We start from the raw sequence: 55,431 nt of genomic DNA on the forward strand, positions 1-55,431 counted from the left end.
TCCCATCCCGAACCCGGAAGTTAAGCCCTTCAGCGCCGATGGTACTGCATGGGAGACTGTGTGGGAGAGTAGGACACCGCCGGACATTTATTAGGGGGAGGCCCCGCCACGAAAGTGGCGGGGCCTTTCTCATTTCTCCGGGTCGGGGTCATTTGGCGTGGCAGGTTCGTTCAGCTGAAGTCGGCGACGTGGTCGGCGGCCCACTGAGCGTAGGTCCGGGGCGTGCGGCCGGTGATCCGTTCCACGCTGCCGTCGATGTGCGCCGGCTTGCCGGCGGTCGCCTCCATCAGGTCGAAGAGCGCGTTGACGAAGTCGCCGTCCATGAACCGGCTCATCTGCTGCCGTACCGGCCCGGCGTCGAGTTCCTCGAAGCGAAGCTCGCGTCCCAGCGCCTCGCCCAGGATCCGTACCTGCTCCGCCTGAGTCAGGGACTCCGGCCCGGTGAGCTCGTAGACGCGCCCGGCGTGGCCGTCCGTGGTGAGGACCGCCGCGGCGACGTCGGCGACGTCCAGCTCGTGGACGGGGGCGCTGGTGGCGCCGCCGTACGGGGCGCGCACGATGTCGCCGTCCTTGAGCTGCATCGCCATGGAGAGCGAGTTGATGGCGGGGAAGAAGAGCCGCAGGAACGTCCACTCCGCCCCGGTCGCCCGCACGGCCTCCTCGACCCCTTGGTGGTAGGCGGCGATCACGTCGGGCTGCGCCGCGGGGCCGTCGACGACCGCGCCGGACGACAGGAACGCGATCCGGCGCACCCCCGCCTCCGTGGCGGCCTGGAGCAGCGGGGCGGCGTCCATCCCGTACGGGAGGATCACGAACATCCGCGTCACGTCCGCGAGCGCGGGGGCGAGCGTGGAGGGTCGCGTCAGGTCGCCGCCGACCACCTCGACCTCCGCGGGCAGCCCGGCGGATTCGGGCGTGCGCGAGAGGGCGCGGACCCGCTGCCCCGCGTCCACGAGGGCCTGAACGGTCTCGCGCCCGAAGTGCCCGGTCGCCCCGATGACAAGGATCATTGCGTCTCCTCAGTTCAGCCGGCCGGCGCCCCGGCCGGGGCACCGCGTCCATGCCTTGAACGATAGGCACGAAAGAGGAAGAGCCCGTTCCTAATGCGACGCCGGCCTACGGTCTTCCGAGGATGCCGTCGATGTGGTGGTCCAGGACCTGTTGGGCGTTGCCGGGAGTGCGGTAGCCGAGGGCGACATCGACGCCGAGGCCCGTGGCGAGCGTCCAGCAGATGTCGGCGGCGATGCGTTCGTCGTCCCTGGGGGCGGCTCCGCGGTCGTTGCGGGCGGTGGCGATGAGGCCGGCGGTGAAGGTCACCAGGCCGTCGTCGCCCGGCCGCAGCACGGTGGCCATGGACGGGTCGGAGACGGCCTGCCCGAGGACGGCGACGGAGAGCCGCAGGAACCGCATCCCCTCCTCGTCGCGGGCGAGGACGGCGTACAGGCATTCGCGCAGGATCGTCTCCGCGTCCGGTTCGCCGTCCGTCCCGGCGGTGTTCCGGACGGACGCCTCGATGCGGGCGTTGACCGCCTGTACGGCGCGCGCGACGGCGTCGGCGACGAGGTCCTCCCGGGAGGCGTAGTAGTGCTGGACCTGGCCCATCGACACCCCGGCCTCGGCCGCGACCTTGCGGAGCGTCACGCCTGCCAGGCCGTCGCGGATCGTCAGCGTCCACACGGCCTCCGCCAGCCGCCTCCGGCGCGCGTCGTGGTCCACGACCTTCGGCATCTCACTCCCCTCGTTGCCATGCAAGCGCATTGCAACACTGTCGCCGCGCTATTGCCATGCAAGTGCATTGTAACGGAGGGAGCGGATATGAGGTTCGACGCTTGGCAGATCGTGGGCATGCTGCTCGTCGCACTGGGCGTGCAGGGAGGAGCCCGGCAGGTCCTCGACGGCGAGGCCGGGCTGCTGGGCGGCCTGCCCGGCGGGGACGCGGCCGTGCTCGCCCTCTACGTGGCCGCCGCCGTGGTGGGCGCCGTGCTCGCCGGGTGGGCGTACGCGCGGGCCAAGGCGCTCGGGCGGCGGAAGTGAGCGAGCGTTCTCAGATGGATTCGGCGTCGACGATCCGGTACGCGTAGCCCTGCTCCGCCAGGAAGCGCTGCCGGTGGGCGGCGTAGTCCTGGTCGAGGGTGTCGCGGGCGACGACGGCGTAGAAGCGGGCGGTCTGCCCGGACGACTTGGGACGGAGGAGGCGGCCGAGGCGCTGCGCCTCCTCCTGCCGGGAGCCGTACGCGCCGGAGACCTGGACGGCGACGGTGGCCTCGGGAAGGTCGATGGAGAAGTTGGCGACCTTGGAGACGACCAGGACGTCGATCTCGCCGGCCCGGAAGGCGTTGAAGAGGCGTTCGCGCTCCTTGACGCGGGTCTCGCCCTTGATGACGGGGGCGCCGAGGAGGTCGCCGAGCTCGTCGAGCTGGTCGATGTACTGGCCGATGACGAGGGTCTGCTCGCCGCGGTGGCGGTCGACGAGGGACTTGACGAGCCGGGTCTTGGTCTCGGTGGTGGCGCAGAAGCGGTAGCGCTCCTCGGGCTCGGCGGTGGCGTACGCGAGGCGCTCGGAGTCGGTGAGGGTGACGCGGACCTCGACGCAGTCGGCGGGCGCGATCCAGCCCTGCGACTCCATGTCCTTCCAGGGGGCGTCGTACCGCTTGGGGCCGATGAGGGAGAAGACGTCGCCCTCGCGGTCGTCCTCGCGGACGAGCGTGGCGGTGAGGCCGAGGCGGCGGCGGGCCTGGAGGTCGGCGGTCATCCGGAAGATCGGCGCGGGCAGCAGGTGGACCTCGTCGTACACGACCAGGCCCCAGTCGCGGGCGTCGAACAGCTCCAGGTGGGCGTAGGCGCCCTTCCGGCGGGTGGTCATGATCTGGTACGTGGCGATCGTGACCGGGCGGATCTCCTTCTTGGCTCCGGTGTACTCGCCGATCTCGTCCTCGGTGAGGGAGGTGCGGCGGAGGAGCTCCTGCTTCCACTGGTGCGCGGAGACGGTGTTGGTGACCAGGATGAGCGTGGTGGCGGCGGCGCGGGCCATGGCGGCGGCGCCGACGATGGTCTTGCCGGCGCCGCAGGGGAGGACGACGACGCCGGAGCCGCCGTGCCAGAACGCGTCGGCGGCGTCCCGCTGGTAGGAGCGCAGCGTCCAGCCGTCCTCGACGAGGGAGATGGGGTGCGCCTCGCCGTCGACGTAGCCGGCCAGGTCCTCGGCCGGCCAGCCGATCTTGAGGAGGGCCTGCTTGAGGGCGCCGCGCTCGGACGGGTGGACGGCGACGGTGTCGTCCCCGACGCGCTCGCCGAGCATGCCCTTGACCTTGCGGGAGCGCAGCACCTCTTCGAGGACGGACCGGTCGGAGGTGTGCATGACCAGGCCGTGCGTGGGGTCCTTCTCCAGGCGGAGGCGGCCGTAGCGGGCCATGGTGTCGGCGACGTCGACCAGGAGGGAGTGCGGTACGGGGTACCGGGAGAACTTCAGCAGCGTGTCGACGACCTGCTCGGCGTCGTGGCCGGCGGCGCGGGCGTTCCAGAGGGCCAGCGGGGTGACCCGGTACGTGTGGATGTGCTCGGGCGCGCGTTCGAGTTCGGCGAACGGCGCGATCTCCTTGCGGCACTCGGCGGCCAGGATGTGGTCGACCTCGAGCAGCAGGGTCTTGTCGGACTGGACGATCAGCGGTCCGTCGGGCACGGAGGCAGCCCCCATCAGGAGTCGTGGCAGGCCCGTTCAGAAGGTGCACGGTATCGCGGCGGGACGGGCGCTTCCCTTACCAACGCCCGGAGGACGGCGCGTCTTCCCGGTCAGATCCCGCTGGTGTCGTAGTAGTCGGGCGTCCTGGCATCGATGACGCCGGCCACGATGATCGCGGCGAGATAGACGAACATCGCCACGCCGAAGATCACCCAGCTCCACATGGTGAGGGAGCGGGCCGAGCGCGGGTCGGTCTTGTGGCGGTTGAGGGCCATGGCGGACGTCACGATGCCGGGGATCGCCAGGATGTTGCAGCACATGGCGGTGGCGACGCTGGTGCAGACCAGCGCGGCGATCGTCGATCCGGGGGCGCCGCCGCTGTTGGGAACGCCGGGCGGGCCGTAGCCGTAGCCGCCTTGCGCGCCGTGACCGCCGTATCCTCCGTAGCCCTGGTTCGGGTCGTTCCAGCCCTGGCCGTACGGGTCGTTCCAGCCGGGTCCGCTCATGGGCCACCTCCCCGTCGACGTCCCTGGAACCTTGGACTTCGCAGGCTATCGGTTGGTTCGACCGGATACGTGATCATTCATTCTCTAGTTCGGCGACGCCCGTGATGCGGTGCAGCGCGAACCGCTGGACGGCGGCCCTGGTGGCGTCGTAGCCGGTGAGGAAGCCGCCCTCGACCCGTACGGGCTCCACGATCCGGCTGGACGAGCGGCCCTGCTGGTCCAGGTAGCCGATCCAGACCCGGACGCCCCGCGTCACGGCCTCGCGGAGGCGGTCGACGGTCGCGGCGGCCGGGGAGCGCGGCGGCGGCTCGCCGGTGCGTAGACGGGCCTGCTCGGCGCCGTGCCGGGCGGCCTCGTCGCCGGCCCGCAGCGCCCGCACCGCGGCGGCGATCATCGAGTCGTCGGCGGGCTCGCCGCCGGGACGGACCCGCATGATCTCCGCGGTCGGCGGCGGGTCGGCGCGCAGCACGTCCGGCCGGGTCACGATGATCCCGCCGCCGGGCGACTCGGCGACCGGCGCCAGCCCCATCTGCCGCAGCGCCTCCAGCAGCTCGGCCCGGTCCAGCCCGGACGCCAGCACGGTCGGCGCCAGCCGGTGCAGCCGCAGCGCCCCGGAGCGGCGGTCGGCGAGGATCTCGTCGAGCGTCGCGGGCGAGTCGGTCCGGACGTACGAGCTGAGCGCCCCCACCCGCAGGTGCCCGTGCCGGCGCGCCACGTCCTCGATCAGGTACGTGAGCGGCTGCGGCAGCGGCGTCGCCGAGTGCCGCGCCAGCAGCTCGGTGACCTCGGACGCGGTACGGCCCGCGTCCAGCGCCCGCCGGACCGAGGCGGGCGTGAAGCGGTAGACGGTGGCGCCGCCGGTGGACTCGACCTCCGCGGCCAGCGCCAGCTCCCGCGCCAGCTCGGTGACCAGCGGGCCGGGCGCGACGGCGGTCAGGTCGGCCTGGATGAGGATCCGGTCGACGGGCTCCGGCAGGTACTTCTCCAGGCCGGGTTCGGGGTCGCCGCCCTCCGCGAGGTCCCGGGCGTACGGGACCAGCTGCCCGAAGCCCGTCATCCCGAGCGCGGCGGCCTCCCGCAGCGTCCAGTCCACCAGCCGGTCGCGCAGCGGCCCGGCGCGGCGCGGATGCCGCCAGGCCAGCCGGGTCCGGACGGCTTCGGCGTCGACCGCCAGCCCCGGCTCGGCGTCGGCCAGGACGGACAGGACCGCGGCCCGGGTCGCGGGCGCGCCCGTCCGCACCACCGCCTCGCTCAGCGCGTTGATCAGCCGGTCCCGGTCGTCGCGCTCCCCGGCCAGGCCGGGCGCGCGATCGGTCTTCAGCCAGCCGCGGGCCAGCTCGGTCCAGCGGCCGGCGGTGTCGCGCATGAGCCACAGGTCGTACGCGGGCGTCGGCAGCCACTCGCCGTCCAGGTCGCCGCTGCGGGTCAGCAGCCCGGCGGCGTACGCGACCTCCGCGAACAGCGCCGCCTGCCACTCCTCCACGTCCAGCAGCGTCGCGGCGCCGCGCAGCTCGCGCACCGCCAGGCCGCCGCTGCGCAGGACGGGCGGCGGGTCGGTGCCCCAGCGCTCCAGCAGCTCCTCGGTGAGCCGGACGGCGGTGAACGCCTCCCCGGCGGCCGTCCGGACGGCCAGGTCGGGCGTCCCGATCCCCTCGGTACGGCCCGTCAGCGCCGGCGGCCGGGCCGGCACGTCGCGGAACAGGCGGCCGTGGCGCAGGTGGAGGGCGACCTCGCGGGGGAGCGAGACGGTGCGGTCGTCCTCGGCGGCCAGCAGGCCGCGGGCGAGGAGCCGCTCGACGGGCGTGGCGGCGGTGTCCACCCGTACGGGGCGGCGGGCGTCGGCGACGCGGCCGACGGGCGGGCCCCAGGCGAGCTGTTCGAGGGCGGTCCTGGCCTCCGGGCCGGCGTCCTCGATCAGCGGCTCGGGGTCGGCCAGCGCGGCGGCGAGCCGGTCGAGGAGGCGGGCGGCGTCGGGGAAGCCGCGGGGCTCCGCGCCCTCCAGATCGGTGATCAGCGCGGTGAGCCGTTCGGTGGTGTAACCGGCGAACGCCTCCTGCGCGGGCGGGCCCAGCCCGGCCGGGTGCGGGAGGCCCTGGCGGACGCCCGGGGCGACGTTGGACGACCCGTTCCCCCAGATCAGCGCGTACCGGCCGAGGAGCTCGACGGCCTCCGCCACCTCTTCGGGCGACGCGTCGAGGGCCTCGGGCAGCGCCTCCGGCGGCAGCGGCCGGGGCAGGACGAGCAGCGCCTCCAGGACGGCCAGCGTGAACCGGTCGAGGCGGTCCAGGGCGCGGGAGACGGCGGCCGGGGTGGCGGCGCGGGCGGCGAGCGCGGTCAGGTCGGCCGGGACGGGCGTGACCAGTTCCGGCCGCGCGGACAGCAGGTCGCGCAACGCCCCGTCATCGCGTGCGCGCAGCCAGTCCGCGAACGTTTCCATCCCTCTCCCAACCTCGCGAGCGATCGCCCGTGTCCCGCCGGACGCACCCTTCAGCGTAAGAGCCGTAGGAGTACCCGATGCGAGGTGGGCTAACTGGCGGGCGGGAAAACCCTTTCCGGGTCAGGTGGCGGGCGCGCGGTCCAGGTGGAGCAGGCCGAGGCCCAGCCGCGCCCAGCTCGCGACGAAGCGGTCCTCGTCGATCCGGGACGGCGGCTCGTACATCGACTCGTTGGCGAGCCAGTAGTTGACCACCGCGCCGCCGAGGATCGAGGCGATCGCGGGCCAGTCCTCGTCCACGCCCTGGAACTCGGGCTGCTCCGAGAGCCAGGTCGCGATGCCGTCGTACAGCGGGTTGACGATCCCCTCGCGCATCTCGGCCACCAGGTTGGGGAACTGGTCGAGGTCGCGGAACAGCACCCGGACGAGGTCCTGCTCCTCGCGCATCTTGGCCAGGCCCACCTGGCAGGTCATCCGGAGCCGGATCTCCAGCGGCCGCTCCTCGTAGGCACTGGCGTGTTCGAGGACGTCGCTGATCTGCCGCCGGGTCCGCTCGATGTGCTCGCGGATGGCGGAGGCCAGCACCTCTTCCTTGGAGCGGAAGTGGCGGTACAGGCCGCCGGCGCCGGGCGACAGCCCGGCCGCGGCCTCGATCTCCGCGACCGAGGTCGCCGCGTAGCCGCGGTCGGCGAACAGCCGAAGCGACTCGCTCACGATCCGCTCGCGCGTGGATGTCGTCATGGTCGTGTGTTCCTCCGCAAGAACAGTAAGGCATGTTCGTCCGGGCTTCCGGGCCGCTGGCCCGGCGCGCCCGAATTCGTGATGCGTCTCGCACCCGGGTCCGGGCGACTAAAGTTCATGGCTCCGCGCCCCCAACGCCGGAGGGGGCGTCGCCGGAAGGGTTCGACGATGTTCGTATCGCCGCGGAAGGGGGGTCGCGGGGCCTTCCTGCCGGACGACTTCGTCGTTCCCACGCTGGTCGCCGGGCCGCGCTTCCGGATCCGCCCCATCACCGTGCACGACGTCGTGAAGGACTACGGCGCCGTCATGGGCAGCCTGGACCGGCTGGAGGGCCGCTTCGGGCCCGAGTGGGGGTGGCCGGACAGCGAGTTCACCTTCGAGCAGGCGCTGATCGACGTCGCCTGGCTGCAGAAGGAGGGGCAGCTGCGGCGCTCGTTCAGCTACGTGGTGATGACCCCGGACGAGGAGCGGCAGCTGGGCCGCATCCATGTCGCGCCCTGCGACGTCCCCGGCCAGGAGAACTGCGACGCCGTGGTGGTGTTCTGGGTCCGGGCCGACGAGGAGGACTCCAGCGTGGAGAAGGAGCTGGAGGAGTTCGTCCGGGAGTGGGTCACGACGGCGTGGCCGTTCGAGCGGGTCCGCTTCCCGGGGCGCGACCTGCGGGACGGCTGACCGGCCCCAGGGGCGGCCGGGGCGGCCGGGACGGTCGGGAGCGGACCGCGGCGGCCGGACGGCGGTCGCCGCCCGGCCGGTACGCGGCCGGTCAGGCCAGCCGGCGGATCAGGCCGGTGACGATCCGGCCGGCGATCAGGTAGACCAGCGCGGCGAGCCCGTAGTTGACGGCGACCTCCAGCTTGGGGTCGGCGGGCTTGAAGACGTCCTCGAACTGCCAGGCGAGGTCCGCGGCCCAGCCGGCGGTGGTGCTGACCAGGTCGTTGCCGGTGTTGGCCTCGAAGGCCACGAACACGATGTGCACCGCGAGCACCGCCACCACCAGCGTGGTGATCAGGGAGACGATCGCGGCCAGCACCCGGGCCGCGCGCTTGCGGTACGCGGTGAGGGCGTCCCCGCCGGGCCGCGCCCGCCGGGAGCCGCGCCGGGGCGGGCCGCCGCCGGTGGCAGCGGCCGTGCCCGTGCTCGTGCTGGTGCTCGTGGTCGTTCCGGCGGTCGTGCCGGTCGTCGCGCCCTCCTGCGCGGGGGGCTTCTCGGGGGCTACGCGTTCGTCGGCCATGGCGCCCTCTCTCTCCGGGTCGGGCGGGGGACGGGACGGGACGGGACACAGGGACGGTCCGGGGTACTCAGCTGCTTGGCGTTGCCGTGGTCCATTCAAGCCGCGCGTTTTCCCTGGTGGCAAGGTTCACGGCGGGGGACCCGGGTATTTCGGCAGCAAGCCCGCGCTCTCCTACTCGGATCCCGTCGCATCGCCACTACCGGGGGAGCGCGGGTTCGTACGCGCCCGGAGCGTTCCGGGCGCCCCGCTCCCGCGCGTGGCAGAACCGCCATACCCTTCCCTTTACCCTGTGGAGCGTGCTGGAGCCAGACGTCACGCGAAACAACGGATCCGCCCCGGCCGGGGCCCCCGGCACGGCCATCGGATTCGATCTCGACCTCACCCTCGCCGACACCCGCCGGGCGATCGGCGCCGTGTACGCGGCGCTCGCCGCCGAGACCGGGGTGCGCATCGACGTCGAGGCCGTCGTGGGACGGATCGGGCCGCCGCTGGAGGCCGAGCTGGCGCACTGGTTCCCGTCCGCCGAGATCCCGGCGATGGCCGACCGCTACCGCGCCCTGTACCCCGGCATCGCGATCCCGGCGACCGTGGCGATGCCCGGTGCCGCGGAGGCGCTGGCTGCCGTCCGGGACCGGGGCGCGCGCGTGGTCGTGGTGTCCGGCAAGAACCAGGTCGACACCGAGCGCACCGTCCGCCACCTAGGGCTCCCGGTGGACGAGGTCGTGGGCGGCCTGTTCGGCTCGGAGAAGGGCGCCGCGCTGCGCCTGCACGGGGTGGGCGCGTACGTCGGCGACCACACCGGCGACGTGGACGCCGCCCGGGCCGCCGCGGCCGTGGCGGTGGGGGTGGCGACCGGGCCGTTCGACGGGCCCGCCCTCTCCGAGTACGGCGCGGACGTCGTGCTGCCGGACCTGTGGGCGTTCCCGGGGTGGCTGGGCGGGTTCGAGGGCGGCGCCGTACCGGCCCCTTGATCGCCGCCTGCGCCGCAGCCGTGCCGCCGGCCTGCGATCTTGCGTGAAAAGCCCGCTTCCGGTGGAAATCCGGGTGCCGGAAGGCGCTCGCGCCGGTAGCTTCTGTCCGTTGGCTCGCACAGGTCGCCCGCAGCCGCGGGCGTGTTCACCGGTTCGCGGCGAGGCACTAATCTTTAGCCCAATTCAGGACGAGAGCTAACGAGGTCTCCCGTGCCCACTGGCAAGGTCAAGTGGTACGACGCCGACAAGGGATTCGGCTTCCTCACCCGCGACGACGGGGGTGAGGTCTTCGTGCACTCATCCGCGCTCCCCGGCGCGGTCTCCGGGCTCAAGCCGGGGCAGCGGGTGGAGTTCGGCGTGGTCGAGGGCCGGCGCGGGCAGCAGGCGCTGTCGGTGCGCGTCCTGGAGACGCTGCCCTCGGTGGAGAAGTCGGTGGCCAAGCAGCGCCGCAAGAAGCCCGACGAGATGGTGCTGATCACCGAGGACCTCATCAAGCTGCTCGACGGGATCTCCACCACCTATCGCCGGGGGAAGCATCCCGCTCCGGCCGAGGCGAAGAAGATCGCCACCGTGCTGCGCGCGGTCGCCGACGACCTGCACCCCTGATCGTCGCGGCCAGGGCCAGCGCGAGCGCCGCGGCCACGGCCGTCATCGCCGCCCGGCCGCCGGCCACGATCGACAGGCCGAGGCCGAGCAGCCCGCCGAGCACCCAGACCAGCTGGTGCAGGGTCTCGGTGACGGCGAACGTGGACGACCGCGCCTCCTCGCCGATCTCGCGCTGGACGACCGCGTCCATCGCCAGCTTGCCGAGCGACTGGCCGAGCCCGGCGGCGGCCGCGACGCCCAGTGCCGTCCACAGCCCGAAGAACAGGGCGGCGGCCGCGGCGGCCGCGGTCACGAACGCCAGCGTGCTGAGGACGATCGCGCGCGGCGCCCGGCTCCTGGCGAGCGCGCCGAGCGCGGTGCCCGCCAGGCCGCCCGCCCCGGCCGCCGCGGCCAGCAGGGCGAGCGCCGCGTTGCCGGAGACGGGCTCGAACGGGTCCTCCCGCAGCAGGAACGCCAGGTAGAGGACCAGGAAGCCGGAGAACGCGCGCAGCGCCGCGTTCGCCAGCATCGCCTCCGTGACCGCGGGACCGAGGCCGGGCGGCCGCCAGAGCCGGAACCGGCGCCGCGCGGGCCGTTCCCCGCCGCCCTCCCGCCGTTCCGCGGCGCCCTCCGGACCCTCCGTGCTCTCTGTGACGTCGGCGTGCCGGGGAAGGCGGAGGGCCGGGACCGCGCCCGCGATGAACAGCACCGTGGCCAGCCGCAGCAGCCAGTCGGCGCCGGCCAGCGCGGCGAAGCCGGCCGCGGCCGGGGCGGTGACGGCGGCGGCGATCAGCCCGGCGAACGACGCCCGCGCGTTCGCCGACACCAGCGTGATCCCGTCCGGGAGCACGCGGGGCGTGACCGCGGCCCGCAGCACCCCGTACGCCTTGGACAGCACCAGGACGCCGAACGCCGCCGGCAGGAACGTGACCTCGTCGCCGTGCAGGACGGCGCCCGCCATCCCCCAGCACAGCAGGCCCCGGGCGGCGAACGTGCCGGCGATCGCGTACCGGCGGGCGTGCCGCATCCGGTCCAGCGCCGGCCCGACCAGCGGCGCGACCAGCCCGAACGGCGCCATCGTCAGCAGTAGATACAGGGCGACCTGGCCGCGCGCCTCCGCCACGTCCAGGCCGAAGAACAGCATCCCGGCCAGCGCGACCGCGACCATCGCGTCCCCGGCGGAGTTGAGCGCCGTCCCCTCGATCAGCGTGCCCAGGCCGCTGCGGCCCGCCCCGCCGGCGTGGGTCGCGCGGCGCACGGCGCGCGCGGCGGTGCGCGCGGAGCGCCCCGCCGCCTCGGCTCCCGACCGCAGTCCCAATCCGGCCCTCCCCCTCGATGGCTGGTACGTTCCCGCGCGGCGCCCGGCCTCACCTCCGGAGAGCCGCGGGAGGGGCCCGGGAGGGGCGCGCCGCGGCGAGCCGTGCCGAAGGGGCGGGTGGTGTGCACGGCCATGCCGTTCCATGGGCGAGAATTGGAGCGTGAGCCCACTCCGTCAGCCCAGCACCTCCACCGGACGCGCCACCGGAGCCGCCGGCACGGGGCCCGCGCGCCGAACCCGTCCCCCCGCCGTCGACCCCGCCTGCGCGGGCGCCGTCGACCTGGCCAGGGAGGCGGCGGAGGAGACGGCGCGGCCGGCACCGGTCGGTGAGCACCTCGGCCTGCGGGCCGAAGGCGACCGCGTGGTCACGCACTATTTCGAGTGCCTCGATCCGGGCTACCGGGGCTGGCGCTGGGCGGTCACCGTCGCGCGCGCCGCCCGCGCCAAGAACGTGACGGTCGACGAGTGCGTGCTGCTCCCCGGCGACGAGGCGCTGCTGGCGCCCGAGTGGGTGCCGTGGCTGGAGCGGCTGCGGCCCGGCGACCTCGGCCCCGGCGACCTGCTGCCGACACCCGCCGACGACGTCCGGCTGGCGCCCGGCTACACGCAGGTCGACGACTCGACCGACGTGGAGGCCGAGTGGGAGCTGGGCCTCGGCCGGCCCCGCGTGCTGTCCCGGGAGGGCCGCGACGAGGCCGCCGCCCGCTGGTACGAGGGCATCGCCGGCCCGCGCGCCCCGATCGCGACCGCGGCCCCGGCGCAGTGCTCCACCTGCGGGTTCTTCTGGCTGCTGGCCGGGGAGCTGCGGCAGGTGTTCGGCGTCTGCGCCAACGAGTACGCGCCCGACGACGGCCGGGTCGTCTCGGCCGACCACGGCTGCGGCGCGCACTCCGAGGCGGTCGTGATCCCGCCCGCGTCCGAGCACGGCCCGCCGGTGCTGGACGAGCTGGACTTCGACATCGTCCCGCTGGAGCCGGCCCGCGACACCGCGGACGAAGAGGCGCTGGGCCACAGCTGACCACCCGGAGGGTGACCGAGATCACTTCCACCGATCCGTTCGGCACGAGGTCGCTTCGCGAGCGGGTGCTGCGCGCCTGGGCGGAGTCCCCGGCGCGGTTCCGCGAGGACGCCAACACCGAAGAGGACTTCGCGCTCGGCGGCTACCGCGACCGGGTGGTCATCGAGCTGGCGCAGAACGCCGCCGACGCGGCCGTACGCGCGGGCGTCCCGGGCCGGCTGCGGCTGGCGCTGGACGGTCCCGTCCTGACGGCCGCCAACGCGGGCGCGCCGCTCGACGCCGCCGGGGCCGAGGCGCTGTCGACGCTGCGCGCGTCCGCGAAGCGGGACGACGCGGGCGGCCCCGGCGGGCCGGGCGAGGCGGGCGCCGCGGGCATGGTGGGGCGGTTCGGTGTCGGGTTCGCCGCCGTGGTGGCGGTGAGCGACGAGCCGTCCATCGCCTCGGCCGATGCCGGCATCGCGTGGTCGCGCGAGCGCGCCCGCGAGCTGGCCGCCGGCGTCCCCGCCCTCGCGGCGGAGCTGGAACGCCGCGCCGGGCACGTCCCGCTGCTGCGGCTGCCGTTCGCCGCCCCCGGGGCCGCCGGGCTCCCCGAGGGGTACGACACCGTCGTGCGGCTGCCGCTGCGCGACGAGGCCGCGGCCGCGTCCGTGCGGGAGCAGCTCGACCGGATCGGGCCCGCGCTCCTGCTCGCCCTCCCCGCGCTCGCGGACGTCGAGATCGTGATCGGCGGCACGCCCGTCCGCGCGCTGCGCGCCGAGCCGGGCGGCGACCCCGGCACCGTGGTGATCGACGGCGTGCCGTGGCGGACCGCCGGGGCGGCCGGCGCCACCCCGCCCGAGCTGCTGGCCGACCGGCCGACCGAGGAGCGGGCCCGGCCGGGCTGGCAGGTCCGCTGGGCCGTCCCCGGGAACGGGAAGCCGCCCGGCGACGGGACGCCCGGCGTGGTCCACGCGCCGACGCCGAGCGACGAGCGGCTCGGCCTGCCCGCGCTGCTGATCGCCTCGTTCCCGCTGGCCCCCGACCGCCGCCACGTCGCCCCCGGGCCGCTCACCGACTTCCTCGTCGAGCGCGCCGCCGAGTCCTACGTCGAGCTGCTGCGCGGCCTGCCCGCCGAGCCGGCGCTGCTCGACCTCGTTCCCGGGCCCGTCGCGGCCGGCGAGCTGGACGCCCGCGTCCGCCGCGCCGTCCTCGCGCGCCTGCCCGAGACCCCGCTGCTGCCGGCCGCCGAGGACCCGCGGGCTCGGATCCGGCCCCGGGACGCGGTGGCCGTGGACGTCCCGCCCGCCCTCACCGACCTGCTCGCCGGGATCCTGCCGGGGCTGCTGCCCGCGGGCTGGCCCGTACGGCACCAGGCCCTCAACGCCCTCGGCGTGCGCCGCATGGAGACGGCCGACGTCGTCGACGCGCTCGCGGGGCTCGACCGCCCGCCGGCGTGGTGGCACGGGCTGTACGAGGCGTTCACCGGCGCTTCCACCGACGCGCTGGGGGCGCTGCCCGTACCGCTGGCCTCCAGGGACCGGATCGTCCGCGGCCCGCGCGGCCTGCTGATCGCGTCCGGGGGCGTCGAGCCGGACCGGCTGGACGCGCTGGGGCTGCGGTTCGTCCACCCGGACGCCGTCCATCCGCTGCTGCGCCGCCTCGGCGCCGTCGAGGCGGGGCCGCACGAGGTGCTCGCCGACCCGGCCGTGCGGGCCGCCGTCGAGAACTCCTTCGACGCCGACGACCCCGACGGGATCGCCGAGGCCGTGCTGGGGCTGGTCGCGGCCGCCCGCCTCGACCCGGGCGAGCGGCCCTGGCTGGCCGAGCTGGCCCTGCCCGCCGACGACGGCGACCTCTACCCGGCCGGCGAGCTGCTGCTGCCCGCCAGCCCGCTGCGCGACCTGATGGCCGATGACGCCCCGTTCGGCATCGCGGCCGGCGAGCTGGTCGAACGCTGGGGGCCGGAACCGCTCACCGCCGCCGGCGTCCTGGACGGCTTCGCGCTCGCCCGCGCCGAGGACGTCGACCTGTCGGGCCTGGCCGGCGGCGCCGAGTCGCAGGACCTCGACGGCGAGGACGAGTGGGCCGGCGACGTCCTGGACCGCCTCCCGCCGCAGGAGCTGCCGCCCCTGGTCCCGGAGTTCCTGGCCGTCCGCGATCTGGAGCTGGTCGACGACTGGGCCGCGGCGCTGCGGCTGCTGGCCCGGCCGCCGTGGCGGAACGCGATCGTCGAGCCCGCGCACCTGGCGCTGCACGACGGCCGCCGCGCGGCCGTCCCGTCGTACACGGCCTGGTGGCTGCGCGGGCATCCGCTGCTGGACGGCCGCCGCCCCGGCGAGTTCCACCTCGGGGACGGCGACGACCTCCTGGCGGGCCTGTACGACGCCGTACCGCCCGGGGCACCGCAGGATCGCGGGCTGCTCCTCGCACTCGGCGTGCGCACCTCTCTGGACGGGTTGCTGGCCGAGCCCGGCGGTCCGCGCGAGCTGCTGGAACGCCTCGCGGACCCGTCCCGTACGGTCTCCCGCGCGCGCCTGAGCGCCCTGTGGACGGCCCTCGCGGACACCGACGTCCCCCAGGACGCGGTGGATCCGCCGGACCGCGTGCGCGCGGTCGTGGACGGCGAGGTGGAGGTGGCCGAGGCCGCCGACGCGCTCGTCCTCGACCGGCCGGACGCGCTGCCGCTGCTGACCGGTCAGCCGCTGGTCATCGCTGCCGGCGGCCGGGCCGAGCGGCTCGCGGGGCTGCTGGGCCTGCCGCTGGTCAGCGAGGAGATCCCCGGCGAGATCGAGTCGGCGGGCGAGGAGCGTCCCGTGCCGGACGCCGTACGCGCCGTCCTCCCGCACGCCCCAGCCTCGTACACGGCCCACGAGGCCCTCATCGTGGACGGCCAGGACGTGCCCTGGTGGGAGGCGGGCGACGGCGAGATCCACGCGACCGGCCCGGCAGGCCTGGCGCGCGCCCTGGCCTGGGCCACCGCCCGCTGGGAAGACCGCCTGCTGGCCGAAGCGATACTCCGCACCCCGGCCGCACGGCCCGCCCTCCTAGCCGAATCCGACCTGGAAGAGCCCTGAGGACCGCCGCCCGCCATGTTGACTCGTGGCGTGTCCCCCTTCACGGCGCTCTCGGAACAGAGACACGCCACGAGTCGACCCGGCGGAGTGGCGGGCAAGCGGCGGGGTGGGAGTCGCTGCGGCTAGGCGTCGATGTCTCGGGTTGCCTGCTGCCGCTCGCGGCCCGCTTGCAGGCGCGGGACGTACCACGTCCCGAACAGCCCGATCACGAGGCCGGCCACGCACACCCACAGCCACCACCGGCTGTGCTCCGGCAGATCGGCGATCAGCAGCACGACCAGCGCGACCGCCCATGCCGCGGTGCCGGCGGCGGCGACCCGGACGTCGTTGGTCCGCAGCGGCGGCGGGTCGGGACGGCGCGGTCGGGTCATGCGTTCAGCGTAGTCGGGAGCCCCGGGACCTGCGCGTCCGGAAGGTGGCACATTTCCGCGGCGAGTGTGATCGTTCTTACCCATCCGTTGCCGAACCGGTGCCGATCAAGGCTTTCACCTGCGGGCCCGGGTCTGGGACAGTGCGCCCGTGACGGTCACGAACGATGAAGCGCAGCAACCCGCGGGCCCCGGCCCCGAGCCCGCCGGCCGGCTGGACCGGTTCTTCAAGATCACTGAACGGGGGTCCACGGTCGGCCGCGAGATCCGCAGCGGGCTGGTCACGTTCTTCACGATGGGCTACATCGTGGTGCTCAACCCCCTGATCATCGGGACGGTGGCCGACGACGACGGCCAGTTCCTCGGCGACCTGACCGAGCCGGGGGCCGCGATCCCGCTGGTGGCGGCGGCGACCGCGTTCGTGGCCGGGATCCTGACGCTGGTCATGGGGTTGTTCGGGCGCTACCCGTTCGCGATGGCCGCCGGCCTGGGACTGAACGCCGTCGTCGCGTTCACCCTGGCGAGCGGGATGTCGTGGGAGGACGCGATGGGCATCGTGGTCCTCGAAGGCATCGTGATCACGATCCTGGTGCTGACCGGGTTCCGGGTGGCGGTGTTCAGGGCCATCCCGGCCGCGCTGAAGACGGCCATCGCGGTCGGCATCGGGCTGCTCATCGCGCTGATCGGCTTCGTGGACGCGGGCTTCGTGCGGCGCATCCCGGGCGTGATCGGGGAGAGCTCGGTGCCGTTGCAGCTCGGCTCGACGGGCAGCCTGTCCGGCTGGCCGACGCTGGTGTTCGCGGTCGGCCTGCTGCTGACCGTGCTGCTGGTCGCCCGGCGGGTCAAGGGCGGCATCCTGATCGGCATCCTGAGCACCACCGTGCTGGCGATCATCGTGGAGGCGATCGTCGGGGCGGGCCCGTACAACAAGGGCGTGGGCCCGGACGGCAAGCCGCAGATCAACCCGGACGGCTGGCAGCTGAACGTGCCCGCGCTGCCCGACCGGATCGTCGACAAGCCGGACCTCAGCCTGCTCGGCGACTTCAGCCTGTTCGGCTCGTTCGAGCGGGTCGGCGTGACGGCCGCGCTGCTGTTCGTCTTCACGATCCTGCTGGCCGACTTCTTCGACACGATGGGCACCGTCGTCGGCGTCGGCGCCGAGGGCAAGATGCTCGACGAGGACGGCAACCTGCCCGGCATCCGCAACGTGCTGCTGGTCGACTCGGTCGGCGCGGCGGCGGGCGGCGCGGGCTCGGTGTCGTCCAACACCACCTACGTCGAGTCGGCGGCCGGTGTGGCCGAGGGCGCCCGGACGGGGCTGGCGAGCGTGGTCACCGGGGTGCTGTTCCTGGTGGCGATGTTCTTCGCGCCGCTGGTGACGATCGTGCCGTTCGAGGCGGCCACGCCCGCGCTGGTGGTGGTCGGGTTCCTGATGATGACGCAGATCAGGAGCATCGACATGGACGACTTCGACGTGGCGATCCCGGCGTTCCTGACGATCGTGCTGATGCCGTTCGCGTACTCGATCACCGCCGGGATCGGGGCCGGCTTCATCAGCTACGTCGCCATCAAGGCGGTGCGGCGCCGGTTCGCCGAGATCCACCCGCTGATGTGGCTGATCGCGGTGCTGTTCGTCATCTACTTCACGCTGCAGCCGGTCAAGGAGGCCCTGGGCGTCGGCTGATCCCGGGCGCGGCGGGCATGGCACGATTGGAGCCGAGGGGTTCCCACCAGCGATTTGGAGGGTGAAGTCGTGCCCGCCGGCGACCCGTCGCGGAATTTGCCGCCGCGGCGTATCGTTAGCAAAAGCAATGACTTCTGCGAACGACAATGAGCACGCCACCGAACCAGCGCCGAGGTCCGGCCCGGGCGCCGGGCCTGGCCGAAGACCTGCGCATCTCGATCGCGCGGCTGTCACGCCGGCTGCGCACGCTGAGGGCGCCCGGTCCCGGCGGCGCCGCCGGCGGCCCGCTGTCGCTCACCCAGTTCGCAGCCCTGGCGGCCATCGAGCGGCACGGCACGATGACACCGAGGGAGCTGGCCGACCACGAGAAGGTGCAGCCGCCCTCGATGACCCGCGTGATCGCGTTCCTGGAGGAGCAGGGGCTGGTGGCGCGGAGCCCGCATCCGACGGACGGGCGCCAGGTGGTGCTGCGGTCGACGGACGCCGGGAGCGCCCTGCTGGGGGAGGAGCGCCGCCGCAAGGAGGCGTGGCTGTCGCAGCGGCTGGGCGAGCTGACGGCGGAGGAACGGGAGATCCTGAGAAGAGCGGCACCGATCCTGGACAAGATCAGCCGGGCCTGACGCGGAAGGGGACCGGCGGGATGTTCCGGTCGCTGCGCAACCGCAACTACCGGCTCTTCGTCTCCGGGCAGGTCGTCTCCAACACCGGCACCTGGATGCAGCGCGTCGCCCAGGACTGGCTCGTCCTGGAACTGACCCGCGGCAGCGGCGTCGCGCTCGGCATCACCACCGGGCTCCAGTTCCTGCCGCTGCTGCTGTTCGGCCTCTGGGGCGGGGTGATCGCCGACCGCTACCCCAAGCGCCGGGTCCTGATGATCACCCAGGTGTCGATGGGCCTGCTGGCGCTGGTCCTCGGGCTGCTGGCGATCACCGGTACCGCGCAGGTCTGGCACGTGTACGTGCTCGCGTTCGGCCTCGGCATGGCCACGGTCGTCGACAACCCCACCCGCCAGTCGTTCGTGGTGGAGATGGTCGGGCAGCGCGACCTGCCCAACGCCATCGCGCTCAACAGCGCCACGTTCAACGGCGCCCGGCTGCTCGGCCCCGCCGTGGCCGGGCTGCTGATCGCCGCGCTCGGCACCGGCCCGGTCTTCCTGCTGAACGCCGCGTCGTTCGGTGCCGTCCTGCTCGGCCTGTACGCGATGCGCGAGAGCGACCTGCGCGCGTCCGAGCCCGTCAAGCGCGCGAAGGGCCAGCTGCGCGAGGGGCTGCGGTACGTCCGCGGCCGCCGCGACCTGATGCTCGTGCTCGTGCTCGTCGGCTTCGTCGCGACCTTCGGCATGAACTTCCAGATCACGACGGCGCTGGTCGCCCGCGAGGTCTTCCACAGCGACGCGTCCTCGTTCGGGCTGGCGTCCAGCATGCTCGCGCTCGGCGCGCTCTCGGGGGCGCTGCTGGCGGCCCGCCGCGCGACCCGTCCCCGGCTGCGGGTGCTGGTCGGCGCGGCCGCGCTGTTCGCGGTGCTGGAGATCGCCACCGGGCTGATGCCGTTCTACTGGACGTTCCTGGTGCTGCTGGTCCCCACCGGGATCATGATGATGACGTTCACGACGGCCGCCAACGCCACGATGCAGCTGAGCGTCGCGCCGGAGATGCGCGGGCGGGTGATGGGCCTCTACATGTTCGTCTTCCTCGGCACCAACCCGTTCGGCGCCCCGATGGTCGGATGGATGGCCGAGCGGTTCGGGCCGCGGATGAGCATCGTGCTCGGCGGCATGATCGCGCTGGCGGCGGCGCTGGCCGTCGGCGCCCTGGCCGCCCCGCGCGGCACGCTCCGCCGCGCCCTGCGCCGCCCCGCGCCGGCCGCCGGGTCCTGACCCGCGGCGATCGAAAACGGTCACCCTGGGTGGAGTGGCCGGTGCACCCGCGTGACAGGACGGCGTGCCACCTGGAAAGCTGATGAGGTGGCCACCAGGACGTTCCCATGAGGTTGTTCGTGGCGCTGGTGCCGCCACCGGACGTCCTCGACGAGCTCGACGCCTTCCTCGCCCCCTACCGCGCCGGCACGCCCGCGCTCCGCTGGGTGCGCCGCGAACTGCTGCACGTGACGCTGACCTTCGTCGGCGAGACCGACGACCGCACGCTCGACAAGCTGCTGCCCCGCCTCCAGCGGGCCGTGGCCCGGCACGACCGGCTCACGCTGTCGCTCGCGGGCGCGGGCGCGTTCCCGGGCACCGGCGCGCACGCCCGGGTGCTGTGGACGGGCCTGTACGGCGACCGCCGCAACCTGGTCAAGCTCGCGGCGTCCACGTCGGCGGCCCGCCGCCGGGTCGGGGCGGCGGCCGACAAGCATCCCGCGTTCCGGCCGCACCTGACGCTGGCGCGCTGCCGCCGCGCGCCCGTCGACGTGCGGCCGCTGCTGGAGCCGCTGTCGGCGTTCGCGAGCCGGGAGTGGACGGCCGGCACGGTCCACCTGATGGAGAGCCGGCTGCCCGCCAAGGGCCGCACCCAGGTCGAGTACGAGTCGATCAGGACGTGGCCGCTGCGCGAGCCCAAGCCCTGAGGACGTTCCGCCGGGCCCCGCCCCGGGGCGGCTCTAGAGCTCCGGGGGCGGCGGCGCGGGACGGTCGGCGTCCGGCGGGCCCCAGGGGAGCCCGTGCCGCTCGCAGGCGCGGCGCAGCTCCTCCAGGTCCGGCGGGAAGCCGACCCGGCGCAGCACCCGGCCCGCCGGGCTCCACACCACCAGCCGCGGCGCCCGCTCGGACGACTCGTCCACGCCGACGCCGCCGACGCGGTCGCGCGCGAGGTCCCACTCGACCCGGCCGCGCCGGGTGACGACCGCGAGCCCGGCGTCCGACACGCGGAGCTGGGCGCGGTCGCGGTCGTACCCCCAGTAGCCGCCGATCCCGATCAGCACCCCGGCCGGCATCGACCAGCTCGCCGTGGCCCAGAACCCGCCCAGCTCGGGGCCCAGCCAGACCGCCCCGAGCACCGCCACGATCTCGCACAGCAGCACGCTCATCGCGTACGCGCCGGTCCGCGAGCGCCGGGTCGCGTCCAGCAGCGTGCCGGGAGCGGTCATCGGGCTCGGCGCGGGCGGCTCCGCGGGCTCGGCGGCCGGTCCCGCCGAGCGCGGGCCCGGCAGCGCCGGGACGGTCTCCTGCTGCGGCGCCGACAGCGTCGACACCGCCGAGTGGAACGCGGCGCTCAGGTACGCGTCGTACTCGGCGTCGGTCACCGGCAGCCCGGCCTGCCGCGCCCCCTCGCGCAGGTCGGTGCGCGCGATCCGCAGCGCCGACAGCGGCGCCGCGAAGAACTCCTCGCCGTCGGAGTCGTACAGCCGGACCCAGGCGTGCCCGGCGATCGTCAGCAGCTCGATCCCGCCGATCCGGTCCTCGGGCATCCGCAGCACCACGTCGCCCGCCGCGTCGGCCCACCCCAGGCCGCCGTCGGCGACCACGAGCCGGCCGCCCGGCACCTGCGCGAAGATCTCCGGCAGCCCCTCCAGGCCGTACTCGGGCCCGCGCGGCGGCCGGGCGCCCGGAGTGATCACGTGCAGCCCGTGGTCGTCGAGCGCGTGCGCCAGCTGGAACGCGTCCAGCCCGTGCGCGGGCAGCCGGGCCAGCAGCCGCAGCCGGTGGTCGAACGCCAGCACCGCCGGCTCGGCGCGGCGCGGCTCGCCGGTCAGCGGATCGGGCCGCAGCCCGGGGCCGACGACCAGCGCGGCGATGTCGGCGGCCGGGATGTCCAGCGTGTCGCGCGGGCCCGGGCGGCCCTTCACCCGCAGCCGGCCGGCGCCGATCGTCCACTCCACCCGGGTCGAGGTCAGCAGCCGCCGCCGCGCCGCCAGCACCCCGGCGATCGCCGCCAGCGCCCAGCAGCCGGCCGCCAGCCGGGCCCCGAACCCGTCGGTGCCCTCCACCGCGATCCGCGCGATCATGAACGCGCCGAGCAGCGCGCTCAGCCCGCCCAGCAGCGCGATCCGGCGGCGGCTCGGCAGCGGCGCCGGCGTCGCCAGCCGGACCGCCTTGGCGCGCGTCCCCGGCGCCGCGCCGGGCGGCTCGTGCGCGGCGGCCAGCAGCCGCGCCTCCTGGTCGAGCAGCCGCCGCTCGGCGGTGTGGTGGCGGGGCAGCCGCAGCGTCACCGACGACGGATCGTCCTCGTGGCCGGGGGACGTGATGCCCAGCTCGCCCAGCCGGCCCTCCCCGGGCGGCCCGGCGAGGTCGGCGGCGTCGCTGTCCAGGAGCTGGATCGGGATGCCCAGCCGGCGCGCCGTGACGAAGAACGGCAGCGGCTCCATGCCCATCGAGTCGAGCGTGCCGACCGACGCGCGGCCGAACTTGTGGAAGACCGTCAGCGCGCCGTCGCCGGTGGTGATCGCGAGGGCCTCGATGCGGGACCGCTCGTACCGGACCATGCCGAGCCCGCCCGGCCCGATCCGCTCCAGCCCGTCGGCCGACAGCCGCCAGTACGGCCGGGGCCGCCGGCGGCGCGCCTCCGGGCTCGCGCCCAGCAGCCACGGGACGGCCGCCACGGCGACGATCAGGACCGCCCAGAGCCACACCGGGTGGATCGGCAGCAGGGCCAGCGCCACCGCCGCCAGCGTGAACGGCCCGGCCGCGACGGGACGCCACCGGCCGCCGGGCCCGCGCAGGCCGATCAGCTCATGTTCCACGGCGCTCAAGCCTCTCATGATCTTCTGCTCATGATCTTCTTCGGGTGAGCCCGTAACCCACCACGACCGCGATGGCGAGCGCGAAGAGCAGCCCGAGGCTGGCCGGTCCCGACTCGCGGCGCCCGTCCTCGTCCCCGCCGTCCCGCCCGGCCGCCGGCGAAGGGCTCGGCGGCAGCGCGTCCTCCGGCAGCGGCACCTGGTGGACCGCCTGGCCGGAACCCTCGGATCCCGCCAGCAGCGATCGGCCGTCCGCCGCGTACGTGATCGACTCGCCCTGCTCCTGCGCGGGCAGCCCCACCGACCCGAGCGACCTGCCGGGACGGCCCTTGCCGTCGGCCTCGTAGAGCCGCGCGCCGAAGTAGGTGCGGATGACGCACGTGCGGCCGTCCGGCGAGAACGCGGCGTCGGTGGCGATGCTCGGCGCGTCCGCGACCCGGCGCAGCCTGTTGAACCCGCCCGTCCGCAGCTTGGCGGGCGCCTCGTACACCGAGCCGCTGAACAGCTTGCTGACGACGTAGAGCCGGTTCGTCCGCGGGTTGATCATCATGGCCTCGGCGTTGCGCGGGCCGTCCTCGTACTTGAACCTGAACGCCGTCGCGCGCAGCGTCCGGGTGCGCAGCCGCGCGGGCTCGGGGATCCGGTAGACGGTCACGTACGGCCAGGCGCCGCCCAGGTTGTCGCCGATGTCGGCGACAAAGACGGCCGGCCTGCCCTTCTCGTCCCGGCCCACCGCCATCGCCTCCCAGTCGCGGGCTCCGGCGCCCGCCAGGGTCAGCACCGCGCGGGTCCTCCCGTCCGGGCCCAGCGCGAAGATCTGCGCGACCCCGCCGGAGTCGTTGTGGGTGTATACGACGCCCTTGTGGCGCAGGCTCACCGCGAGGCCGCTGGACTCCGTGATCCGCTCATCGGTGATCCTGAACGCGACCTCGTCGTCGGCCTCCGCGGCGGGCGCCGCGTACAGGACGCCGGCCGCCAGCACGCCCAGCGCCGCGGCGCCGTGGAACAGGGCTCGGCCACCGGCACGGGACGGACGCAGCGACATCCTTTGATCATCTCCCGTTCCCCGCCCGCCCGCTCGTGCACCCCCGCCGCGACCCGCGTGGCCGGATCCGGCGCCGCCCGCCCGGACTCAGCCGAGCAGCGCGCCGACCACCACCAGCAGGACCAGAGCGGTCAGCACGGTGGGAAGCAGCCAGCGGGGCGCACGATTCACGGATCCGAGCTTATTCGCCCGGACGGGACGCTCGAACCGGGCGCCGATGATCTGCATCTCACCGAGCATGTGCGGATTGTTCGGGTTGCTGCGCTCGCCCCGCGCCGGGGATCCCGGCCGGGCCTCGGACGCGCTCGTGGTGCTGGGCGCGCTCGCCGAGGAACGCGGCCGCGACTCGGCCGGGATCGCCCTCCTCACCGGCCGTCCCGCCGCCCCCGGCCCAGAGGCGCCCGCGGGCACCGCCGGCGAGCGGTACTCCGACCTCCACCACGACGGCTGCCGCGTGGTCAAGGGCCGCGGCGGCTTCGGCGGCGTCTGGCACCCGGACCTGCTGCCCGCGCTCGACGCGTCCCCCACGGTCCTCGGCCACACCCGCTGGGCCACGCAGGGCACCCCGCACGACCTGGCCAACGCCAGCCCCCTGGTCGTCCCCGGCCCGCCGCCCGGGATCATCGCCACCCACAACGGCGACATCGAGGCCGGCGAGCTGCGCGCCCTGCACGCGTTGCCCCCCGCCACCGGCACCACCGACAGCGAGCCGCTCTTCCAGCTGCTCGCCGGGCTCCGCGCCACCACCGAGATCGCCGCCGCGCTCGCCTCGCTGACCGGCCGCGCCGCGCTGGCCTGGACCGACCGCGCCCGGCCCGGCCGCGTCCACCTGGCCCGCGCCGCGCTCAGCCCGCTGTGCGTCGCCGTCGACACCGGCCAGAACCTCTACTGGGCGTCCAACCCGCGCTGGTTCCGCGAGGCCGAGCGCCACACCGGCGTCCGCTTCGCGACCGTGGTCATGCTCCGCGAGGGCACGTACCTCCAGGCCGGCCTCGTCCGCGGCCGCCCCCGCGTGCTGGCCCGCGCGAGCTTCCTGCCGACCGCCCGCCCCTGGGACGTCGACGACCGCGTCTGGACCGGCTTCACCCCCGCCGACGCCGACCGGGACCGCGCCCTCCTCCGCCACCGCACGGCCGAACGCGGCGGCGAGCCGGTGCCCGCCGCCGCGTAGGGAACCGCTGCTAGAGGCGCTCGACGACGTGGTCGACGCAGGCGGTCAGGGCCTCGACGTCGGCCGGGTCGATCGCCGGGAACATGCCGATGCGCAGCTGGTTGCGGCCCAGCTTGCGGTACGGCTCGGTGTCCACGATCCCGTTGGCGCGCAGCACCTTGGCGACGGCGGCGGCGTCCACCCGGTCGGTGAAGTCGATCGTGCCGACGACCTGCGAGCGCTGCGCCGGGTCGGTCACGAACGGCGTGGTGTACGACGTCTTGTCCGCCCACGTGTAGAGCCGCTGCGCCGAGTCCGCCGTACGGGACGTGGTCCAGGACAGGCCGCCCTGCCCGTTCATCCACTCGATCTGCTCGGCGAGGAGCAGCAGCGTGGCCACGGCCGGGGTGTTGTACGTCTGGTCCTTGGCCGAGTTGTCCACCACGGTCTTCAGGTTGAAGAACTCGGGGACGTACCGGCCGGACGCGGCGATCTCCTCGATCCGGGCCAGCGCGGCCGGGGAGGCGAGCGCCACCCAGAGGCCGCCGTCGGCCGCGAAGCACTTCTGCGGCGCGAAGTAGTAGACGTCGGTCTCGCTGACGTCCACCGGCAGGCCGCCGGCGCCGGACGTCGCGTCGACCAGCACCAGCGCCTCGTCCGCGGAGGTGCCCTCGGGCCGCCGGATCGGCATGGCCACGCCGGTCGAGGTCTCGTTGTGGGTCAGGGCGTAGACGTCCACGCCCTCCTCGGCCCGCGGCAGCGGGTGGGTGCCCGGGTCCGCGGCGATCACCGACGGGTCGGCGAGCCAGGGCGCGCCCTTGGTGACCTTGGCGAACTTGCTGGAGAACTCGCCGAACGTCAGGTGCTGCGACTTCTCCCGGACCAGGCCGAACGCGGCGGCGTCCCAGAACGCGGTGGTGCCGCCGTTGCTGAGCAGGACCTCGTACCCGTCGGGCAGCGAGAACAGCTCCGACAGGCCCTCGCGGACGCGCCCCACGATGGACTTCACCGGCTTCTGCCGGTGCGAGGTGCCCATGTAGGCAGCACCCGACTCGGCCAGCGCGGCGAGCTGCTCGGGACGGACCTTGGACGGGCCGCAGCCGAAGCGGCCGTCGGCGGGCTTGAGGTCGGCGGGAATGGCAATGGCTGGATTGGCGCTCTCGGTCACCCGCAGAAGGCTACTTGACCTGGGGCTCGGATCATGGAAAGGGCCCACATGCCGAGACGCCTCCCGGCTCACCTGCGGCCGCGCCGGGCGGCCAGGACCGTCCACAGGGCCAGGACCGCCAGCGCGGCCAGGCAGACGCCCGCGACCACGGCCGGCGGGTAGACCCACGGGTCGCCGCGGCGCCGCGCCTCCACGGCCGTCGCGATCGAGTCGTACGCCAGGAAGCCGAGCAGCAGCGCGACGAACACGGCCGCGATCCGGCCGGCGACCGCGTTGGTCCGGCGCCGCCGCGCCTCCCGCTCCCGCTCGTACCGCCGCAGCTCCTCGCCCGCGTCCGCCGCCGCGGGCCCGGCCCCTCCGGCCCCGCCGGCCGCCGCGGGCGCGGGCCCGATGTCACCCTCAAGCGGCTCGTCGAAGTCATCGGTCACTGAGGCCCTCCGAAGCCGTAGCGGAGAGGTCGTCGCGCCCGCTTTCGAGGCGGTGCACGATCTCGGAGTTGAGGGACCGCCGGGCGGATTTGGCCTGAGCCGCCAGCCAGGCATGAAGGTCTCCGGGAAGCCTGAGCGTAATGCGCTTTTCATCATCCATGAAAGCGAGGCTAGTGTTAAGTTGACACCATGGCGACACCACTAGGGGCGGAAAGTGCCGGGTACGCCCGGCACACCTACCGGCTCCGGCTGTCGTCGACCGCCCAGGACGCGTTGCTCGCGGAGTGGGCACGGTGCCGGTGGATCTGGAACGAGTGCGTGGCCCGGTCGAAGCGGGCGTACGCCGAGGGCGAGAACTGCGGCCTGGCACGGCTGGACGAAATGCTCACCGAGGCCCGCGCCCGTCTCGCGTGGCTGCGCGAGGGCAGCAGCGTTCCGCAGCAGAAAGGGGGTGGACGCGACGATCGGCGCGACCAAGCGAACCCTGATCCATATGGCCCGTAAGCACGGCCGTGAGCTGTACCTCGTCCACCCCGCGTACACCTTCGGCCCGAATGATGCTGGTCCGGGCTGGTCTCAATCCGGCTGGTGCTGATCGTGTAAGAGCCGCTGGGCCGCCGGTCCACGGCCGGCGTGAGCCAGGAATCCCCTCTTCCTGAGGGGAGGAGTCAAGCATCAATGATGGCAAGGACCTTCCCAAGATCGGTCAGTGCCCGGTTATATGGCGCGGGCGCTTGATCTAGGGCGGGAGGTGCCGCGTGAGCGCGGGGCATGCGGAGCCGCAGGGGGCGGACCGGTTCGAGGGGCTGGTCAGCCTCTTCGAACGGATCCGGGAACGGCCCGGGGTGCGGGCCGGCGACCGGCTGCGGCCGCTGCTGATCTCGTTCGGGACCGAGGCGGAGGCGCAGCAGGTGGCGCACCGCCTGGTGGAGCGCTGCCGGGACGACCCAGGCCCGGTCAGCCACATCACGTCCGGCGTGGACGGGGAGGGCCGGCCGGCCCCGCACGCGTTCACCGACCTGGCCCTGCTGCTGCGGCACGTGTCGCACGAGCTGTCGCAGCCGCGGCAGCGGTTCGAGCCGGGGCTGCGGTTCCCGATGCTGAGCATGCTGCTGTGGCTGCTGGAGCTGCGGCGGATGCGGCTGGACCAGGCGCAGGCCGGGGACGGCCGGCCGCCGGACCGGCAGTTCGCCTCCGACGCGCAGCGGCAGCTGTGGGGGCTGGCGGCCGACCTGCGGGCGGCGTCCGGGGACGACGCGGGCCGGCGGACGCTGCTGGGCCGCGGCATCCGCAGCCGGCGGCGGATCATGGTGCCGGCCGAGCGGCCCGGGCAGCAGGGCCGGCTGGCGTCGGCGCTGTCGTACGTGGACCAGCTGGCCCCGATCGGGGTCGCGCTGATCGCGCTGGTCAGCGCCACCGCGGCGAGCACGCTGGACCTGCTGGCGGCGCTGGTGGCGGGCGCGGCCGGGCTGGCGTTCGTGCTGGTCCAGGTGGCGGCGCGGACCCGGGACTGGGCCGGCGGACGGCGCTACCGCTGGTTCACCTCCCGCGAGCAGGGCTACGTGCACGCCAGGTCGTCGGGGTTCCTCGGCTTCGCGCTGGAGATCGTCGACCGGCCCGAGGCCGCCCCCGGCACGCCGCTGGACGGCGATCTGGAACGGCTGCTGGTCGCGGCGTTCCTGCACGACCTGCGGGCGGCGTACCGGCGCGGGATGTGGCGGGCCGCCTGGGCCCGGGTCCGCTACCCGGCCGTGGTGGTCGACCGGCTGCCCGAGGGCGACCCGAACCGGGCGCAGGGCCGCCGCTTCGTCGAGCGGGTGGAGGAGGTGCGGCGCGCCGAGGAGCGGTTCGACCCGCTGGTCGTCGCGGTGCTGCTCGGCTCGCGGGACGAGGCCCGCACGCTCGCGCTGGCCGTGCGGGCACCGCTGGGCGAGCAGAGCGTGACCGACCTCGACGGGGTCCGCGAGAGCGCCCAGGGCAACCCGCTGTGGACGGGCCACGAGGACGAGCGGCGCCGGGTGGCCGTGCTCGGCACCCGCCGCGAGCTGCGGGTGGACGCGGGCCGCGGCGACGGCGCGTCCACCGAGCCGGTGTACCGCGGCCGCCGCCGGCCCCTGGCGAGCCGGCCGGCCGTGCCGTGGATCGTGGCCGGGACGCTGCTCGCCGCCTCCGTGTCGGTGATCACCTATCAGGCGGTGCAGTACTGCTCGCCGCTCACCGTCCGGTACGCCCCCAACGGCGAGTGCATCGGGATCAGCGACGGGTCGTACGTCTTCCACGACCGCCTCCGGGGCGTGGAGCGGCGGATCGAGGCGCTCAACGACCAGGTGGTCGAGTCCGGCAAGCCGTACGTCACGATCGTCTACCTGGGCCCGATGACGACCGACCCGGCCAACCGCAACTCCGAGACCGACCTGCTCGCCGGCAACCATGGGGAGATGGCGGGGCTGTCGATCGCGCAGCAGCGGCACAACGCGGCCGGCGGCCGGCCGCGGCTGCGGATCCTGCTGGCCAACACCGGCTCCCGGTTCCGGTACGCCCGCGCGGTGGCGGGCGACATCAGGAGGCTCGCCGCCGCCGATCCGACGATCGTGGGCGTCGTCGGGTTCGGGCAGAGCCGCCGGCAGACGCAGGAGGCCATCGACGAGCTGGCCAAGTCGGCGCTTCCGATGATCGGCACGACCAACACGTTCGACGGCACGGGCCTGGCGAAGGGCCGCTTCTCGCCGTACTACTTCCGGCTCGCCCCGCCGAACCGGCGGCTGGCCGAGCACGCCGCGCACTGGGCCCGCAACGGTCAGACCGGGGTGCGGGCCACGACGGCGGACGTCTTCCTCGACACCACCCGCGACGACCGGTACAGCCGGAACCTGGCGCAGGACTTCGCCGCCGCGTTCGCGCCCGGCAAGGTGCGGACGCTGTCGTACGCCGACCCGAGCCAGGTGTCGGCGAAGGTGCAGGAGGCGTGCACGAAGCCGGCCGAGATCTTCTACTACGCGGGCCGTTCGGACGAGTTCCAGCTGTTCGTCAACAAGCTCGCCAACACCGAGTGCGGCGGCCGGCGGATCGTGATGGCGGGCGACGAGGTCACCAAGTACGTCAGCGACAACGCCGCGAGCATCGGCCGCACCGACTCGATCCGGCTGTTCTTCAGCCCGCTGGCGGCGCGCGAGGCGTGGGACCCGGCGTGGGTCGGCGGGCAGCCGCTGCACGTGTTCTACAGCTCGTTCGGCCCGGTGGCGGACGAGCTGGTCGGCGCGAAGGCCCCGGCGAACGCGCGGCCGTCCCTGACGCACGCCGCGCTCGGGTACGACGCCGCGGGCGCGGTGATCGGGGCCGCCGAGCGGATCTACGGCGACCAGGACCGGACGCTGCCGACCGCCGCCGCGATCCTGTCGGAGCTGACCGAGCCGGGCGAGGGCGCGCTCCCGCAGGGCGCGACCGGCCTGCTGCGCTTCGGGCCGCGCGCCGTCGGCCACCAGATCGTGGAGAAGCCGGTGCTGCTGACGGCGGTCCGCCCGCCCGACGGCCGGCTGGAGATGGTCGCGGTCTGCGGCCGCCTGGTCAGCCGCCCGCCCGCGACGCCCGGCGGGTGCCCGCCCGCGCGTTGAGACGGGACGGCGCGAGGCCCCCGGCCGGAGCCGGGGGCCTCGCGGGGCGTTCGGGGAACGGGGGTCAGGCGGCGCGGCGCCTGAGCGTCTCGGCGGCGCCGGGGACGTCGTTGATGTCGCGGGTCCCGGGGCCGGTGTAGCGGGCGGAGGGCCGGACCAGGCGGCCGGTGCGCTTCTGCTCCAGGATGTGCGCGGCCCACCCGGCGGTACGGCCGCAGGTGAACATGGCGGGCATCATCGCGGTCGGGACCTCGGCGAAGTCCAGGATGACCGCGGCCCAGAACTCGACGTTGGTCTCGATGGGACGGTCCGGGCGGCGCTCGCGCAGCTCGGCCAGCGCGGCGTCCTCCAGGGCCTTGGCGGCCTCGAACCGGGGGGCGTTCAGCTCCCGGGCGGTACGGCGCAGCACGCGGGCGCGCGGGTCCTCGGCGCGGTAGACGCGGTGGCCGAAGCCCATCAGCCGCTCGCCGGAGTCGAGGATGTCGGTGACGACCTTGCGGGCGTCGCCGAGCCGCTCCACCTGCTCGATCATCGGCAGCACCCGGGCGGGGGCGCCGCCGTGCAGCGGGCCGGACATCGCGCCGATCGCGCCGGAGATGCTCGCGGCGACGTCGGCGCCGGTGGAGGCGATCACCCGGGCGGTGAACGTGGAGGCGTTCAGGCCGTGCTCGGCGGCGGAGACCCAGTACGCGTCGATGGCCTGGACGTGCTTGGGGTCAGGCTCACCGCGCCAGCGGATCATGAACCGCTCGGTGATGGTCGCGCCCTCGTCGATCCGGGACTGCGGCACCATCGGCCGCGAGACGCCGCGGGCCGACTGCGCCACGAACGACAGCGCGGTCACCGAGGTGCGGGCCAGGTCGGCGCGGGCCTCCTCGTCGCTGATGTCGAGCAGCGGGCGCATGCCGTACGCCGGGGCCAGGATCGGCAGCGCGCTCTGGACGTCCACCCGCACGTCGCCGGACGTCACCGGCAGCACGTGCGGCTCGGCCGGGGCCAGCCCCGGGTCGAAGCTGTTGTCGACCAGCAGGCCCCAGGCGTCGCCGAAGGAGACGCGGCCGACGAGATCCTCGATGTCGACGCCCCGATAGCGGAGGGCGCCGCCTTCCTTGTCCGGTTCGGCGATCTCGGTCTCGAAGGCTACGACCCCCTCGAGACCGGGTTTGAAGTCGGACATGTCGTCCTGCCTTTCGTCCCCATAGTGATAAGGCGGTGCCGTGCCATTGAACCTTGTCGCTCCTACCGATGAGTACCCAGGTCCCTTTGAGATGCACAAAGCGCAGGTGAGAGGCTCGTTCGCCGTGGACAATCCGATTCCGGACCCCGCCGGGCTCCGGCGCACCTACGAGGGCGGGGAGCTGGCCGAGACGGCGCTGCCCGCCGACCCGCTCGACCTCTTCGCCGCGTGGTTCGCCGACGCGGCCGCGCTCGCCGCGCTGGCCGAGCCGAACGCGATGGTCCTCGCGACCGCCTCGGCGGAGGCCGTCCCGAGCGTCCGTACCGTCCTGCTCAAGGGGTACGGCCGCGACGGCTTCCGCTTCTTCACCAACCTCACCTCCCGGAAGGGCCGCGACCTCGCCGAGAACCCGCGGGCCTCGCTGCTGTTCCCCTGGCACTCGATGCACCGGCAGGTGATCGTCGCCGGCGCGGTCGAGGAACTGTCCCGGGCCGAGTCGGCCGCCTACTTCCGGACCCGCCCATACGGCTCGCGGCTCGGCGCCTGGGCCAGCGAGCACCAGTCCGCCGTGATCCCCGGGCGGGCCGAGCTGGAGGCCGGCTGGGCCGAGCTGGCCCGCCGCTGGCCGGACCCGGCCACGCTCCCGGACAGCGCGCGCGGCGATGACGACGTGGTGCCGCTGCCGGACTTCTGGGGCGGCTTCCGGGTCGTCCCCGAGACGGTCGAGTTCTGGCAGGGCCGCCCCAACCGGCTGCACGACCGGCTCCGCTACCGGCGCGTACCCGCGGCGACCCCCGGCGGCGCCGACACCTGGAAGGTCGAGAGACTCTCCCCGTGAAGTGGGTGAGGCGGGTCGCGATCGATGTGCGGCCGTTGCGGCATGGAGCGTTCCGGCGGCTGTGGCTCGGCCACGGCGTCTCCTACATCGGCTTCCAGGTCACCGCCGTGGCCGTGCCCGTCCAGGTGTACGACATGACCCGGTCGTCGTTCTGGGTCGGCGCGCTGGGCGTCGTCAACCTCGTCCCGCTGATCGTCTTCGGGCTGTGGGGCGGCGCGGTCGCCGACCACATGGACCGGCGCAGGCTGCTGTTCATCTCCTCCTGCGTCATGTGGGGCTCGACGCTGCTCCTGCTCCTCCAGGCGCTCCTCGGGCTCGGGAACCTCTGGCTGATCATGGCGGTGGTGGCCGTCCAGGCGACCGGCTTCGCGGTGGCCTCGCCGACCCGGTCCGCGATCATCCCGCGGCTGCTGGACACCTCCCTCGTCCCGGCGGCCAACACGCTGTCGTTCACCGCCAGCACGGTCGGCATGCTGGCCGGCCCCATGTTCGCCGGCGTGATCCTCGCCCAGTGGAGCTACTCCGCCGCGTACGCGCTGGACGCCGTCCTCTTCACCATGGTCCTGTGGGCCGCCCTGCGGCTGCCGCCCATCCCGCCGCTCGGCGACGTCACCGGCACGCCCGGCCTGCGCTCGGTGATCGAGGGCCTGCGCTACCTGTGGACCCAGCCCGTGCTGCTGATGTCGTTCGTCGTCGACATCATCGCGATGGGCATCGCGATGCCGCGCGCCCTGTTCCCCGAGGTCGCCGAGACCCGCTTCGGCGGCGAGGGGGCGGTCGGCTGGCTCTTCGCCTCGATCGCGTTCGGCGCGTTCGCCGGCGGCCTGGTGTCCGGCTGGATCGGCCGCGTCCACCGGCAGGGCGTCGCGCTGGTCGCGTCCATCGTCGCCTGGGGCCTGGCCGTCGCCGCCGCCGGACTCGCCCACCAGCTGTGGCTCGTTCTCCTGCTGCTCGCGGTCGGCGGCGCCGCCGACCTGGTCTCCTCGGTCTTCCGGCAGACGATGCTCCAGACGTACGCGCCGGACGAGATGCGCGGCCGCCTCCAGGGCGTCTTCGTCGTGGTCGTCGCGGGCGGCCCCCGCCTCGGCGACGTCCGCGCCGGCGCCACCGCGGCCATGGCCGGCGCCACCGCCTCCTGGGTGGGAGGCGGCCTGGCCTGCGCGATCCTGGTGGTGGTGGCCGCCCTGTGCGTCCCGGCCCTCTTGAAGTACGACACCCGCACGGCCCTGCACCCTTGAGCCCCGCCGCGTCGGCCGGCTCTCAGCCGACGGCGGAGGCGGCGATCTTGAGGTCGTTGACGAGGCCCTCGTACATCCCTTCGCGGTCGTCGGAGCGGAGGACGGCCGAGGGGTGGATCGTGGCCAGTAGGCAGAGGCGGGCGGAGTCGCGTTCGGCGGGCGGGTCGGCGGCGGCGGGGGTGCCGATCAGGTCGAGGTCGGGGAGCGGGAACAGCTCTCCGCGCTGCTTGGTCACCCGGAACGAGGAGCCCAGCAGGGCCTTGCCCGCGGTGGCGCCCAAGGCGACGACCACGTCCGGTTCCAGGGCGCGCAGTTCGGCCAGCAGCCAGGGGCGGCAGGCACGGGTCTCGCGGACGTTCGGGGACTCGTGGATGCGGCGCTTGCCCGACTGCCGCTTGAACTTGAAGTGCTTGACGGCGTTGGTGATGTAGACGTCGCCGCGCTCGATCCCGGCCTCTTCCAGGGCCCGGTCGAGGAGCCTGCCGGCCGGGCCGACGAACGGCTCGCCCCTGCGGTCCTCCTGATCGCCCGGCTGCTCCCCGACGAAGACGACCCGGGCGTTCGGGGCGCCGGCACCGAAGACGGTCTGGGTGGCGTTCGCGTACAGCGGACATCCCCGGCATCCCGCCGCCGCTTCGGCGAGCGCGCCGAGGTCCGTCCGTGACGCCGGGTCACCGGGCAGGTACGGGGTGGCGTCATGGGAATCTTCGGAGGTCATGGTGCGTTGCTCCGTACCCGTACCGGGGGCCACCACACCAGGGATATCCGCGCGAACCCTCCCTGAAGAGGTGGAGCGAAGTAGACTCGAGGCCACAAGACTGGAGGGAGCTGTGACCTCACACGGCTTGATCGATACCACGGAGATGTACCTCCGGACGGTCTTCGAGCTAGAAGAAGAGGGGATCATCCCCCTTCGCGCGCGCATCGCCGAGCGACTCTCGCAGAGCGGCCCGACCGTGAGCCAGACGGTCGCCCGCATGGAGCGTGACGGCCTGCTGCGGGTGGAGGGCGACCGGCACCTCGAGCTGACCGACAGCGGCCGCGGCCTGGCCACCCGCGTCATGCGCAAGCACCGCCTGGCCGAATGCCTGCTGGTGAACGTCATCGGGCTGCCCTGGGAGGACGTCCACATCGAGGCGTGCCGCTGGGAGCACGTGATGTCGGAGGAGGTCGAGCGGCGGCTGGTCGCCCTGCTGGACAACCCGACCACCTGCCCGCACGGCAACCCGATCCCGGGGCTGGACGAGTTGGGCGGCCACGGCGAGGAGCCGCAGCCGGCCGCGCTGTCGGTGATGACCGCCGTCGCGACCGCCGGCGGCGCCCAGGCCGTCGTCCGCCGGATCAGCGAGCAGGTCCAGGGCGACAGCGACCTGATGCTTAGACTCAAGCAGATCGGGATACAACCGGGGCGGGAGGTGACCCTCCGGGAGAGCGACGACGGGGTACGGGTGACGTGTGACGACGAGGACGGCGGATCGGGGTCCGAACTTCCGCGCGACATCGCCGAGCACGTGTTCGTCAGCAGGCGGTGAGCAGGTCATCGCCGTTCCCGCCGCGGACTTTCCCGAAGATCTTCGTACCATGACCCGGATCTCGCGTATCCCGGCGGTGAGTTCGTCGTTCAATACGAAGAAGGAACGTGTGGCGTTCCGGCCGCGTGTCCGGTGAGGGCGTGACCGGTGCGCTGCTGTCTCGTGCTGTGTGGTGCGGTGCTTTCGGGTGCGGTGCCGTCGGGTGAACTGGTGGCTTCGGTGAGCAGGGTGGGCACATGAAGCGATGGGGGGAGTCGCCGCTCGACGCACGCCTGCCGCCTGAGACCGTCCTCAACCAGATGGAGATGGCGGTCATCGTCTGCGACCGCTTCAGCAACGTCATCTACGGCAACTCGTTCGCGCGGCAGCTGTTCGGCCACGGCGGCGACGACATCATCGGGCATTCGGTGCTGTCGCTGGGCATCGCCGAGGAGGACCACGAGCAGGCGACCGAACTCGCCCGGCACGTGCTCAAGGGCAACGTGTGGGAGGGCACGTTCTGCAACCTGCGCGCGGACGGCACCACCGTCTACACGCGGGCGCACGCCGTGCCGCTGCGCCATCCCTCCGGCGCCGTCGACGGGGTCGTGATCTTCGCCCGCGAGGCGCTCCGCAGCAACCAGCGCGAGCAGGACCGGTACGGCCTGCTGGAGCGGATCGGCGAGCGGCTGGGCGGCTCGCTGGAGCTGGAGACGACGCTGCGCCGGGTGGCCGACACGCTGGTGCCGCAGTTCGCCGACCACTGCTTCATCGACCTCTACAGCGGCGACCGGCTCTACCGCCGGGTGTCGCGGCACGCCGGCGGCTGGGAGCCGCCGCCCGGCACCTGGGCCGCGGTGGGCGAGCCGGTGTCGTACCCCGAGGGGCACTTCAGCGCCAAGGCGATGAGCCGCCGGGACGCGGTGCTGGTCGAGGACATGGTCCAGCACCGGTTCAGCGCCCCGTCCGACTCCAGCAAGCGGCTGGGCGACGAGATGGGCATCACCTCGGTGATCTCCGCGCCGCTGCTGGTGCGCGGCGAGCTGCTCGGCGTGATGAGCATGGCGCTGTCCAGCCTGTCCCGCCGCGCCGACCCGCACTACGACGGCTTCGACCGCGACCTGCTCGGCGCCATCGCCAGCCGGGTCGCCCTCGCCGTCGACAACGCGCTGCTGTTCGAGGAGGAGCGCGAGACCGCGCTGGCGTTCCAGAAGCACCTGCTGCCCGGCGAGCGGCCGCCCCGCCCGGACGGCCTGCAGATCGCCTGGCGGTACGAGCCGGCCCGCCCCCTGGAGTCGCACGGGCACGGCATCCAGACCCAGGTCGGCGGCGACTGGTACGACGTCATCCCGCTGTCGGCCGGCCGGGTCGGGGTGGTGATCGGCGACGTGGAGGGCCGCGGCGCCCGCGCCGCCGCCGTGATGGGCCAGCTGCGCGCCGCGCTGCGGGCGTTCGCGCAGGACGACAAGCCGCCCGCCGAGATCCTGCGCAAGCTCGACGAGTGGGTGCGCACGATGACCCGCCCCGAGCGGATGAGCTCCGGCTGGAACAGCGACGACCTGGTCCGCCCGCCGCTGGTGTCGTGCACGTACTTCGTGTACGACGCCTGGTCGCGCGTGCTGGAGTTCGCCAACGCCGGCCACGACCCGCCGCTGGTGATCACCGACGGCGAGGTGAGCGAGCTGCCGTTCGAGAGCGAGGGGGCGATGCTCGGGGTGCGCGCCCCGGGCATGGGCGGCGAGATCTTCTTCACCGAGGAGACCGCCGAGCTGAAGCCGGGCACGACGCTCGTCCTCTACACCGACGGGCTGATCGACCGGCGGCCCCGGGAGAACGGCGAGTACCACACCCGCGAGGAGTCCCGGGAGCTGGTCCGCACGGCGATCGAGGCGGTCGCCGGCCGCGACGTGGAGACGATCGCGAACGCCGCGTACGAGGCCGTCCCCGGCGACATCAACGACGACGTGGCGATCGTGGTGATCCGCACCGCCGGCGAGGAGCTGGCGGTCGAGGAGCGCACCTTCCCGGCCGAGCCGATCATGGTGTCGGAGGCCCGCCGGATGGCCGCCGACGCGTTCGCGTCCTGGGGGATGCACGACGAGCAGGCCGAGCTGGCCTGCCTGCTGGTGTCCGAGGTGGTCACCAACGTCGTGCTGCACGCCACCGCGACGCCGACGCCGCGCCGCGAGCTGGTGCTGGAGGGGCCGCCGCTGGTGCAGTTCAACACCGGCGACTTCTCCATGGCCGATCTCGACGACGCGGTGGACGCGTTCGACGAGGACGACTGGAACCTGGGCGCCGACCTGGGCCGCCGGGAGCCGCCGACCAAGGAGTTCCGGCTGCGGCTGCGGCGCGGCGCCGACGCGGTCTGGGTCGAGGTGTTCGACTCCGACATGCGGCTGCCGCGGATCCGCAGCGCCGGCGAGACCGACGAGGGCGGCCGCGGCCTGTACCTGGTCGACCAGCTCGCCAGCCGCTGGGGCGCCCGCCCCACCGCCGCGGGCAAGGCCGTCTGGTTCGAGCTGCCCCGCACCTAGGGGACGATCGGCCAGGGCCCGTGGTCAAGGCCCGTGGTTAAGGCCCGTGGTCAAGGAACGAGTACGGCCGCGCCGGTGAAGCGGTCCTCGGCGAGGTCGGCGAGCGCGCGGTCGGCCTCGTCCAGCGGGTACGGGCGCGTCGCGACCGTCACCGGCAGCCGCGCGGCCAGCCGCAGGAACTCCTCGCCGTCCGCCCGCGTGTTGGCGGTGACGGAACGGACCTGCCGTTCCTGGAACAGGTGCCGCTCGTAGTCGAGGACCGGGATGTCGCTCAGATGGATCCCGGCGATGGCGAGCGTCCCGCCGCGGTCCAGCCGCCGCAGCGCCGCCGGGACCAGCTCGCCGACCGGCGCGAACGTGATCGCCGAGTCCAGCGGCCGCGGCGGCGCGGTGTAGGAGTCGCCCGCCCACACGGCCCCCAGCTCCAGAGCCAGCTCGCGGGCCGCGGCCGACCGCGTGAACACGTACACCTCGGCGCCCTCCGCGATCGCGACCTGCGCCGCCAGGTGCGCGGACCCGCCGAACCCCCACACGCCCAGCCGCCCGCCCGGCGGGAGCCCGGCCCGGCGCAGCGCCCGGTAGCCGATGATCCCCGCGCACAGCAGCGGCGCGGCCCGCACGGCGTCGAGCCCGTCCGGCAGCGCGTACGCGAACGCGTCGACCGCCAGCGCGAACTCGGCGTACCCGCCGTGCGCGTCCCAGCCGGTGTACACGGACGCGGGGCACAGGTTCTCGGCGCCGCGGCGGCAGAAGCGGCAGGCGCCGCACGTGCCGCGGAGCCAGGCCACGCCGACCCGGTCGCCCGGCGCGCGCAGGCAGCCGTCCCCGGCGGCGGCGACCTCGCCCACGATCTCGTGGCCCGGCGTGACGCCCGGCAGGTGGACGGGCAGGTCGCCCTCCGCGACGTGCAGGTCCGTCCGGCAGACGCCGCACGCCAGCACCCGGATCAGCAGCTCGCCCGGCCCGGGCTCGGGCACCGCGCGCTCGACGGGACGCAGCGGCCGACCCTGGATCGGCCCCGGCTTCTCCACCGCCCAGGCGCGCATGCGCTCACCCTACGCCGGGCACCCTAGATGGGCTCGGCGGCGACATGCGCCCAGGACTGGGTGAACCAGAGTTCGCCGCCGATGACGCGGGGCTTCGCGCCGGTACGGGGGCCGCCGTCCACCTCGTCCAGCAGCGCGGTCCTGATGCGGTCGGCGGCGTCCGGGTCGCGGGCGCCCGCGAGCCACGGCTCCAGCGGGCGCTCGACGGTGAACACGTCCAGCCGCCGGATGCTGGCGCCCGCCGACGTGACCAGCTCGGTCATCGCCGCGATCGACGGGGTGCCGGGATGGTCGGGGTCGCGGAGCCGCTCGATGCGGTCCCGGTCGGGCTGCGCCAGGTTCCCGCGGACGAGGTCGGCGATGATCAGCCGGCCCCGGCACACCCGCAGCAGCTCCCGCAGCACGCGCTCGGGACGTCCCAGCGTGTAGAGCGAGAACCGGGCGGTGACCAGGGTGAAGCTGCCGTCGCGGTACGGCAGCGCGGTCGCGTCGGCGCGGACCCGTACCGGATCGGGGGTGCCGCGCCGGCGGACGCGGATGTCGTCCCGCGTCGCCATGGTCGTCCTGGCCTCGGGCGGGGTGTCGGGACCGCTCGGGATGCGGACCGGGCCGGTGCCGAACGTGACCGTGTCCATGCGGCGGCCGCCGGGGCCGGGGCGCCGCCGGGGCATCGCGTCCACCGCGGTCACGTGCCGTACCTGGGGGCCGAGCGCGTCCGGCATCGGGCCGGTGCCGCGCGCCACGTCCAGGCAGACGTCGTCGGGGGAGGGCTCGGTGAAGTCGAGGAGGCGCCGGAGGTGGGGGGCGACGGGGGCGGCGGCGATCGTGGCCGGTTGCGGCACGTCTCTCTCCCTACGGCTCCGGTCGGCCTCGCGGTGCGGGGAACGATCGCGCCGCCGGGGGCGCCGGGGTGTGCGAAGCCGGTCTCAACTGCTATGACTCGCCGCCGGCGGGGTTTGTTCGCGGCGAAAGGGAGAAATTGCCGTACCTCGCCCCCGGGGTCACTCCAGGGACTGCCCCCAGAGGGCCAGCACCACCAGCACGAACACCACGATCACGGAGGCCCGGGCCGGTACCGGCAGCCGCATCCGCCCCGCCGCCCACCGGATGCAGAACGACCCCAGCAGCGCGACGACGATCAGGGCCAGAATCCCTTCCATGGCCACCTTCCGCTCGATGACGTGCCGCCCCTGGAAGCCTAGACGGCGCGCCGCCCCGGCCGCGGGTAAGGAAAGCATTACCCCCGAGGTCGAATTCCGTTCGGTGCGGGGATAACCTCACGGACGTGGCAGATGCGATGGAAGACCAGAAGCGGGACCGCGTCGACGACCTGATGGTGCACGTGGCCAGGGGCCGGATCGCCCTGGGCGCCGCCGCGCTCGTCGCGCCCGGCCTCAGCGCCCGCGCCCTCGGCGCGGCCAAGCCCACCGACGGCGGCCGCGACCTGGCGGTCCGGATGTTCGCCGCCCGCGAGATCGCGCTGGGCGCCGGCTACCTGCTGAGCAAGGACCCCGACCGCGTCCTCTGGGCCCGCATGGGGCTGGTCGTGGACTCCCTGGACGCCGCGAGCGGTCTCCGTTCCCGCAGGACCCTGCCGCTGTGGCGGGCCGCGGCCGCCGTCGCCCTGGCCGGCGGCGTGGCCGCCGCGGGCGCCGCGAAGGTCGCCAAGGACATCGTGCGCTGAGACGGGCCGCCCACCGCGGCCGGTGATCTCGCGGTCGCGGTGGGTAAGGGGTCCCCTGTAGCCGTACGGCATGGGGGCTTGGCATGGGCGTTGGGGCGACAGAGGCGCCGGTCGGGGCGGGGAGCATGCCCACCGGGCGGCGGCTGTACGTGGTGCTCGGGGCGCTCATGCTGGCCATGCTGCTCGCCGCGCTCGACCAGACGATCGTGTCCACGGCGCTGCCGACGATCGTCGGGGAGCTCGGCGGGCTCGACCACCTGTCGTGGGTGGTCACGGCGTACCTGCTGGCCGCCACGGCGTCCACGCCGCTGTGGGGCAAGCTCGGCGACCAGTACGGCCGCAAGCGGCTGTTCCAGACGTCGATCGTCATCTTCCTGATCGGGTCGGCGCTGTGCGGGATCGCGCAGAACATGGGCGAGCTGATCGCGTTCCGGGCCCTCCAGGGGCTCGGCGGCGGCGGGCTCATGGTGCTGGTCGTCGCGATCGTCGGGGACGTCGTGCCGCCGCGCGACCGGGGCCGGTACCAGGGGCTGTTCGGTGCCGTCTTCGGGATCTCCAGCGTGGTGGGGCCGCTGCTCGGCGGATGGTTCGTCGACAACCTGTCGTGGCGGTGGGTGTTCTACATCAACCTGCCGGTCGGGGTGCTCGCGCTGGCGGCGATCGCCGCGGTGCTGCACGCGCCGTCCCGGCGGGAGCGGCACCGGATCGACTACCTCGGCATCCTGCTGATCGTGGGCTGGTCGGTCGGGCTGGTGCTGCTGACCACCTGGGGCGGCACGACCTACGCGTGGGTGTCGCCGCAGATCATCGCGCTCGGGGCCGGCGCGGCCGTGCTGATCGTGGCGTGGGTGCTGGTGGAGCGGCGCGCGGCCGAGCCGGTGATGCCGCCGCGGCTGTTCGCGCACCCGACGTTCACGCTGGGGTCGGCGATCAGCTTCGTGGTCGGGTTCGCGATGTTCGGCGCGCTGACGTTCCTGCCGATCTTCCTCCAGGTGGTGCACGGCGTCACGCCGACGATGTCCGGGGTGCACCTGCTGCCGATGATGGCCGGGATGCTGGTCTCCTCGATCGGCTCCGGGCAGCTGATCAGCCGGACCGGCCGCTACAAGATCTTCCCGGTGCTGGGGACGCCGATCATCGCGGTGGCGCTGTGGTGGTGCTCGCGGATGGACGAGACCACCTCGACGTCCTCGATGAGCCTGCGCTTCGCGCTGCTGGGCTTCGGCCTCGGCATGGTCCTCCAGGTGCTGGTCATCGCCGTGCAGAACGTGGTGCCGTACGAGGACCTCGGCGCGGCCACGTCGGGCGTGACGTTCTTCCGGCAGATCGGCGGCTCGTTCGGCGTCGCCGTGTTCGGGTCGGTCTTCAGCCACCAGCTGTCGCGCAACATGGAGAGCGTGCTGCGCGGCGTGCCGCCGGGCTTCGACCCGGAGGCCGCGCAGGGCGACCCGAAGGCCATGGAACGGCTCCCGCCGGGGATCCGCGGCGACTTCGTCCACGCGTACGCCGAGTCGATCCAGACGGTGTTCCTGTGGGCGGTGCCGATCGTGCTGGTGGGGTTCGCGCTGACGTGGTTCCTGCGGGAGGTGCCGCTGCGGGCGACCTCGCACACCCGGGACTACGGGGAGGGGTTCGGGGGCGCGCCGACGTACCGGTCGTCGCAGAACGAGATCGAGCGCGCGCTGAGCGAGCTGATGCGGCAGGACGCCAAGGCCGCCGAGCTGTACGCGCGGCTCGGCCGGATCGCGGAGGTGGACCTGCCCGCGGGCAGCATGTGGGCGCTGTGCCGGATCGCCCGGGAGGGGACGATCCGGGGCGGCGCGCTGGCCGAGCGCGCGGGCGTCCCCGAGGAGAAGGGCCGGCCGTACGTGAACCGGCTCGTCGAGGACGGGCTCGTGGAGCGGCACGGCGGGGAGCTCACCGTGACCGCCGCGGGCCGCGAGGTCGCGGGCCGGCTCGTCGCCGCCCGCCGCGCCGGCCTGGCCCGCCACCTGGAGGGCTGGGAGCCCGAGGAGCATCCGGAGCTGGCCCGGCTGCTGTCGAGGCTGGCGGACGAGTCCCTCGGCGACGACGCCGACGTGAACGTCTTCGCGGGGACCGCCTCGGAGCGCTGACGCGGGCGCCGCCTACCTTGGTGGTGGCCGTCCCTGCGAGATGCAGGTCATATGGGCGTTGCATCACAGGCGATGTAATCTCATACTGACTGACCGAATCACACTCGGTTTCGGGACGGAACCATCCAACCCCACACTTGGAGGCGTAGTGGCCGAGGCGTACATCGTCGGCGCGGTCCGTACCCCCGTCGGCACCAAGAAGGGTGCCCTCAAGGACGTCCACCCCGCCGACCTCGGGGCGCACACGCTCAAGGAGCTCGTCGACCGCACCGGGGTGGACCCGTCCGCGGTCGATGACGTGATCATGGGCTGCGTCATGCAGGTCGGCCCGCAGTCGCTGGACATCGCGCGCACCGCGTGGCTGTCGGCCGGGCTGCCCGAGAGCGTGTCCGGCGTGACGATCGACCGGCAGTGCGGGTCCTCGCAGCAGGCGATCCACTTCGCCGCCCAGGGCGTGCTGTCGGGCACCCAGGACCTGGTCGTCGCGGCCGGCGTCGAGCAGATGGCGGTCGTGCCGATGGGCTCGTCGGTCGCCATGGCGCTGGAGAAGGGCATGCCCTTCCCGTACGGCGAGGGCTGGGGCGAGCGGTACGGCCAGCAGGAGATCTCGCAGTTCCGCGGCGCGCAGCTGATGGCCGAGAAGTGGGGCTTCTCCCGCGAGGACATGGAGAAGTTCGCGCTGGAGAGCCACCAGCGGGCCGCCAAGGCGATCGAGGCCGGCTACTTCGACCGGGAGATCGCCCCGCTGGCCGGGCTGACCAAGGACGAGGGCGCCCGCCCCGACACCACCCTGGAGAAGATGGCCGGGCTCAAGCCGCTGCGCGAGGGCTGGGACATCACCGCCGCGGTCGCCTCGCAGATCTCGGTCGGGTCGTCCGCGCTGCTGATCGCCTCCGAGGAGGCCGTCAAGCAGCACAACCTGACCCCCCGGGCGCGGATCCACACCCTGGCGCTGACCGGCTCGGACCCGGTCTACATGCTGACCGGCCCGATCCCCGCGACCGAGAAGGCGCTCGCCAAGAGCAAGCTGACGATCGACGAGATCGACGTCTTCGAGGTGAACGAGGCGTTCGCCCCGGTGCCGATGGCGTGGGCCAAGGACACCGGCGCGTCGCTGGAGAAGACCAACCCCAACGGCGGCGCGATCGCGCTGGGCCACCCGCTGGGCGCCACCGGCGGCGTGCTGATGACCAAGCTGCTGCACGAGCTGGAGCGCACCGGCGGCCGCTACGGCCTGCAGACGATGTGCGAGGGCGGCGGCCAGGCCAACGCCACCATCATCGAGCGCGTCTGACCGTAGGATTCGCCGGACGGCGGGCGGGGATTCCCCGCCCGCCGTTCCGTTTCGCCATAGAGAGGCCGAGAGGGGCCGAGAGGGCCGAGGAGGGGCATGGACGGGACCGTTCTGTACGAGGCGGCCGCCGGCATCGCGCGGATCACGCTCAACCGGCCCGAGGCGCGCAACGCGCTCAGCGACGAGATGATCGGCGAGCTGCTGGCGGCGTTCGACCGGGCGTCCGCCGACGACGGGGTACGGGTCATCGTGCTCACCGGCGCCGGTGACCGGGCCTTCTGCGCCGGGGCGGACCTGGCCGGGCTGGGCGCGGACGGGACGGTGGCCGACCCGGACGCGATCCGGGCGAGCGCCCCGTACCGGCTGTTCACCGCGTTCCCCCGGCTGGGCAAGCCGATCATCGCGCGGCTGGCCGGGCACGCGGTGGCGGGCGGGCTCGGGCTGGCGGCGGCCTGCGATCTGGTGATCGCCGCCGATGACGTCACGCTCGGCACCCCGGAGGTGAACGTCGGGCTGTGGCCGATGATGATCATGGCGATCATCAACCGGAACGTGCCGCCGAAGCACGCGTTCAAGCTCTACTACACCGGCCAGAAGATCAGTGCCGCCGAGGGCCGCGAGATCGGCCTGGTCACCGAGGCGGTGTCGCGCGCCGAGCTGGACGGCCGGGTGGACGAGCTGGCCCGCACGATCGCCGCCAAGAGCCCGATCGGGCTGCGCAGGGGCCGCGAGGCGTTCTTCGCGATCGAGGGGCGGCCGCTGGAGGACCAGGTGGAGCATCTGCTCGGCGAGCTGGTGAGGCTGGCCGCGACCGAGGACGCCAAGGAGGGCATCGCCGCGTTCCTGGAACGGCGGCCGCCCGACTTCAAGGGCCGCTAGGCCGGGGGCCGGGCGAGGCTGCTAGGCCATCGTGAGGCTGAGCGTGCGCTGGATGCGGGCGGCGGTCGCCCGCATCCGGTGCGCGGACGCCTCCACCTTCGGCAGCCTGCGCGGCGGCACGGACACGGCGAGGGCGCCCACGACCGAGCCGGTGGCGTCGCTGACCGGGACGGCGGCGCAGCCGGTGCCGATCGCGTACTCCTCACGGTCGATCGAGACGTCGCCGGGCTCGCGCAGCAGCCCGAGCAGCCGGGCGGGGTCGGTGATGGTGTGCGGGGTCAGGTCGACCATCGGGTGCCGGGCCAGGTAGTCGCGGCGGCGGTCCTCGCTGAGCTGGCCCAGCACGCACTTGCCGACCGCGGTGGCGTGCGCGGCGTCGCTGAAGCCGACCCACAGGTCGACGCGCGGGGCGCGCGGGCCGTCGGCGACGTCGACGATCTGGATCTCGTCGTCGATCTGCATGCCGAAGTAGGCGGCGGCGCCCAGCTCGTCGCGCAGCGCGATCAGGGTGGGGCGGATCCGGGCCAGCACCTGCTGCGTGCGGGACGGCCCGTGCAGGGACTCGACGCGGTCGCCCAGCACCCACAGCCCGTCCGACAGCCGCGTGGCGTAGCCCTCGTGCGCCAGCGTGCGCAGCAGGTGGTAGGTGGTCGCGAGGGGGAGGGCGGCCTCGCGGGCGAGCTGCTTGGCCGGGGCACCGCCGGGATGCGCCGCCACCGCCTCCATCAGGCGCAGCGCCCGCTGCACCGAGGCGATGAGCGTCGGCCTCCGTGTCTCATCCATCACGCACAGCGAACCTTTCCTGCCTCGCGCGGTCAAGGTCTTTGCCCACACTCCCCTTTATTGGAGCACTTTTCGTCCATGGTGGACGTCGGATTCGTCGGCGAGCACGCGCGATGGAACGGTCCTTCTCCGGCCTGATTCCGGTTCCGCGGCGGCTCCGTTCCCGGATTCCGCAAAGGGCGCCCGTAACCTCGTTCAAGATCATTACATCGCTCCCGTTCTGGGCCTGCTCAACTCCCGGACCGGGGAGTAACTTCGCGGTTGAGGCGAACGGAGAAGCAGCATGAGCGAGCCGAGCCGCAAGACCGCCGAGAGCCCCGCCGTCCCCGCCACGGGCGTGGACGAGCGCGCCGCGCGCAAGGTCGCCGAAGAGGCGCGGGACGCCGAATGGCGCCTGCCGAGCTTCGGGAAACAGCTCTTCCTGGGCGACTTCCGGCTCGATCTCATCCATCCCCATCCGCGCCCGGACGAGGCGGCGCGGCGGAAGGGGGAGGAGTTCCTGGAGCGGCTCCGGGAATTGTGCGCCACCAAGATCGACCCGGCCGAGATCGAGCGGACCGCGCGCATTCCCGACGGCGTGATCCAGGAACTGCGCGCGATCGGCGCGCTCGGCATGAAGATCCCCGAACGGTACGGCGGCCTCGGCCTCGGCCAGCTCCACTACGGCCGCGCCCTCATGATCGTCGGATCGGTGAACCCCGCGCTCGCCGCGCTGCTGTCGGCGCACCAGTCGATCGGCGTGCCGCAGCCGGTCAAGCTGTTCGGCACCGCCGAGCAGAAGGAGACCTGGCTGCCGCGCTGCGCCCGGGAGATCAGCGCGTTCCTGCTGACCGAGCCGGACGTGGGCTCCGACCCCGCCCGGCTCCGGTCCACCGCCGTCCCGGACGGCGACTCGTACCTCCTGGACGGCGTCAAGCTGTGGACGACCAACGGCGTCGTCGCCGACCTCGTCGTCGTGATGGCGCGCGTCCCGAAGTCGGAGGGCCACCGGGGCGGCATCTCGGCGTTCGTGGTCGACATGTCCACGCCGGGCATCACGGTCGAGCACCGCAACGCGTTCCTGGGCCTGCGCGGCATCGAGAACGGCGTCACCAGGTTCCACCAGGTCAGGGTGCCCGCCGCCAACCTGATCGGGACGGAGGGCGCCGGGCTCAAGATCGCGCTCACCACGCTCAACACCGGCCGGCTGTCGCTGCCGGCGATCTGCGCCGCGGCCGGCAAGTGGGCCACGAAGATCGCGCGGGAGTGGAGCCGGGAGCGCGTCCAGTGGGGCCGCCCGGTCGGCGAGCACGAGGCCGTCGCGCGCAAGGTCGCGTTCATCGCGGCGACCTCGTACGCGATGGAGGCGATGCTCGACCTGTCCGGCCAGCTGGCCGACGACGAGCGCAACGACATCCGGATCGAGGCCGCGCTGGCCAAGCTGTGGTCCTCGGAGATGGCCTGCCGGGTCGCCGACGAGCTGATCCAGGTGCGCGGCGGCCGCGGCTACGAGACGGCCGAGTCGCTCGCGGCCCGCGGCGAGCGCGGCGTCCCGGCCGAGCAGGTGCTGCGCGACCTGCGGATCAACCGGATCTTCGAGGGCTCCACCGAGATCATGCATCTGCTGATCGCCCGCGAGGCGGTGGACGCGCACCTGGCGGTGGCCGGCGACATCATCGACCCCGAGGCGTCCCGCGAGGACAAGGTGCGGGCGGCGGCCCGCGCCGGCGGCTTCTACGCGCGCTGGCTGCCGACGCTGGTGACGGGCGCGGGGCAGCGGCCCGGCTCGTACGCCGAGTGCGGCGCGCTCGCCCGGCACCTGCGCTACGTCGAGCGGGCCTCGCGCAAGCTGGCGCGCTCCACCTTCTACGCGGCCGGACGCTGGCAGGGCCGGCTGGAGTACAAGCAGGGCTTCCTCGGCCGCATGGTCGACATCGGCGCCGAGCTGTTCGCGATGAGCGCCGTCTGCGTCCGCGCCCAGGCGGACGCCGCGGACGGCGCGGAACCGCTGGCCGGGACCGGCGCGACGGCACCCGGCCGCTCCGCCCTGCGGCTCGCCGACGCGTTCTGCCGGCAGTCCCGCGTGCGGGTGGAGGAGCTGTTCGACGGGCTCTGGCGCAACACCGACGACCTCGACGCGAAGCTCGCCAGGCAGGTGCTCGGCGGCGAGTTCACCTGGCTGGAGGAGGGCGTGCTGGACCCGTCCATCCCCGGCCCGTGGATCGCCGCGGCCGAGCCGGGCCCCAGCGAGCGGGAGGGCGTCCACCGCACGATCCGCTGACCGTCTCATATGCACTGTGTCGCCATATGAAACTCTCCGCCTGAGATCTCCCCGCGACATGGGTATGTTGCGGGGAACCAGGAGGGCGGGAGGCCCGGCGTTGCTCAGCATGGTGGTCGACCAGGCGCGCGATCCGGCACGCGATCCGGCGTGGCACCTCGCGCTGGACGAGGCGCTGGCGCGCACCGGCTGCGCCGCACCGCTGCTGCGCGTCTGGCGGAACGCCCCGAGCGTGATCGTGGGCCGCTTCCAGGACGTCGACCGCGCCGTCGACCTGGCCGGCTGCGCCGAGGACGGGGTCCGCGTCGTCCGCCGGGCCACCGGCGGCGCCGCGGTCTACACCGGCTCTGGCACGCTCAACGTCACGCTCGTCCTCCCGCGCGGTACCTCCCGCCGCCGGGACCCCCGTTCCGGGGCGCCGCCCGGTCTCGGCAAGCTCGTGGCCACGGCCGTCGAAGATCTCGGCCCTTCGGCCGCGGCGCTCCGGAACGGGTCCGTACGCACCGCGCGGCTGCGCACCCGGCACGCCGACCTCGCGCACGCCGCGGTCCACGTCGTCCCCGACGGCGTCGCCGCCCGCTACATCGCGGGCGAGGAGACGCGCCCGGCGCTCGCCGACCTGCTGCCCGGGGCGACGCCCGAACGGCTCGGCGCCGCCCTCCTCGCCGCCGCCGAGGACGAATTCGGTTCGGCCCGGACCCGCCCGCCGAACGCGCTCGAACGCGCCTGCCGCGACTACCTGTTCGCGACCCGGTACGGCGATGTGACCTGGCATCTCATGGGCGGCGCCGGCCCGTCCAGCCAGCCCCGCGAGTTCACCGGACGGTGATCGTCCGGCTGCGCGGCGCGGCGGCCCGCGAGGCGAAATGGCGCGCCTGGGGCATGCCACCGGGGCCGCTGTGGGTAGACTGACGCGACCTTGCGCCAGAGACCGGCCTGCCCCGTAGAGGTGCCGGCCCGCGGTCCGGCGAACGCCAAGCCGAAGAACAGCGAGCGGCTACACGCACCCAGCGAGCGGGAAGTAATGCAGTCACCAGGTCAGAAGAAGTCCATCACCGGTACCCTCGTCAACCTCCTCGGGAGCGGCCCGCGCCAGCCGGCGGCCCCCACGGCGGGCGACGGCGAGCTCGTCCAGCCGGCCGCCGGCGAGGGCGCCCTGGAGAACCACCTCGGCGGTGACGAGGCGCGCAACTACCGCAAGTACGAGTACGACATGGTCGCACCGCACGTCGGCCGGTCCCTGCTGGAGATCGGCTCCGGTCTCGGGCACTTCTCCGAGCAGTTCGCCGGCCGCCTCGACTACCTCGCGGTCAGCGACAACGACCCGTACTGCGTGGGCGAGCTGCGCAAGCGGTACGAGGGCAACCCCGACGTCGAGGTCCTCGACCTGGAACTGCCCGCCGACGTCGACATCCGGCAGAAGGTCGACACGGTCGTCATGATGAACGTCCTGGAGCACATCAAGGACGACGTCAAGGCCCTGGAGGACCTGGCCGCGGTCACCGAGCCCGGCGGCCGGATCGTCATCTGGGTGCCCGGCTACATGCAGCTGTACGGGGACTTCGACCGCAAGGTCGGGCACGTCACCCGCTACACCCCCGACACCCTCAAGACGTCGGTCCGCAAGGCCGGGCTGCTGCCGGAGGTGCTCAAGCCGATCAACTTCCTGGGCGGGATCGCCTGGTGGGCCGCCGTCCGCCGCGGCGGCGCCGGCTACCCGGACCCGCGGCTGGTCAAGATCTACGACCGCACCGTAATCCCGCTGACCCGCGGGATCGAGCGCGTCGTGCGCCCGCCGTTCGGGCAGACCGTCTTCTGCGTCGCGCGCGTCCCGCGCTGACGCGGATCCCGGGCGGGGGCCACCGCATTTCGTCGACCCGGCGACGGGGACCGGAGGGGTGCCCCCGTCGCCGGGTCAGCGCTTTTCCGGCCCCCTCTGGAACCCGCCCTCTAGAAGAGGGCAAGGCGGTGGGCGGTGGCGGCGGCCTCGCCGCGGCTGGTGACGCCCAGCTTCGCCAGGATGTTGGAGACGTGGACGCTGGCGGTCTTCGACGAGATGTAGAGCGCCGCGGCGATGTCGCGGTTGCTCTGGCCGTCGGCCACCAGCCGCAGCACCTCGAACTCGCGCGGCGTCAGGCCGAGCGGGGCGGCGTCCGCGGGGCGGCGCAGCCGGCCCGACAGCTCGGCGATCTCGTCGCACAGCAGCTTCGCCCTGAGCCCGCGGGCGGCCTCGCCGGCCCGTTCCAGGCGCTCGGCGGCGCCGTCGCGGTCGCCGCGGGCCAGCGCGGCCTCGGCCCCGCGCAGCAGTGACTCGGCCAGCTCGTACGGCCGTTCCAGCTCCCGCCAGGCGGCGGCCGCGGCGTCCCAGGCGGCCAGCGTCTCCGCGCCGCGCACCCGGGCGGCGTACGCGGCGTACGTGAGCCGGTGCGCCTCCTGCGACGGGCTCACCGTGCACAGCCCCGCGGCGCGCTCCTCGATCAGCGGGAACGCCGGGACCCCGCCGATGGCGGCCTCCTCGCCCAGCCGGGCGCAGGCGTCCGCGCCGATCACCAGGACGGGCCACGCGAACCGGGCGTCGTCGGGCAGCCCGGCGTTCGCGATCACGCCGCCGATGACCTCCAGCGCCTCCGCCGGCCGGCCCTCGGCCATGTGGACCCGGGCCTCCAGCCGGATGGTGGCGAAGTAGTCCTGGGTCTTCAGCCAGCGGGTCTTGAACTCCATGATCTCGTGCGCCTCGTTGAAGCGCCGGCAGCCGGCCTCCACGTCGCCGCGCGCCAGCTCGATCTCGCCGGCCAGGATGAGCAGCGAGGTACGGGTGGTGACGGCCGGCTCCTGTTCGAGCGACTGCCGCAGGACGGTCAGCGCCTCGTCCCAGCGCCCCAGCGAGAACAGCGGCTCGGCGAGGTTGATGCCGAGGAACGCGCCCTGCGTGCGGGCCACGCCGAACTCGCGGGCCAGCTCCATCCCGCGCCGCGCCACCGCGACGGCGTCCTCGTGCCGCGCGGCGCCCTCCAGGAAGTGCGACTTGATGACAGCGAACCGGAGGAGCACCCGGTGGTTGCCGGCCGCGTTCGCGGCGGCCTCCACCTCGTCCAGCAGCGAGTCGCCGCCGTCGTAGTCGACGTCCACGCAGAACAGCGTGCTGAGCGCGTCGGCCTCCGCGGTCGCGTCGCCGACCCGCCGGGCGATGCGCAGCGACTCGGCGGCGGCCTCGCGCGCCATCGGGATGTCGGTCGTCAGGCGCACGTACTGCGCCAGTGCCGACAGCACCCGCGCGCGCAGCACGGTCGGCGGGTCGGCCGGCAGGCAGCGGACCGCCTCCTGGAGGTCCTCGACGAAACCGGGCCGGGCCATCTGGTGGTACATCCGGCCGCGCCGCATCAGCAGTTCGGCGCGCCGCTCGTTCGTGCCCTCGCCGGTGCCGATGGCGCGCAGCGCAGCGGTCGCGAGCTTGACGCCGCGCTCGTACTCGCCGGCGTCGTCGGCGGCCGCGACGGCCTGCTCCAGGACCTCGGCGTGCTCGGCGGCGATCCGCTCGGCGGCGTCCGGCACGCGCTCCCACAGCTCCAGGACGCGCGACAGCATCGCCAGGCACTCGGCGTACGCCAGCGCCTTGCGCGCCTCGCCCGCCGCGCGCCACGAGCTGACCAGCGCCCAGGTGGCGTCGTGGGCGGCGTTCCAGTGGTGGCTGAGCTCGACCCACAGCCGCCCGGACGGCACCAGCCCCGGATCGTTCTCCAGCGCCTCGGCGTAGCGGGTGTGCAGGCGGGTGTGCTCGCCTGGCAGCAGGTCGTCGTGGATGGCCTCGCGGATCAGCGCGTGCCGGAACGCGTACCCGTCGCCGTCCACGACCAGCACGTTCGCGGCGACGGCGGGGCGCAGCACGCGGGTCAGCCGGGCGTCGTCCAGCCGCGACACCGCCGACAGCAGCGCGTGCTCGATGCGGGTGCCGCCGCCGCTGGCGTCGCGGAGGACGTCCTGGGTCTCCTCCGGCAGCCGCTGGACGCCCGCGAGCAGCAGGTCGCGCAGCGATTCGGGCAGCTCGTCGCAGTCGCCCTCCAGCAGGAACTCCACGAACAGCGGGTTGCCCTCGCTCCGCGCGTAGATGCCCTCCACCGTCCGGGCGGCCGGCTCGCCGCCCTGGAGGCCCGTCACCAGGCGCGCGACGTCCGCGCGGGACAGCCGGGCCAGCTCCAGCCGGCGGACCCGGTCGACCCGGGACAGCTCGGCGAGCAGGGGCCGCAGCGGATGGGTGCGGTGCAGCTCGTCCGTCCGGTACGTGACGACGATCAGCAGCGGGGCGGTGTCGACGTTGCGGATCAGGAACGCCAGCAGGTCGCGGGTGGAGCGGTCGGCCCAGTGCGCGTCCTCGATGACCAGCACGACGGGGCCCTCGTCGGCGAGCCGCTCCAGCAGGATCAGGACCAGCTCGAACAGCCGGGCCCGCTCCTGCCCGGACGCGGCGTCGCCCTCGGGCTCGCCGAACTCGGGCAGCAGCCGCGCCAGCCCGCCGGCGGCGCCCCGGGGCAGCAGCCCCGCGACCCCGTCGATGCCGATGTCGCGGACGAGGCCGCGCAGAACGGTCGTGAACGGCGCGAACGGCAGCCCGTCCGAACCCAGCTCCAGGCACCCGCCGACCAGCACCCTGGCCCGCCCCTCGACGGCGGCGCCGAACTCGCGGACCAGCCGGGTCTTGCCCAGCCCCGCCTCGCCGCCCACCAGGACGGCTCCGGGTGCCTCGGCGAGCGCCCCCTCTAGATCTTCCAGTTCGGCCGACCGGCCGACCAGCATCGCACGCGCGCTCACGCTTCAAGGATGCCAGGCAGGTGCGACAAACCGTACGAATTTTCAGCCGGTCCAGCCCTGGCCGCCGTGCTCGTCCAGCTCGGCGACGCGGCCGGGGCCCAGCGGCGGGTGGACGGCCGTGCGCACCGGCGAGCCCAGATCGCCGTCCTCGATCACCCGCCGGTGCCGGAAGTGCCGGTGCGCCATCATCTCCGCCCGGTCCAGCACCGGCGCGACCGGCGCCCCCGCCGCCTCCAGCAGGCCGATCGCCGTGTCACGGTCCAGCGCCGCCACGGCCTTCGCGATCACCGCGTCGATCTCGGCGACCCGGCCCATCCGGTCGGCGAACGGGATCCCGATCAGCTCCTCCAGGTCCAGCGCGCGGCAGGTGGCGGCCCAGAGCCGCTCCTCCGACACCACGCCCAGCGTGATCGCGTGCCCGTCCCGGGTGGGGTAGACGCCGTACCCCGGCACGGGGCCGGGCCGGTACCCGGTCACCCGCTCCGGCCCGTTCGGCGCCTCTGGAACGGTCGCGACCCAGTGGGCCAGCACGTCCGTCATGCCGAGGTCGACGCGGTCCCCGAGCCCGGTGGCGCGCGCCTTCAGGCAGGCCGCGGTGATCGCGAAGGCCGCCATCGTGGCCGCGCCCATGTCCGCCACCGGAAGCTCGTCGGTCTCCGGCGACATGGCGTCCGAGGGCAGCGAGCCCGAGTACGCCCGGTAGTTGATGTCGTGGCCGGGCACCGCCGACAGCGGCCCGTGCGCGCCGTACCCGGACAGCGAGCAGTAGACCAGCCCCGGGTTGAGGGCGAGCAGCGCCTCGTGCCCGACGCCGAGCCGGTCGGCCACCCCGGGCCGGAACCCCTCCACGAACACCTCGGCGTCCCGCGCCAGCTCCAGGCACCGTTCCAGGCCGGCCGGGTCCTTGAGGTCGAGCGCGACGCTGCGCTTGTGCTGGTTGAGCAGGTCGAAGTGGCTCCGGAACATCCGCATCGGCTCGCCGCCGGGCGGCTCCACCTTGATCACGTCCGCGCCCAGCTGCGCGAGCAGCTGGGTGGTGTACGGTCCAGGCCGCCACATCGTCAGATCCAGAACCCGCAGCCCGTCCAGCAGCGCCATCGCACCCTCCTCCTGATCACTCTCACGCTGCCGGGCCGGAGCCCGCCGAGTCAAGCGAGCGCTTGGTAGAAGTCGCGCGGGTCAGCTCGCGCCCGGCCGCCGGTAGACGAACGCGGGTGTGGTGTGGCCGGCGGTGGTGGCGGGTTGGTGGACGAGGTGGTGGTCGGGGGACAGGGAGCAGGCGGGGTCGGTGCGGGTGGCGTCGCCGGTGAGGGCGTGGGCTTGGCAGCGGCAGCCGCCGTGGTCGATGTCGCGGCGGGGGCAGTCGCGGCAGGGGCCGGTCATCCAGGCGGTGCCGCGGTAGGCGTTGAAGGCTGGGGAGTGTGTCCAGATCCAGGACAGGGGGTGGTCGCGGATGTTGGGTGGCGCGAGGTCGGTGATGGCGTAGGCGGCGGGGCAGGGTAGTGCGGTGCCGTCGGGGCCGACGGTGATCGAGCGTGTGCCCCAGCCGCCCATGCAGGGTTTGGGGACGCCTTCGTGGTAGTCGGGCATCACCCAGACCAGCTCAGGTGTGGTGTGGTGTTCGCGCCAGGCGGTGACGATGGTCTTGGCGTGGTCGAGTTGGGTGCGGGTGGGGAGCAGGGCGGTGCGGTTGCGCAGGGCCCAGCCGTAGAACTGGGTGTTGGCCAGCTCGATGCGGTCGGCGCCCCAGCGGGCGCCGACTTCGATGATCTCTTGCAGGTTGTCGAGGTTGTGGCGGTGCAGCACGACGTTGAGCCCGAACGGCAGCCCGGCCGCGGTGATCACCTTGGCGGCCTCCTCCTTGGCGGCGTACGACTCGCGCCCCGCGATGAGGTCGGAGCCGGGGCGGCGGGCGTCTTGGAGGGAGAGCTGGACGCTGTTGAGCCCGGCGCCGGCCAGCTCGTCCAGCCGTTGGGGGGTGAGGCCGAGGCCGCTGGTGACCAGCTGGGTGTAGATCCCGGCCTGGTGGGCGGCTGTGACGATGGCGGGCAGGTCGCGGCGCAGCAGGGGTTCGCCGCCGGAGATGTGGGCTTGGACGATGCCGAGGTCGGCGGCCTCGCCGAACACCCGCGCCCACTCGGTGGTGCTCAACTCGGTGCTGGTGCGGACGAGTTGGAGGGGGTTGGAGCAGTAGGGGCAGTGCAGCGGGCAGGCGTGGGTGACCTCGGCGAGCAGCGCCCACGGGGCGGGGATGGCGGTGGTCATCGCAGCCAGCCATGGGCGCGGACGCGGTTCAGGAAGGCGGGCACCTCGGCGGCCAGCGGGGCGCCGGGGTAGGTCTGGGCCAGTTCGGTGATGATGTCGGTGACGGTGCGGGTGCCGTCGCACAGCCGCAGGATCGGGCCGCCCGACCCGCTCAGGCGTACCGCCCGTTCGGGCATGAGCAGCAGGTCGGTACCGCGGACCCGGTCGTAGCGCAGCAGGACCGAACGATCCAGCACCGGCCGCCACGACGGCTCGGCGGGCTCAGCGGGCATCGCGCACCTCCCCGCGCTCGACGGCGTCCAGCAGCGACCACAGCACGTCGCACTTGAACGTGAACGCGGCCAGCACCCGTTCCTGGTCGGCCCGCGTCCGCGCCCATTCGTGCACCAGCCCCAGCGCCTCCTCGGAGTCGCGGCGGCCCTGGCCCACCCGGACCCGGAAGTAGCGCAGCCCTTCCGCCTCCACCCACGGGTAGTGGCGCTCCCATGCGGCGATCCTGGTCGTCATCAGGTCAGGGGCGAACAGCTCGGTCAGCGAGGACGCGACGGCCTCCAGCGCCGAGGCGTTGCGGCAGAAGTTGACGTAACCGTCCACCGCCAGCCGGACGCCCGGCAGCACGCCCTCCCCGGACAGCAGCGCGGCCCGGTCCAGACCTGCGGCCTCGCCCAGCCGCAGCCAGCGCTCTATCCCGCCGACCGCGCCGCCGCCATCGTCATCGTCCGGGCTCCCGTCGTGGTCGTGGATGCGGCGGATCCAGGAGCGCCGCAGCTCCCGGGAGCCGAGCTTGGCCAGGATCAGCGCGTCCTTGACCGGAATGTGCCGCTGGTAGTGGAACCGGTTGAGGATCCAGCGGCGCAGCTCGTCCGGGCTCAGCAGCCCCTCGTGCATGCGCAGGTTGAACGGGTGGCGGTGGTGGTACCGCTCCGCGCCCAGCGCCCGCAGCCGCGCCTCCAGTTCGGCGTCGGGCAGCCTCGCGTCGGTCTCGTCCCGTACCTGTACCGGCGTGCTCACAGTTCGATCACCGTTCCCTCCCGGGCGACCTCGATCCCCGCCGCGGCCAGCCGCCGGTGCCCGGCATCGTCCGGATCGACGAGGGGGTTGGTGTTGTTCAGGTGGGTGTACAAACGCCGCGCGGCGGGCAGCACCGCCAGCCGCCCGGCCGTGCCACCCGGCCCACTGATCGGCAGATGCCCCATCTCGGTGGCCGTCCGCCCGGTGAACCCGGCGCGGCGCGGCTCCTCGTCGTCCCAGAACGTGCCGTCCGCGAAGACGCAGTCGGCGCCGGCGAGCGCCTCGTCCAGTTCCGCCGGCCAGGCGGCCAGGCACGGCGCGTACACC

The 55,431-nt window shown here is 74.0% G+C and carries 51 protein-coding genes and 1 rRNA gene (1 of these 52 only partly in view); 25 read left to right on the forward strand and 27 right to left on the reverse strand.

The window, feature by feature from the left end; translation table 11 throughout:
* A 5S ribosomal RNA gene (gene rrf, locus ACA361_RS33015) occupies positions 1-85 on the forward strand; the annotation flags it as partial.
* 85 nt (positions 86-170) lie between these two features.
* Here rrf and ACA361_RS33020 read toward each other — a convergent pair.
* Together ACA361_RS33020 and ACA361_RS33025 are read right to left on the reverse strand one after the other, a co-directional pair.
* A complete protein-coding gene (locus ACA361_RS33020) occupies positions 171-1,010 on the reverse strand; it encodes an SDR family oxidoreductase (RefSeq protein WP_375018588.1) in 840 nt (279 codons plus the stop codon).
* Positions 1,011-1,116: 106 nt separating this feature from the next.
* Entirely contained in the window at positions 1,117-1,728 is a 612-nt protein-coding gene (locus ACA361_RS33025; RefSeq protein WP_375018590.1) for a TetR/AcrR family transcriptional regulator, read from the reverse strand.
* Between the two features lie 87 nt (positions 1,729-1,815).
* On the opposite strand from ACA361_RS33025, the gene ACA361_RS33030 reads away from it, so the two are divergent.
* On the forward strand, positions 1,816-2,034 hold the full coding sequence (locus ACA361_RS33030; protein ID WP_375018592.1) for a hypothetical protein: 219 nt from the start codon (positions 1,816-1,818) through the stop codon (positions 2,032-2,034).
* A gap of 10 nt (positions 2,035-2,044) precedes the next feature.
* Here ACA361_RS33030 and ACA361_RS33035 read toward each other — a convergent pair whose 3' ends face one another.
* The 4 genes from ACA361_RS33035 to ACA361_RS33050 form a co-directional block, all read right to left on the reverse strand.
* Complete coding sequence (locus ACA361_RS33035; RefSeq protein ID WP_375018594.1) at positions 2,045-3,694, reverse strand: DNA repair helicase XPB; 1,650 nt, start codon at positions 3,692-3,694, stop codon at positions 2,045-2,047.
* Between the two features lie 95 nt (positions 3,695-3,789).
* A complete protein-coding gene (locus ACA361_RS33040; protein ID WP_375018596.1) occupies positions 3,790-4,185 on the reverse strand; it encodes a hypothetical protein in 396 nt (131 codons plus the stop codon).
* Positions 4,186-4,258: 73 nt separating this feature from the next.
* Positions 4,259-6,622: a helicase-associated domain-containing protein gene (locus tag ACA361_RS33045; RefSeq protein WP_375018598.1), complete on the reverse strand. Its 2,364-nt coding sequence runs from the start codon at positions 6,620-6,622 to the stop codon at positions 4,259-4,261.
* Between the two features lie 120 nt (positions 6,623-6,742).
* Positions 6,743-7,360, reverse strand: coding sequence for a TetR/AcrR family transcriptional regulator (locus ACA361_RS33050; protein WP_375018600.1), 618 nt, complete (start codon positions 7,358-7,360; stop codon positions 6,743-6,745).
* Positions 7,361-7,528: 168 nt separating this feature from the next.
* Here ACA361_RS33050 and ACA361_RS33055 point away from each other — a divergent pair, with 168 nt between their 5' ends.
* Positions 7,529-8,032, forward strand: coding sequence for a GNAT family N-acetyltransferase (locus tag ACA361_RS33055; protein WP_375018602.1), 504 nt, complete (start codon positions 7,529-7,531; stop codon positions 8,030-8,032).
* Positions 8,033-8,123: 91 nt separating this feature from the next.
* Here ACA361_RS33055 and ACA361_RS33060 read toward each other — a convergent pair whose 3' ends face one another.
* Positions 8,124-8,591 carry a hypothetical protein gene (locus ACA361_RS33060; protein ID WP_375018604.1) on the reverse strand — a complete coding sequence of 156 codons (468 nt, stop codon included), beginning with the start codon at positions 8,589-8,591 and terminating at the stop codon, positions 8,124-8,126.
* Between the two features lie 296 nt (positions 8,592-8,887).
* Here ACA361_RS33060 and ACA361_RS33065 point away from each other — a divergent pair, with 296 nt between their 5' ends.
* Both ACA361_RS33065 and ACA361_RS33070 read left to right on the forward strand, forming a co-directional pair.
* On the forward strand, positions 8,888-9,562 hold the full coding sequence (locus ACA361_RS33065) for an HAD family hydrolase (protein ID WP_375018606.1): 675 nt from the start codon (positions 8,888-8,890) through the stop codon (positions 9,560-9,562).
* Positions 9,563-9,772: 210 nt separating this feature from the next.
* Positions 9,773-10,168, forward strand: a complete 396-nt coding sequence (locus ACA361_RS33070; protein WP_366619008.1) for a cold-shock protein — start codon at positions 9,773-9,775, stop codon at positions 10,166-10,168.
* Here ACA361_RS33070 and ACA361_RS33075 read toward each other — a convergent pair.
* Positions 10,053-11,465: an MFS transporter gene (locus tag ACA361_RS33075; RefSeq protein ID WP_375018608.1), complete on the reverse strand. Its 1,413-nt coding sequence runs from the start codon at positions 11,463-11,465 to the stop codon at positions 10,053-10,055. The genes ACA361_RS33070 and ACA361_RS33075 overlap by 116 nt on opposite strands.
* 280 nt (positions 11,466-11,745) lie before the next feature.
* On the opposite strand from ACA361_RS33075, the gene ACA361_RS33080 reads away from it, so the two are divergent.
* Together ACA361_RS33080 and ACA361_RS33085 are read left to right on the forward strand one after the other, a co-directional pair.
* Positions 11,746-12,483: a DUF3027 domain-containing protein gene (locus ACA361_RS33080; RefSeq protein ID WP_375018853.1), complete on the forward strand. Its 738-nt coding sequence runs from the start codon at positions 11,746-11,748 to the stop codon at positions 12,481-12,483.
* An 11-nt stretch (positions 12,484-12,494) separates the two neighbouring features.
* Positions 12,495-15,536, forward strand: a complete 3,042-nt coding sequence (locus ACA361_RS33085) for a sacsin N-terminal ATP-binding-like domain-containing protein (RefSeq protein WP_375018610.1) — start codon at positions 12,495-12,497, stop codon at positions 15,534-15,536.
* A gap of 122 nt (positions 15,537-15,658) precedes the next feature.
* Here ACA361_RS33085 and ACA361_RS33090 read toward each other — a convergent pair whose 3' ends face one another.
* Positions 15,659-15,907 (reverse strand): DUF2530 domain-containing protein, encoded by a 249-nt coding sequence (locus ACA361_RS33090; protein WP_375018612.1) that lies wholly within the window; start codon positions 15,905-15,907, stop codon positions 15,659-15,661.
* 148 nt (positions 15,908-16,055) lie between these two features.
* Between ACA361_RS33090 and ACA361_RS33095 the strand changes: the two genes are divergently transcribed.
* The 4 genes from ACA361_RS33095 to thpR all read left to right on the forward strand — a co-directional run bounded on the left by ACA361_RS33095 (position 16,056) and on the right by thpR (position 20,150).
* Positions 16,056-17,588, forward strand: a complete 1,533-nt coding sequence (locus ACA361_RS33095; protein WP_375018614.1) for an NCS2 family permease — start codon at positions 16,056-16,058, stop codon at positions 17,586-17,588.
* 146 nt (positions 17,589-17,734) lie between these two features.
* A complete protein-coding gene (locus ACA361_RS33100; RefSeq protein ID WP_375018616.1) occupies positions 17,735-18,208 on the forward strand; it encodes a MarR family winged helix-turn-helix transcriptional regulator in 474 nt (157 codons plus the stop codon).
* A 20-nt stretch (positions 18,209-18,228) separates the two neighbouring features.
* Positions 18,229-19,464: an MFS transporter gene (locus ACA361_RS33105; RefSeq protein WP_375018617.1), complete on the forward strand. Its 1,236-nt coding sequence runs from the start codon at positions 18,229-18,231 to the stop codon at positions 19,462-19,464.
* Between the two features lie 107 nt (positions 19,465-19,571).
* Positions 19,572-20,150: an RNA 2',3'-cyclic phosphodiesterase gene (gene thpR, locus ACA361_RS33110; protein ID WP_375018619.1), complete on the forward strand. Its 579-nt coding sequence runs from the start codon at positions 19,572-19,574 to the stop codon at positions 20,148-20,150.
* Between the two features lie 33 nt (positions 20,151-20,183).
* On the opposite strand, the gene ACA361_RS33115 is transcribed toward thpR, so the two are convergent.
* The 3 genes from ACA361_RS33115 to ACA361_RS33125 all read right to left on the reverse strand — a co-directional run bounded on the left by ACA361_RS33115 (position 20,184) and on the right by ACA361_RS33125 (position 23,544).
* Positions 20,184-22,262 (reverse strand): hypothetical protein, encoded by a 2,079-nt coding sequence (locus tag ACA361_RS33115; RefSeq protein ID WP_375018855.1) that lies wholly within the window; start codon positions 22,260-22,262, stop codon positions 20,184-20,186.
* Positions 22,263-22,290: 28 nt separating this feature from the next.
* Positions 22,291-23,304 carry a hypothetical protein gene (locus tag ACA361_RS33120; RefSeq protein ID WP_375018621.1) on the reverse strand — a complete coding sequence of 338 codons (1,014 nt, stop codon included), beginning with the start codon at positions 23,302-23,304 and terminating at the stop codon, positions 22,291-22,293.
* Between the two features lie 87 nt (positions 23,305-23,391).
* Positions 23,392-23,544: a hypothetical protein gene (locus tag ACA361_RS33125; RefSeq protein ID WP_375018622.1), complete on the reverse strand. Its 153-nt coding sequence runs from the start codon at positions 23,542-23,544 to the stop codon at positions 23,392-23,394.
* A 7-nt stretch (positions 23,545-23,551) separates the two neighbouring features.
* Between ACA361_RS33125 and ACA361_RS33130 the strand changes: the two genes are divergently transcribed.
* Positions 23,552-24,475 carry a hypothetical protein gene (locus ACA361_RS33130; protein WP_375018624.1) on the forward strand — a complete coding sequence of 308 codons (924 nt, stop codon included), beginning with the start codon at positions 23,552-23,554 and terminating at the stop codon, positions 24,473-24,475.
* A 10-nt stretch (positions 24,476-24,485) separates the two neighbouring features.
* On the opposite strand, the gene serC is transcribed toward ACA361_RS33130, so the two are convergent.
* The 3 genes from serC to ACA361_RS33145 form a co-directional block, all read right to left on the reverse strand.
* The gene (gene serC, locus ACA361_RS33135; RefSeq protein ID WP_375018626.1) at positions 24,486-25,622 is read right to left on the reverse strand and encodes a phosphoserine transaminase; all 1,137 of its coding nucleotides are present in this window, start codon (positions 25,620-25,622) and stop codon (positions 24,486-24,488) included.
* A gap of 68 nt (positions 25,623-25,690) precedes the next feature.
* Complete coding sequence (locus ACA361_RS33140) at positions 25,691-26,050, reverse strand: hypothetical protein (protein WP_375018628.1); 360 nt, start codon at positions 26,048-26,050, stop codon at positions 25,691-25,693.
* Complete coding sequence (locus ACA361_RS33145) at positions 26,040-26,210, reverse strand: toxin-antitoxin system HicB family antitoxin (RefSeq protein WP_375018630.1); 171 nt, start codon at positions 26,208-26,210, stop codon at positions 26,040-26,042. The genes ACA361_RS33140 and ACA361_RS33145 overlap by 11 nt, the downstream gene beginning before the upstream one ends.
* Before the next feature lie 29 nt (positions 26,211-26,239).
* On the opposite strand from ACA361_RS33145, the gene ACA361_RS33150 reads away from it, so the two are divergent.
* Together ACA361_RS33150 and ACA361_RS33155 are read left to right on the forward strand one after the other, a co-directional pair.
* Positions 26,240-26,554: a helix-turn-helix domain-containing protein gene (locus tag ACA361_RS33150; protein ID WP_375018631.1), complete on the forward strand. Its 315-nt coding sequence runs from the start codon at positions 26,240-26,242 to the stop codon at positions 26,552-26,554.
* Between the two features lie 254 nt (positions 26,555-26,808).
* Positions 26,809-29,661: an ABC transporter substrate-binding protein gene (locus tag ACA361_RS33155; RefSeq protein WP_375018633.1), complete on the forward strand. Its 2,853-nt coding sequence runs from the start codon at positions 26,809-26,811 to the stop codon at positions 29,659-29,661.
* Between the two features lie 64 nt (positions 29,662-29,725).
* Here ACA361_RS33155 and ACA361_RS33160 read toward each other — a convergent pair whose 3' ends face one another.
* A complete protein-coding gene (locus ACA361_RS33160; RefSeq protein WP_375018635.1) occupies positions 29,726-30,838 on the reverse strand; it encodes a citrate synthase 2 in 1,113 nt (370 codons plus the stop codon).
* A 91-nt stretch (positions 30,839-30,929) separates the two neighbouring features.
* Here ACA361_RS33160 and pdxH point away from each other — a divergent pair, with 91 nt between their 5' ends.
* On the forward strand, positions 30,930-31,676 hold the full coding sequence (pdxH, locus tag ACA361_RS33165) for a pyridoxamine 5'-phosphate oxidase (protein ID WP_375018637.1): 747 nt from the start codon (positions 30,930-30,932) through the stop codon (positions 31,674-31,676).
* Positions 31,673-32,914, forward strand: a complete 1,242-nt coding sequence (locus ACA361_RS33170; RefSeq protein WP_375018639.1) for an MFS transporter — start codon at positions 31,673-31,675, stop codon at positions 32,912-32,914. Before pdxH ends, ACA361_RS33170 begins: the two co-directional genes overlap by 4 nt.
* Before the next feature lie 22 nt (positions 32,915-32,936).
* Here ACA361_RS33170 and ACA361_RS33175 read toward each other — a convergent pair whose 3' ends face one another.
* On the reverse strand, positions 32,937-33,632 hold the full coding sequence (locus ACA361_RS33175; RefSeq protein ID WP_375018641.1) for a UdgX family uracil-DNA binding protein: 696 nt from the start codon (positions 33,630-33,632) through the stop codon (positions 32,937-32,939).
* 112 nt (positions 33,633-33,744) lie between these two features.
* Between ACA361_RS33175 and ACA361_RS33180 the strand changes: the two genes are divergently transcribed.
* Both ACA361_RS33180 and ACA361_RS33185 read left to right on the forward strand, forming a co-directional pair.
* Positions 33,745-34,446: a metal-dependent transcriptional regulator gene (locus tag ACA361_RS33180; RefSeq protein ID WP_375018643.1), complete on the forward strand. Its 702-nt coding sequence runs from the start codon at positions 33,745-33,747 to the stop codon at positions 34,444-34,446.
* A gap of 236 nt (positions 34,447-34,682) precedes the next feature.
* Positions 34,683-36,962: a SpoIIE family protein phosphatase gene (locus tag ACA361_RS33185; RefSeq protein WP_375018645.1), complete on the forward strand. Its 2,280-nt coding sequence runs from the start codon at positions 34,683-34,685 to the stop codon at positions 36,960-36,962.
* Positions 36,963-37,012: 50 nt separating this feature from the next.
* On the opposite strand, the gene ACA361_RS33190 is transcribed toward ACA361_RS33185, so the two are convergent.
* The 3 genes from ACA361_RS33190 to ACA361_RS33200 form a co-directional block, all read right to left on the reverse strand.
* Positions 37,013-38,008 carry a zinc-dependent alcohol dehydrogenase family protein gene (locus tag ACA361_RS33190; RefSeq protein WP_375018647.1) on the reverse strand — a complete coding sequence of 332 codons (996 nt, stop codon included), beginning with the start codon at positions 38,006-38,008 and terminating at the stop codon, positions 37,013-37,015.
* A 23-nt stretch (positions 38,009-38,031) separates the two neighbouring features.
* Positions 38,032-38,850, reverse strand: coding sequence for a class I SAM-dependent methyltransferase (locus tag ACA361_RS33195; protein ID WP_375018649.1), 819 nt, complete (start codon positions 38,848-38,850; stop codon positions 38,032-38,034).
* A gap of 159 nt (positions 38,851-39,009) precedes the next feature.
* Positions 39,010-39,168 carry a hypothetical protein gene (locus tag ACA361_RS33200; RefSeq protein WP_375018650.1) on the reverse strand — a complete coding sequence of 53 codons (159 nt, stop codon included), beginning with the start codon at positions 39,166-39,168 and terminating at the stop codon, positions 39,010-39,012.
* A 125-nt stretch (positions 39,169-39,293) separates the two neighbouring features.
* Here ACA361_RS33200 and ACA361_RS33205 point away from each other — a divergent pair, with 125 nt between their 5' ends.
* The 4 genes from ACA361_RS33205 to ACA361_RS33220 all read left to right on the forward strand — a co-directional run bounded on the left by ACA361_RS33205 (position 39,294) and on the right by ACA361_RS33220 (position 43,979).
* Positions 39,294-39,692: a hypothetical protein gene (locus tag ACA361_RS33205; RefSeq protein WP_375018652.1), complete on the forward strand. Its 399-nt coding sequence runs from the start codon at positions 39,294-39,296 to the stop codon at positions 39,690-39,692.
* Between the two features lie 125 nt (positions 39,693-39,817).
* Positions 39,818-41,806: an MFS transporter gene (locus tag ACA361_RS33210; protein ID WP_375018654.1), complete on the forward strand. Its 1,989-nt coding sequence runs from the start codon at positions 39,818-39,820 to the stop codon at positions 41,804-41,806.
* A gap of 148 nt (positions 41,807-41,954) precedes the next feature.
* Positions 41,955-43,100 carry an acetyl-CoA C-acetyltransferase gene (locus ACA361_RS33215; RefSeq protein WP_375018656.1) on the forward strand — a complete coding sequence of 382 codons (1,146 nt, stop codon included), beginning with the start codon at positions 41,955-41,957 and terminating at the stop codon, positions 43,098-43,100.
* A gap of 96 nt (positions 43,101-43,196) precedes the next feature.
* The gene (locus tag ACA361_RS33220; protein WP_375018658.1) at positions 43,197-43,979 is read left to right on the forward strand and encodes an enoyl-CoA hydratase/isomerase family protein; all 783 of its coding nucleotides are present in this window, start codon (positions 43,197-43,199) and stop codon (positions 43,977-43,979) included.
* A gap of 21 nt (positions 43,980-44,000) precedes the next feature.
* On the opposite strand, the gene ACA361_RS33225 is transcribed toward ACA361_RS33220, so the two are convergent.
* Complete coding sequence (locus ACA361_RS33225; protein ID WP_375018659.1) at positions 44,001-44,762, reverse strand: IclR family transcriptional regulator; 762 nt, start codon at positions 44,760-44,762, stop codon at positions 44,001-44,003.
* Positions 44,763-45,045: 283 nt separating this feature from the next.
* On the opposite strand from ACA361_RS33225, the gene ACA361_RS33230 reads away from it, so the two are divergent.
* The 3 genes from ACA361_RS33230 (at position 45,046) to ACA361_RS33240 (ending at position 48,862) form a co-directional block, all read left to right on the forward strand.
* The gene (locus ACA361_RS33230) at positions 45,046-47,022 is read left to right on the forward strand and encodes an acyl-CoA dehydrogenase family protein (RefSeq protein ID WP_375018660.1); all 1,977 of its coding nucleotides are present in this window, start codon (positions 45,046-45,048) and stop codon (positions 47,020-47,022) included.
* 109 nt (positions 47,023-47,131) lie between these two features.
* Positions 47,132-47,851, forward strand: a complete 720-nt coding sequence (locus ACA361_RS33235; protein ID WP_375018856.1) for a biotin/lipoate A/B protein ligase family protein — start codon at positions 47,132-47,134, stop codon at positions 47,849-47,851.
* Between the two features lie 195 nt (positions 47,852-48,046).
* Positions 48,047-48,862 (forward strand): class I SAM-dependent methyltransferase, encoded by an 816-nt coding sequence (locus ACA361_RS33240; RefSeq protein ID WP_375018662.1) that lies wholly within the window; start codon positions 48,047-48,049, stop codon positions 48,860-48,862.
* Positions 48,863-48,972: 110 nt separating this feature from the next.
* Here ACA361_RS33240 and ACA361_RS33245 read toward each other — a convergent pair whose 3' ends face one another.
* The 6 genes from ACA361_RS33245 to pqqB form a co-directional block, all read right to left on the reverse strand.
* Positions 48,973-51,828 carry an AAA family ATPase gene (locus tag ACA361_RS33245; RefSeq protein WP_375018664.1) on the reverse strand — a complete coding sequence of 952 codons (2,856 nt, stop codon included), beginning with the start codon at positions 51,826-51,828 and terminating at the stop codon, positions 48,973-48,975.
* A 42-nt stretch (positions 51,829-51,870) separates the two neighbouring features.
* On the reverse strand, positions 51,871-52,926 hold the full coding sequence (locus ACA361_RS33250) for a CaiB/BaiF CoA transferase family protein (protein WP_375018666.1): 1,056 nt from the start codon (positions 52,924-52,926) through the stop codon (positions 51,871-51,873).
* A gap of 81 nt (positions 52,927-53,007) precedes the next feature.
* Positions 53,008-54,093, reverse strand: a complete 1,086-nt coding sequence (gene pqqE / locus ACA361_RS33255; protein WP_375018668.1) for a pyrroloquinoline quinone biosynthesis protein PqqE — start codon at positions 54,091-54,093, stop codon at positions 53,008-53,010.
* The gene (gene pqqD, locus ACA361_RS33260) at positions 54,090-54,365 is read right to left on the reverse strand and encodes a pyrroloquinoline quinone biosynthesis peptide chaperone PqqD (RefSeq protein ID WP_375018670.1); all 276 of its coding nucleotides are present in this window, start codon (positions 54,363-54,365) and stop codon (positions 54,090-54,092) included. Before pqqD ends, pqqE begins: the two co-directional genes overlap by 4 nt.
* Positions 54,355-55,104, reverse strand: coding sequence for a pyrroloquinoline-quinone synthase PqqC (gene pqqC, locus ACA361_RS33265; protein ID WP_375018672.1), 750 nt, complete (start codon positions 55,102-55,104; stop codon positions 54,355-54,357). Before pqqC ends, pqqD begins: the two co-directional genes overlap by 11 nt.
* Positions 55,101-55,431, reverse strand: the 3' portion of a protein-coding gene (pqqB, locus tag ACA361_RS33270; RefSeq protein WP_375018674.1) for a pyrroloquinoline quinone biosynthesis protein PqqB. Its footprint extends 572 nt past the window's final position; 331 of the gene's 903 nt are visible here — the last part of the coding sequence; its start codon lies beyond the right edge, outside the window; it ends in the stop codon at positions 55,101-55,103. The genes pqqC and pqqB overlap by 4 nt, the downstream gene beginning before the upstream one ends.

Source organism: Actinomadura sp. 21ATH (assembly GCF_041951345.1).
Lineage (GTDB): Bacteria > Actinomycetota > Actinomycetes > Streptosporangiales > Streptosporangiaceae > Spirillospora.

What these genes read in the sequence shown, in the direction of transcription:
- ACA361_RS33020 (WP_375018588.1), bottom strand. Translation starts at nt 1,010, where the DNA reads ATGATCCTTGTCATCGGGGCGACCGGGCACTTCGGGCGCGAGACCGTT.
- ACA361_RS33090 (WP_375018612.1), bottom strand. Translation starts at nt 15,907, where the DNA reads ATGACCCGACCGCGCCGTCCCGACCCGCCGCCGCTGCGGACCAACGAC.
- ACA361_RS33185 (WP_375018645.1), top strand. Translation starts at nt 34,683, where the DNA reads ATGAAGCGATGGGGGGAGTCGCCGCTCGACGCACGCCTGCCGCCTGAG.
- ACA361_RS33230 (WP_375018660.1), top strand. Translation starts at nt 45,046, where the DNA reads ATGAGCGAGCCGAGCCGCAAGACCGCCGAGAGCCCCGCCGTCCCCGCC.
- pqqE (WP_375018668.1), bottom strand. Translation starts at nt 54,093, where the DNA reads ATGACCACCGCCATCCCCGCCCCGTGGGCGCTGCTCGCCGAGGTCACC.
- ACA361_RS33125 (WP_375018622.1), bottom strand. Translation starts at nt 23,544, where the DNA reads ATGCTCGGTGAGATGCAGATCATCGGCGCCCGGTTCGAGCGTCCCGTC.
- ACA361_RS33030 (WP_375018592.1), top strand. Translation starts at nt 1,816, where the DNA reads ATGAGGTTCGACGCTTGGCAGATCGTGGGCATGCTGCTCGTCGCACTG.
- ACA361_RS33235 (WP_375018856.1), top strand. Translation starts at nt 47,132, where the DNA reads ATGGTGGTCGACCAGGCGCGCGATCCGGCACGCGATCCGGCGTGGCAC.
- ACA361_RS33150 (WP_375018631.1), top strand. Translation starts at nt 26,240, where the DNA reads ATGGCGACACCACTAGGGGCGGAAAGTGCCGGGTACGCCCGGCACACC.
- ACA361_RS33050 (WP_375018600.1), bottom strand. Translation starts at nt 7,360, where the DNA reads ATGACGACATCCACGCGCGAGCGGATCGTGAGCGAGTCGCTTCGGCTG.
- ACA361_RS33210 (WP_375018654.1), top strand. Translation starts at nt 39,818, where the DNA reads ATGCCCACCGGGCGGCGGCTGTACGTGGTGCTCGGGGCGCTCATGCTG.
- ACA361_RS33045 (WP_375018598.1), bottom strand. Translation starts at nt 6,622, where the DNA reads ATGGAAACGTTCGCGGACTGGCTGCGCGCACGCGATGACGGGGCGTTG.
- ACA361_RS33105 (WP_375018617.1), top strand. Translation starts at nt 18,229, where the DNA reads ATGTTCCGGTCGCTGCGCAACCGCAACTACCGGCTCTTCGTCTCCGGG.
- ACA361_RS33120 (WP_375018621.1), bottom strand. Translation starts at nt 23,304, where the DNA reads ATGTCGCTGCGTCCGTCCCGTGCCGGTGGCCGAGCCCTGTTCCACGGC.
- ACA361_RS33190 (WP_375018647.1), bottom strand. Translation starts at nt 38,008, where the DNA reads ATGCGCGCCTGGGCGGTGGAGAAGCCGGGGCCGATCCAGGGTCGGCCG.
- ACA361_RS33175 (WP_375018641.1), bottom strand. Translation starts at nt 33,632, where the DNA reads ATGACCTCCGAAGATTCCCATGACGCCACCCCGTACCTGCCCGGTGAC.
- ACA361_RS33200 (WP_375018650.1), bottom strand. Translation starts at nt 39,168, where the DNA reads ATGGAAGGGATTCTGGCCCTGATCGTCGTCGCGCTGCTGGGGTCGTTC.
- pqqD (WP_375018670.1), bottom strand. Translation starts at nt 54,365, where the DNA reads ATGCCCGCTGAGCCCGCCGAGCCGTCGTGGCGGCCGGTGCTGGATCGT.
- ACA361_RS33160 (WP_375018635.1), bottom strand. Translation starts at nt 30,838, where the DNA reads ATGTCCGACTTCAAACCCGGTCTCGAGGGGGTCGTAGCCTTCGAGACC.
- ACA361_RS33040 (WP_375018596.1), bottom strand. Translation starts at nt 4,185, where the DNA reads ATGAGCGGACCCGGCTGGAACGACCCGTACGGCCAGGGCTGGAACGAC.
- ACA361_RS33060 (WP_375018604.1), bottom strand. Translation starts at nt 8,591, where the DNA reads ATGGCCGACGAACGCGTAGCCCCCGAGAAGCCCCCCGCGCAGGAGGGC.
- ACA361_RS33240 (WP_375018662.1), top strand. Translation starts at nt 48,047, where the DNA reads ATGCAGTCACCAGGTCAGAAGAAGTCCATCACCGGTACCCTCGTCAAC.
- ACA361_RS33250 (WP_375018666.1), bottom strand. Translation starts at nt 52,926, where the DNA reads ATGGCGCTGCTGGACGGGCTGCGGGTTCTGGATCTGACGATGTGGCGG.
- thpR (WP_375018619.1), top strand. Translation starts at nt 19,572, where the DNA reads ATGAGGTTGTTCGTGGCGCTGGTGCCGCCACCGGACGTCCTCGACGAG.
- ACA361_RS33025 (WP_375018590.1), bottom strand. Translation starts at nt 1,728, where the DNA reads ATGCCGAAGGTCGTGGACCACGACGCGCGCCGGAGGCGGCTGGCGGAG.
- ACA361_RS33145 (WP_375018630.1), bottom strand. Translation starts at nt 26,210, where the DNA reads ATGGATGATGAAAAGCGCATTACGCTCAGGCTTCCCGGAGACCTTCAT.
- ACA361_RS33100 (WP_375018616.1), top strand. Translation starts at nt 17,735, where the DNA reads ATGAGCACGCCACCGAACCAGCGCCGAGGTCCGGCCCGGGCGCCGGGC.
- pdxH (WP_375018637.1), top strand. Translation starts at nt 30,930, where the DNA reads ATGCACAAAGCGCAGGTGAGAGGCTCGTTCGCCGTGGACAATCCGATT.
- ACA361_RS33055 (WP_375018602.1), top strand. Translation starts at nt 7,529, where the DNA reads ATGTTCGTATCGCCGCGGAAGGGGGGTCGCGGGGCCTTCCTGCCGGAC.
- ACA361_RS33035 (WP_375018594.1), bottom strand. Translation starts at nt 3,694, where the DNA reads ATGGGGGCTGCCTCCGTGCCCGACGGACCGCTGATCGTCCAGTCCGAC.
- ACA361_RS33225 (WP_375018659.1), bottom strand. Translation starts at nt 44,762, where the DNA reads ATGGATGAGACACGGAGGCCGACGCTCATCGCCTCGGTGCAGCGGGCG.
- ACA361_RS33220 (WP_375018658.1), top strand. Translation starts at nt 43,197, where the DNA reads ATGGACGGGACCGTTCTGTACGAGGCGGCCGCCGGCATCGCGCGGATC.